We start from the raw sequence: 57671 nt of genomic DNA, 5'->3' as shown, positions 1-57671 counted from the left end.
CGAAGCGGTTGAGAAGCTGCAGGCGGAGGTCGAAGCCGGCCGCGCGCGCGCGCTGTCGTCGCTCGACTGGCTGATCGACGAGAAGGGCGACTACCCCGCCGCCGCGCAGCAGGTGAGAGCCCTCATGTTCATTGAGCGTTTCGGCCAGGACGTCGAGGCCAAGTTCGATCAGTTGGGACAATAAGCCCTATATATGGCTCTTCTACAGATTTCAGAACCCGGCCAGGCCCCAGATCCGCATCAGCGCCGTATTGCCGTAGGCATCGACCTGGGCACCACGCATTCGCTGGTGGCCGCGGTGCGCAACGGCGTGGCCGAATGCCTGCCCGACGACCAGGGCCGCGTGCTGCTGCCTTCGGTGGTGCGCTACTTGGACGGCGACCGCCGGCAGATTGGCTTCGATGCCGTGGCGGCACGCGGGCAAGACCCCGCCAACACCATCACCTCGGTCAAGCGTCTCATGGGCCGGGGGCTGGCCGACATCGCCAACCGCGAATCGATGTCGTACCGCATCGACAGCAGCGACGGCGGCATGGTGAAGGTGCAGACGCTCGCGGGCGAAAAATCGCCGGTCGAAATCAGCGCCGAAATTCTGGCGACGCTGCGCTACCGCGCCGAAGACACCTTCGACGATGAGCTCTATGGCGCGGTCATCACCGTGCCCGCGTATTTCGACGAAGGCCAGCGACAGGCCACCAAGGATGCCGCGCAACTGGCGGGCCTCAATGTGCTGCGCCTGATCAGCGAGCCGACGGCCGCTGCGATTGCCTATGGCCTCGATAACGCCAGCGAAGGCGTCTACGCGGTGTACGACCTGGGCGGCGGCACCTTCGACATCTCGATCCTGCGGCTCACGCAGGGTGTGTTCGAGGTGATTGCCACCGGCGGCGACTCGGCACTCGGCGGCGACGACTACGACCACGCGCTTGCCGGCTTCGTGCTCGCGCAGACCGGCGCGCACGCCGAAAGCGATGGCGACAGGGCCGCATTGCTGGTCGCCGCGCGTGCCGCCAAAGAAGCGCTGACCGATTCCGAATCGACCACTTTCCGCGCAGAGATTGCGGGTCAAGCGATTCAATTCGAAGTGACCCGCGCGCAATTCGACGTCGCCACCAAGCCGCTCACCGACCGCACCATTGCCGCTGTTCGCAAGGCGCTGCGCGACGCAAAGCTCAAGCCGGACGAACTGCAGGGCATCGTGCTGGTCGGCGGTTCCACCCGCATGCCGCAGGTCCGCCGCGCCGTCGCCGAATTCTTCGGCCGCGAGCCGCTCGTCAACCTGAACCCCGACGAAGTCGTGGCGCTCGGCGCCGCCATCCAGGCCAATCAGCTGGCCGGCAACAACGGCGCGGGCGACCTGCTGCTGCTCGACGTGATTCCGCTGTCGCTCGGCATCGAGACCATGGGTGGCCTGGTCGAGCGCATCGTGCCGCGCAACCAGACCATCCCCACCGCGATGGCGCAGGACTTCACCACCTATCAAGACGGCCAGACGGCCCTTGCGTTGCACGTGGTGCAGGGCGAGCGCGACCTGGTCGCCGATTGCCGGAGCCTCGCACGCTTCACCTTGCGCGGCATCCCGCCGATGGCCGCGGGTGCGGCGCGCATCCGCGTGACCTTCACGGTCGATGCCGATGGACTGCTGAGCGTCAGCGCCAAGGAGCAGGGCAGCGGCGTCGAGGCCAGCGTCACGGTCAAGCCGTCGTACGGACTTTCGGACGACCAGATCGCGACCATGCTGCAGGAGAGTTTTTCCACGGCTCAGCAGGACATGCAGGCGCGTGCGCTGGTCGAGGCCCGCGTGGATGCCGAGCGCATGCTGCTTGCCACGCAGAGCGCACTCGATGCCGACGGCGATTTGCTGACCGAAGATGAACGTGCCGCCATCGATGCGTCGATGGCAAAGCTGCGCGAAGCCGCTACGGCCACCGACGCCGCCACGATAGAAGCCGCCACCAAGGCGCTGGCCAACGACACCGAGGCCTTCGCCGCCCAGCGCATGAACGCGGGCATTGCGCGCGCCTTGTCGGGCCGCAAGGTCGAATCCCTCTAAGAACAACATGCCCACCATCAAGATATTTCCGCATCCCGAGTACTGCCCGCAGGGTGCAGAAATCACGGCGCCGGCCGGTACCTCCATATGCGAGGCGCTGCTCGACAATCACATCAATATCGAGCACGCGTGCGAGATGAGCTGCGCCTGCACCACCTGCCACGTCATCGTGCGCCAGGGGTTCAGTTCGCTGAACGAAGCCGAAGAGGGCGAGGAAGACCTGCTCGACCGCGCCTGGGGCCTGGAGCCACAATCGCGCCTCAGCTGCCAGGCCATCCTGGCGCAGGAAGACGTGACGGTCGAGATTCCCAAATACTCGATCAACCACGCCAAAGAGAACCATTGAAGAAGGCACCGAATGTCGCGCCAGATCGTCCTCGACACTGAAACCACCGGACTTTCCGCCGAGAACGGCGACCGCATCATCGAGCTCGGCTGCGTGGAGCTGTTCGCGCGCAAGCTCACGGGCAACGACCTGCACATCTACTTCAACCCCGAGCGCGAGAGCCATGAAGACGCGCTCAAGGTGCACGGTCTCACGACCGACTTCTTGCGCGACAAGCCGAAGTTCGCCACGCTGGCCAACGACATCGTCGAGTACCTGCGCGGCGCCGAGCTGATCATTCACAACGCAGCCTTCGACGTCGGCTTTCTCAACAAGGAACTCGAGCTGGCCGGCCTGCCGCCGCTGCGCACCTTCGTCGGCGAAGTGACCGACACGCTGGCCATGGCCAAGCAGGTGTACCCGGGCAAGCGCAATTCGCTCGATGCGCTGTGCGACCGCTTCGGTGTCGACCGCTCGAACCGCACCTTCCACGGCGCCAAGCTCGACGCGCAGCTGCTGGCCGACGTGTACATCAATCTCACGCGCGGCCAGGACGCGCTGCTGATCGACGTGTCGTCGAACGAACCGGCGCAGGGCACCACGGTGGTTGCGATCGACCTGAGCCAGTTCGACCTGCCGGTGATCATGGCGGCCGAGCAGGAGCTTACGGCACACGAGGCCGTGTTGTCGCAACTCGACAAATCCAGCAACGGACGCACGCTGTTTCGGCAAAACGCCTGAAATGCTGTGGCATAATCGAAGGCTTCGCGCAACGCGATTAATTCAACGGCACTGAAACACGGCGCCAGAGAATTGACAGGGCGGTTAGCTCAGGGGTAGAGCACAGCATTCACACTGCTGGGGTCGGAGGTTCGAAGCCTCCACCGCCCACCAAATTCCCCAAACAAAAAGCGACTTGGATTGTGTCCAAGTCGCTTTTTGTTTTGCGCGCCGCTTTTTGGCCCTCCGCACGGAACTGTCGACTCGTGCTGACCCCAGCTCCCGCTTCGCGCCGGCTCAATTCCGTGGCGGAGCGCGTACACCCAGGGGGGAAGGAGACCGATCATGGCCACTCACCCCGACATTCCGCCCGACCTGCCCGTGGAGCCCGACGAAGGGCCGAGCACGCCGCCGGACGATCCGACTGACCCCGAGCCTCCACCCACCACCTCGTGAATCTGGCGCGCGAGCCGCGATAAGCTCACGCCATGGATGAACTTGATTGCGCCGTCATCGGCGGGGGTGTGGTGGGCCTGGCCGTGGCGCGCGCGTTGGCGCTCGCGGGCCGGGAAGTGGTGGTGCTCGAGGCGGAAGGCGCCATTGGCACTGGAACCAGTTCTCGTAACAGCGAGGTGATTCACGCGGGCATCTACTACCCGCAGGGCTCGCTCAAGGCCCGCCTGTGCGTGGAGGGCAAGCAGGCACTTTATGAATATGCCGCGGAGCGCGGCTTGCCGCACAAGCGCTGCGGCAAGCTCATCGTGGCGACTTCGCCCGAGCAGGTGGCGCAACTCGAAGTCATTCGCGCCAAGGCTGCGGCCAATGGCGTCGACGACCTCGTGCTGCTGACTGCGGACGAGGCCCTTGCCATGGAGCCGCAGCTGCATTGCGTGGCCGCATTGCACTCGCCGAGCACCGGCATTGTCGACAGCCACGCGCTGATGCTGAGCCTGCTGGGCGACCTGGAGAACGCAGGTGGAATGCTGGCACTGAAATCGCCCATTGCACGCGCGGAATGTGGCGCGGACGCTATCGTGCTGGTAGCGGAAGACGGCACTGCGCTGCGCTGCAACACCGTCATCAATGCAGCGGGGCTCAACGCGCCCGGGCTGGCCAGGCGGTTCGAAGGCCTGCCCGGGGCGGCCATACCGACGGCGTACTTTGCCAAGGGCAACTACTTCACCCTGTCTGGACGTGCGCCTTTCACTCGGTTGATCTACCCGGTGCCCGAGCCCGGCGGCTTGGGGGTGCACCTGACGCTCGACCTGGGCGGGCAGGCCAAGTTCGGGCCCGATGTGCAATGGGTGGAGTCCGCCGACGACCTGGTGGTGGACCCGGCGCGCGGCGACGGCTTTTACGCTGAGGTGCGCAAATACTGGCCCGCGCTGCCCGACGGGGGATTGATCCCGGGCTATGCGGGCATGCGCCCCAAGATCTCGGGGCCGGACGAGCCGGCGCGCGATTTCATGATCGAGGGACCGGAATCGCATGGGGTAAGGGGCTTGGTCAACCTCTTCGGCATCGAATCGCCGGGGCTCACAAGCAGCCTTGCCATCGGAGGCTACGTGGCTCGCTTGCTTGAAAGCGCCTGAGGGATGCCGCGCAGCCCCTTTGTGTGCAGAAGTCTGAAGAACTGCCGCGCATGAGGGGCTTTTGTGCCTGTAACATGACACCACGCCATTTGCTGGCGTGAAGCCGCCGGCGCGGTGCCGGTGTCATCACGGAGGAAAGATTCCAATGAGTGCATCCAACAACATCGAGGCAGCAGCCGAAGACATCGCGAGCGACGTGCGCGGCGTGCTGGCCAGCAAGGACCTGGATTCGGTTCCCCACATCAAGGCGCTGCGCCAGCGCATCGACACCAAGCTTGCCATTGCACGCGAGCTTGCGGCGGAGAAGAGCAAGATCGCAGCCCAGAAGGCTCGCGAGGCGGCCAACACCGCCAACGCCTACGCCCACGACGAACCGTGGCAGATTGCCGGCGCAGCGCTGGCAGTTGGTGTGCTGGTGGGTTTGCTGCTTGGCCGCCGCTGACCTGAGCACACACCGCCGCGTTGTCCGTCGCCGAGCAGGAGCCGGCGCATGAGCTTGCTGTCCCTGTTCGGGCTCAATGCCCGTTTGCGGCGGCTTCGCATTGCCGCGGCCGAAGGCGCGCTGGCGGCCGAAGACCGTGTGCAGCTCTTGCGCATGGCCTGGGAGGACGAGAAGCAGCGCCTCAAGCTGATGCTCGTGCTGGTGGTGGCCGTGCTCGGGCTGACCACGGTGGCGGTGGCGTTGCTGTCGATGGCGGTGGTGGTGCACTTCTGGGACACGCCGCATCGCGTTGCGGCTGCGTGGGCGGTGGCGGCTGTGTGGATCGTGCTCTGGCTGGCCGCCGCGCTGGGTCTGTTTCTGACGCTTCGCAATGCCTCGAACAGCTTCATGCCGGCGCGCCATGAATTCGAACGCGACTGGACCTGGGTTCAGGACCGTTTCGGTCTCGGCAAGGACCCCGACCAGGACGAAGAGGCGCCGCGTCCCCCGCGGCCCGCCACGCGCGAAGAGCTGCTGGCCCGCATGGACCGTCAGCGCGAACGCATTGCCACCATGCAGGGCGGCCCGCGCAAGTCGCAGCCCGCCGGTGCGGCAGCAGCGGCTCCAGAAGCACCGCCCGCGGACGAAACGGCCTCCGCCGCTGCGCTGCGCATTGCGCGGGAGCATCCGGTGGCGACGGGTGTCGTCGCTGCGGTGGCGCTGGTGGTGATTCGTCCCAAGCGGCTGTTGCGCTGGGCAGCGGTCGTTGCGCCGGTGCTCTGGCGCATGCGTTGAAAACCGGCGCTGAAAACCAGCGCTGAAAACGCGCGAACGCTCAGGCAGCGCTGCGAGCTTGCAGCAACGCCTGAGCCGCTTCGCGCACGAGGGCCGGGCCGCGGTAGATGAGGCCGGTGTAGATCTGCACCACGTCGGCGCCCGCGGAAATCTTGGCCTTGGCATCGGCTCCACTCAGGATGCCGCCCACCCCGATGATCGGAAAACCTGTTCCCAGGGCCGCGCGCAACTGGGCGATCACGCGGTTGCTCGCCTCGCGCACGGGGGCACCCGAAAGTCCGCCGGCTTCGTCGGCATGCGGCAGGCCCGCAACAGCGTCGCGTGCCAGGGTGGTGTTGGTGGCAATCACGCCGTCCATGCCGTGGCGCTGCAGCGTGGCGGCGATGACCGCAACCTGGCTTTCGTCGAGATCGGGCGCGATCTTCACGAACAGCGGAACGCGCTTGCCGCCGCGGTCGGCAAGCACCTGCCGCCGCTCGGCGATGGCACCCAGCAACGCGTCGAGCGCTTCGTCGCTCTGCAGCGTACGCAAGTTGGCCGTGTTGGGGCTCGAGATATTGATGGTCACGTAGTCGGCATGCGCATACACGCCGTCCAGGCAGGCCACATAGTCGTCCACCGCCCGCTCGATGGGGGTGCTGGCGTTCTTGCCGATGTTGAGGCCGAGCAGCATCGGCTTCTTGCCCGAGTTGCCGCCGTTCTTGCGGAAGCGCGCCTTCTGCACGTTGGCCAGAAAGGCGTCGAGTCCCTCGTTGTTGAACCCGAGCCGGTTGATCAGCGCGTCGCGCTGCGGCAGGCGGAATATGCGCGGCTTCGGGTTGCCCGGCTGTGCCTTCGGCGTGACGGTGCCGACCTCGACAAAGCCGAAGCCCATGGCCGCGAAAGCGTCGATGCAGCGGGCGTTCTTGTCGAGCCCGGCCGCCAGGCCGACGCGATTCGGGAATTGCAGCCCCGCGAGGGTGACCGAGTCTTCGACGCGCGAAGCGGCGTACGCGCAGGCCAGCGGCGTGTTCTGGGTGCGGGCCAGGCCGTCGAGGGTGAGTTCGTGGGCATGTTCCGGGTCGAAGCCGAACAGAAAGGGCCGGGCCAGGCCGTAGAGCGAAGAGGGGAGCAGGGGCATCGGATAATTCTCGACTTCAATGAGCCAAGGATTCTCCGCGATGACTGCACCCGTTTCCCCTTCTTCCGCTCCCGGCGCCGGCGCCACCAGCGCAATCTCCCAGGACGAGCTCAAGGCCCAGGTTGGCCGGGCTGCGCTGGCCTATGTGGTGAAGGGCGAAATCGTCGGCGTGGGCACCGGCTCGACCGTGAACAAGTTCATCGACGCCCTGGCCACCATCAAGGACGAGATCAAGGGCGCGGTGTCGAGCTCGGTCGCCTCGACCGAACGCCTGCGCGCGCTGGGCATTCCGGTGTTCGACAGCAACGAGGTCGAGGAACTCGGCGTCTACATCGACGGTGCGGACGAAATCGATCATCGCGGCTTCATGGTGAAGGGCGGCGGTGCGGCGCTCACGCGCGAAAAGATCGTGGCGGCGCAGTCGCGGCGCTTTGTGTGCATTGCCGACGCATCCAAGCTGGTCGACACGCTCGGCGCCTTTCCGCTGCCGGTGGAGGTCATTCCGATGGCGGCGCGCCGCGTCATGCGGCAGTTCGAGGCCATGGGCGGCATTGCGCAGGTGCGGGAAAAAGACGGTGTGGCGCTGGTGACCGACAACGGGCAGCACATCGTCGACGTCACCGGGCTGCGGATCAGCGACCCGCTTGCCTTCGAATCCGAGGTGAGCCAGTGGCCGGGCGTGGTCACCGTCGGTGTGTTCGCTCACCAGAAGGCCGACGTGTGCCTGCTGGGCACGCCCTCGGGCGTGCAAACGATGACGTTCGAGTGAAGAGAAAAGCGGCTGCCGGCGTCAACCGGCGGCCCGCTCAGGAACCGCTCAGAACTTGATGCCTGCCGGGTTGCTGGGAGTCGGCCCGCTGGGAGCAGGCGCAGGCTGCTGCGGAGCAGGAGTGGCCGGCGCGGGTTCGCGCGCCACGGGTGCCGCCTGCACCGCAACCAGCGGTCGGGCCGGCGGGTTGCGGTAAGTCGCCGGCAGGCTGTTGCTCTTCGGGTAGCCCGCGGCATCGAGGTACTGCGACCATTCAGTATCGGAAAAGCCCTTGAGCTGCTGCGAACCGATCGTCAGCAACGGCAGCGAGGCCTGGCTGCTCATCCGCTGCAGCGCCTCGACGTCCTGGTTGCTCTTGACGGTGCGTTCTTCGAAAGGAATGCCGCGCGTGGTGAGCAGCGAGCGGGCGGCGCCGCACGGCGCGCATTCTTCGCCCGTGTACAGCGTCACGGGATAGCGCTGTGCCACCTGGCGCAGTTCATACGGCAGGCCGGCATTGGCCGGCGACGTGATGCCGGCTTGCGGGCCTGCGGCGGGCTCGGTGCTGGCGGTGGGGGCCCGGTCCGAGAAAGTGACCTTGCCGTTCTTGTCGACGTTGCGATAGATCGGCTGGGCCATGGCACCTGCTGCAACGAGCAGCAGGGCGAGGCCGGACAGGCAATGCAAGGAGGTTTTCTTTTGGATCGAATGCATTGCCTGAGTATCGCAAGCTTCAGGCCCGCTTCAAACGGGCTGGGCCTGCGCCATGCCCTGGTGTCGCAGCAGCGCATCAAGCTGCGGCTCGCGGCCGCGGAAAGCCTTGAACGAATCCATGGCGCTGCGGCTGCCGCCCGCTTCGAGGATGGCCTGGCGATACCTGCGGCCGGTCTCGATGTTCGGCTGGCCGTCGGCGCCCACGGTTTCCTCGAAGGCGGCGTAGGCGTCGGCGCTCAGCACCTCGGCCCACTTGTAGCTGTAGTAGCCGGCCGCGTAGCCGCCCGAGAAGATGTGGCTGAAGGTGTTGGGCGTGCGGCTGAAAGGCGGCGCAGGCATCACGGCCACTTCGGCGCGTACCTTGCCCAGCAGCGCGAGCACGCCGCCCGGCTGCGCACTGGCGGCCTGGTATTCGGTGTGCAGCAGCATGTCGAACAGCGAGAACTCGATCTGGCGCAAGGTCTGCAGGCCGCTCTGGAAGTTCTTGGCGGCGGTCATCTTGTCGAACAGCGCGCGCGGCAGCGGCTCGCCGGTATCGACGTGGGCGGTCATGTGCCTGAGCACGTCCCATTCCCAGCAGAAGTTTTCCATGAACTGGCTCGGCAGCTCGACGGCATCCCATTCGACGCCGCTGATGCCGGACACGTCGCGCTCGTTCACCTGCGTGAGCATGTGGTGCAGGCCGTGGCCGAATTCGTGGAAGAGGGTGGTCACGTCGTCGTGCGTGAGGAGCGGCGGCTTGCCGTCCACACCGCTCGCAAAGTTGCACACCAGCTGCGCCACCGGCGTTTGCAGGGTGCCGTCGTCGGGCCGCAGCCAGCGTGCGCGCACGTCGTCCATCCACGCACCGCCGCGCTTGGCGGCACGGGCCGAGGGGTCGAGATAGAACTGGCCGACCTTCTGCACGCCGCCAGCCGTCTGGCGTTCGATGCGATAGAACTCGACGCTGGGGTGCCAGGTGGGGGCGCTGTCGCGCCGGATGGAAACCTCGAACAGCGTTTCGACGATCTTGAACAGGCCGGCCATCACCTTGGGCGCCGGAAAGTACTGCTTCACCTCCTGCTCGCTGAAGGCGTACCGCGCTTCCTTCAGCTTTTCGCCGATGTAGCTCCAGTCCCAGGCTTGCGGATCGGCAATGCCCAGTTGCTCCGATGCGAACGCGCGCAGGTCGGCGAGATCGCGCTCGCCATAGGGCTTGGCCTTGGCCGCGAGGTCGCGTAGGAACTTGACCACCTGCTCGGGCGATTCGGCCATCTTGGGCACGACCGAGAGTTCGCCGAAATTCTTGTAGCCGAGCAGCCTGGCTTCTTCTTCGCGCAGCGCGAGGATCTCGTTGATGAGCGCGGTGTTGTCGAAGGCCGGGTCGCCGAGCTCGCTGGCGCGCGTGACATACGCGCGGTAGAGCGTTTCGCGCAGCGCGCTGCTCTTGGCAAACTGCATCACGGGCAGGTAGCAGGGCATCTTGAGCGTGAGCTTGTAGCCCTGCTTGCCCTCGGCTTCGGCGGCCGCGCGGGCGGCGCCAATCACGTCTTCAGGCACGCCCTCGAGCTCGCCAAGCGCTGCGTAGTATGAGAAAGCGTCGGTGGCGTCGAGCGCGTTCTCGCTGAATTTCTGGCTCAGCTCGGCCTGGCGCTCCTGGATGTCGGCAAAGCGCTTTTTCGCATCGCCTTGCAGTTCCGCGCCGCCGAGCACGAAATTGCGCACTGCGTTGCGATGTGCCTGGCGTTGCTCGGGGTTGAGGGCGGCTGCGTCAATCGCCTTGTACTTGGCGTACAGGCGCTCGTCGGAACCCAGGCGTGTCCAGAAAGCGGTGACGCGGGGCATGGCCTCGTTGTAGGCGGCGCGCAGCTCCGGCGTATCGGCCACGGCGTTGAGATGGCCCACGGCGCCCCAGGCGCGGCTGAAGCGTTCGGACGCCACGTCGAGCACCTTCGAAATCGCATTCCAGTCGGCCGGAAAGTCGGCCGCCGTGACGGTCTGCAGCGCCGCCTCGGCATCGGCCAGCAAGATGTCGACCGCGGGCGCGACGTGCTCGGGCTTGATGCGGTCGAACAGCGGGAGATCGGCGAAGTCGAGGAGGGGGTTGGTCATGGAAATCACTTTGCGGCGCGTTCCGCAGCTTCAAGGGTGTTGGCGAGCAGCATTGCGCGCGTCATGGGGCCGACGCCGCCGGGCACGGGGGTGATCCAGCTGGCTACTTCCTTGACGCCGTCGAAATCCACGTCGCCGGCCAGCTTGCCGTCTTCCTTGCGGTTCATGCCCACGTCGATCACCACGGCGCCCGGCTTCACCATGTCGGCCGTTAGCAGGTTGCGCTTGCCCACGGCGGCGACGATCACGTCGGCCTGCCGGGTGATGGCGGCCAGGTCTTGCGTGGCGCTGTGGCAGATGGTGACGGTGGCGTTCTTGGCCAGCAGCATCATGGCCATCGGCTTGCCGACGATGTTGCTGCGGCCGATGACCACCGCGTGCTTGCCGCGCAGGTCGTAGCCGATGGATTCGAGCATCTTCATGCAACCGTGTGGCGTGCAGGGCCAGAAGCCCGGCTGGCCGACCATCAGCGCGCCGGCGCTGGCCACGTGGAAGCCGTCGACGTCCTTGGCCGGAGAGATGGCTTCGATGACGCGGTGGCTGTCCATGTGCTTGGGCAACGGCAGCTGCACAAGAATGCCGTGCACCTGGGGGTCGTCGTTGAGCGCCTCGATGCGGGCCAGCAGTTCGGGCTCGGTCATGCTGGCGGAATGGCGCTCGAGATGGGCGGTGAGCCCGGTCTGGCTGCTGTCGTTGACCTTGTGCTTCACGTAGACCTGGCTCGCCGGATCTTCACCCACCAGGATGATGGTCAGCGTGGGTTCCACGCCGCGTGCCTTCAGTGCGGCAATGCGGCCGGCAACATCGGCGCGGATTTTCTGGGCCAGCGCGTTGCCATCGATCAATTGAGCGGTCATCGGTTTCGATTTTCCAAGTAAAAACGCCCGCTTGCGCAGGCGTGGGGAACATTCGTCGCTATCGGGGAGATAGCTGGTTTTCAGGCCTTGGCTGCGGGCGCCGCTTGCCCGAGCGCGATCTTGAGCAGATCGGCCACGGTGTTCGCGTTGAGCTTTTCCATGATGTTGGCGCGGTGCGCCTCGACCGTCTTGATGCTGATGCCCAGGTCGTCGGCAATCTGCTTGTTCAGGCGGCCGGCGACGATGCGCTCGAGCACCTGGGCTTCGCGGCCGGTGAGCTTGGACAGCAGCGCATCGCGGCTGGCCGACTGCTGGTGCTGGGTGAAGGCGCCGCGCGCGTGCTCGAGCATGCGCTCGACCAGCGTGACGAGTTCTTCGTCGTTGAAAGGCTTCTGGATGAAATCCATGGCGCCCTTCTTCATGCTGTCGACCGCCATCGGCACGTCGCCGTGGCCGGTGATGACCACGATAGGCAGCGGGGAGCGCCGTTCGATCAGCCGGTCCTGCAGTTCGAGGCCAGTCATGCCGGCCATGCGAATGTCGACGATCAGACAGGCGACTTCGCGCGGGTCGTATCGGGAAAGAAAGGACTCGGCTGAATCGAAGCAGCGAACCCTGTAGTCCTTGCCCTCGAGCAGCCATTGCAGCGAATCTCGTACGGCCTCGTCGTCATCGACGACATAGACAGTGCCCTTCTTCGGAATCAAACTCATGCAGGTACCTTTGCCTCGTCGCTTGCTACGGAACTGGGAGCGTCCAACACCGGAATCCAGAAGGAAAAGCGGCATCCGATCACATCCGGGCCATTGTAGATGTTCTCCGCCTGCATCCGTCCACGGTGCGACTCGACGATGGTGCGGCACAGATTCAGCCCGATACCCATGCCTTCGGGCTTGGTGGAGAAGAAGGCCTCGTAGAGCCGGTCCATCACTTCGGGCGCCAGGCCCTTGCCGGTGTCCTGCACCGAAAATTCGATGGCATTGTGGCCCTCGATCACCTTGGGCAGCACGCGCAGTTCCACGCTACGGCGCGCGAGCGGGCGCTCTGCAATGTCGATGGCTTCGGCCGCGTTCTTCAGCAGGTTGACCATCACCTGCTCGATCAGGATGGGGTCCACGCGCACCACAGGCAGCCGCGCCGCCACATAGTGGTTGAGCCGCACATTGCGCCGCCGCAGTTCGATGCCCGCCAGTTCGACCGCCTCGCTCACCATGGTGGCCACGTCGGCGGGCGTGCGATTGGGTTCGCTGCGCTTCACGAATGAGCGGATGCGCTGGATGATCTGGCCCGCCCGCTGCGCCTGCTTGGAGGTTTTTTCGAGCGCCGCGAGCAGCGCCTCGGTGTCGATCGACTGCCCCTTGATGCGGGACATCATCCCGTTGCAGTAGTTGGTGATGGCCGTCAGCGGCTGGTTGAGCTCATGCGCCACGCTGGAGGCCATTTCGCCCATCGTGATCAGGCGGCTTGCGGCCTGGGCGCGGTCGGCCTGCGCGGCCGCCTGTTCCTCGGCGTCGCGCCGCGGTGTGATGTCGGTGGCAATCACCAGTTGGGCAAGCCGGCCGTCGACCCAGGTGAGATAGCGCGAACGCACTTCGAGCCACTTGCCCAGGTGCGGCACGAAGATCTCGTTGTTGGCGGTCTGGGCGGCGGTCAGGGTATCGATCGGCAGGCCGGCGTAGGGGTCGACGTCGTCCAGGCCCTCGTCGTGCGCATTGGAGGCCGGCACACCGGCCTGCGCCACCATGCCCAGGTGGCCCACGGTGTCGGAACCGAACCAGAGCCGGTACAGCTTGTTGGCGAACAGCAGCTCCTCACTGCCGATGGGCGCCACCGACACCGCGGCGTCCAGCGCCTCCAGCACCGTGGTGAAGCGCTCGTACGAAGCCGACAGCTGCTCGCGGATGCGCGTGGGCTCCGTGATGTCGGTCATCGAGGTCATCCAGCCCGTCTGGTGGCCGCGCGCATCGATCAGCGGCGACACATAAAGGCGCGCGTTGAACACGCTGCCGTTCTTGCGCTTCACGCGCACCTGGAAGCCGCCGGGCAGGGCGCGCCCGTGCAGCTCTTCCTCAAGCCGCTCGTTCATGACTTCGCGGTCCGACTCCAGCCAGTAGGGGAAGGGCGGCGTCTGGCCCACCAGTTCGGCTTCGCTCCAACCCGTCATCGCGCAGAAGGCGGCGTTCACGTAGGTGATGCGCCCCTGCAGGTCGAGCACGCGCATGCCGGTGAGCATGGAGTTTTCCATCGCACGCCGGAAGTTGGTTTCGGCAACCAGCCGCTGCTGCGCCTGCTGGCGCCGCCGGGTGTGCCGCCAGGTACCGATCAGCATCCAGCTGGTGAGCACGCTGAGCGCGCAGACCAGCCAGAACAAGCCGTTGCCGACCACCCCCTGCGAGGTGCGGTAGGCCTGGGCGCGCAGCACCAGCGCATTGCCGACGGGCGACACCGGCACTTCGTATTCGTTGGTTCTTTCGGACCAGGGCAGCAGGCGCGTGCCGCCTTCCCTGGGGCTCACGGTGTTGCCCGCAATCGGATTGCCCTTGGCGTCGAGCAGCGACACCGCATAGCGCGCCTGCACTTCCGATGGCATGCCGTAGCGCAGCAGGCCGTCGATCGAAAACTCGCCCAGCACCACGCCCGCGAACAGGCCCTGGTCGAAAAGCGGAATGTGCAGCTGCAGCATGGCCGTGGGATCGCCGCCGGCCATGGGTTGGGAGAAAACCGGTTGGCGCAGCTCTCGCGCCAGCGCGTAGTTGCTCTCGATATCGCCGGGCCGCAGCACGTCGCCGATGAGGTGCTGCTGCGCGGGGTGTACGCTCGGTGCGGAATAGCCAGCCTTGAAGCGGCGGCGGTCGTCGATCCACGTGACCGTCTGCAGTTCGGGGAACTGGCTAACCAGGGATTCCGCGCGGCTCGCGAACTCGACGGGATCGATTTCGCGGTTCGAGGCATCCCGTGCGATGCGCATGAGCTGTTCCTGCCGCTCCAGGAGGCGCAGGCGCATGCGCTGCTGGGCGTATTCGACGTCCCGCCGCACGGATTCCTGCTCGCGCTCGACTTCTTCGGTGCGCAAGTACCAGAACGCAGAAACGATGGCGGCAAGGAACAGCAGCACCGCCGCAATGGGCGCGAGCATGGCGACAGCGTCCTGCAGCACCGGCGTTTGCCGGCGCCACCAGCGGCGCCACCAGGACAGAGGGGACGCATTCACGGCGCTGCGGGCCACCGCCAGCGGAGAGGAAAGAGGCATCTTCCGAGTTTAGGGGATGCTCCCCCGCGAAGCGCGCCAAACGCCCGGTGCCATTGGTTCCGGCGCGGCTGCAGCCAGAACAACCTCAATCATAAATATCACATTAAGAAATGGATATGCGCCATTTGAAATAGAAGCATTTCTATGCGAAACTCGCCCGCGTTTATCGAAGACCGCACTTAAATTACAGCCACAGCCCTAATAGGAGAGACAAGCATGTCGGCAAATCCCGAGAACCTGTTCGGCTCGGCCGCGAACGACGCGGACGCCCAGGAGACCCGTGAATGGATGGATGCACTGTCCTCCGTTATTCAGAGCGAGGGGCCTGAGCGGGCTCACTTCCTTCTAGAGCAGTTGCTCGAGCATGCGCGGCAGCACAGCATCGACAAGCCTTTCTCGGCCAATACTGCCTACGTCAACACCCTGGAGCCTGACCAGGAAGAGCGTTGCCCCGGCAACCTCGAGATCGAAGAGCGCCTGCGCGCCTACATGCGATGGAACGCCATGGCCATGGTGGTCAAGGCCAACCGCCATCATCCGCCCGAAGGCGGCGACCTGGGCGGCCACATCGGCTCCTTCGCCTCGCTGGCCAACATGTTCGGCGCCGGCTTCAACCACTTCTGGCACGCCGAGAGCGAAAACCACGGTGGCGACTGCCTGTACATCCAGGGCCACGTGTCGCCCGGCATCTATGCCCGCGCCTACCTGGAAGGCCGCCTGACCGAAGAGCAGCTGCTCAACTTCCGCCAGGAAGTCGATGGCAAGGGCCTGTCGAGCTACCCGCATCCGAAGCTGATGCCCGAGTTCTGGCAATTTCCGACCGTGTCGATGGGCCTCGGCCCGCTGATGGCCATCTACCAGGCCCGCTTCCTCAAGTACCTGCACGCCCGCGGCATCGCCAACACCGAGAACCGCAAGGTCTGGGTGTTCTGCGGCGACGGCGAGATGGACGAAGTCGAATCGCTGGGCGCCATCGGCCTGGCCGCGCGCGAAGGGCTCGACAACCTGATCTTCGTCATCAACTGCAACCTGCAGCGCCTGGACGGCCCGGTGCGCGGCAACGGCAAGATCATCCAGGAGCTCGAAGGCGAATTCCGCGGCTCGGGCTGGAACGTCATCAAGCTGATCTGGGGCAGCAACTGGGATCCGCTCTTGGCGCGCGACAAGGACGGGGCGCTGCGCAAGATCATGATGGAGACCAACGACGGCGACTACCAGGCCTTCAAGGCCAATGACGGCGCCTACGTTCGCAAGCACTTCTTCGGCCGCGATCCGCGCACGCTCGAGATGGTGTCCAAGATGAGCGACGACGATATCTGGCAGCTGCGCCGCGGCGGCCACGATTCGCAAAAGGTCTACGCGGCCTTCGACGCGGCCGTGAAGCACAAGGGCCAGCCCACGGTGCTCCTGATCAAGACGGTCAAGGGCTTCGGCATGGGCAAGATCGGCGAGGGCAAGAACAACGTCCACCAGACGAAGAAGCTCAGCGACGAGGACATCATGGCCTTCCGCGACCGCTTCAATATTCCGATTCCGGACAGCAAGATTGCGGACCTGCCGTTCTACAAGCCGGCCGACGACACGCCGGAAATGAAGTATCTGCACGAGCGCCGCAAGGCCCTCGGCGGCTACCTGCCGCACCGCCGCACCAAGGCCGATGAAAGCTTCACGGTGCCTTCGCTCGACACCTTCAAGTCGGTGATGGAACCCACGGCCGAAGGCCGCGAGATCTCGACCACGCAGGCCTACGTGCGCTTCTTGACGCAGCTCTTGCGCGACAAGGCGCTGGGCCCGCGCGTCGTTCCGATTCTTGTGGACGAAGCGCGCACCTTCGGCATGGAAGGGTTGTTCCGCCAGATCGGCATCTACAACCCCGCAGGCCAGCAGTACACCCCGGTCGACAAGGACCAGGTCATGTACTACAAGGAAGACAAGGCCGGCCAGATCCTGCAGGAAGGCATCAACGAAGCCGGCGGCATGTCCAGCTGGATTGCCGCGGCCACCTCGTACAGCACCAACAACCGCATCATGGTGCCGTTCTACGTGTACTACTCGATGTTCGGCTTCCAGCGCATCGGCGACCTGGCCTGGGCGGCGGGCGACATGCAGGCGCGCGGCTTCCTGCTGGGCGGCACGTCGGGGCGCACCACGCTCAATGGCGAAGGCCTGCAGCACGAAGATGGCCATAGCCACATCCTGGCCAACACCATTCCTAACTGCGTGAGCTACGACCCGACCTTCGCGCACGAAGTGGGCGTGATCCTGCACCATGGCCTCAAGCGCATGGTCGAGAAGCAGGACAACGTCTATTACTACCTGACGCTGCTCAACGAGAACTACGCGATGCCCGGCCTGCAGCCCGGCACCGAAGAGCAGATCATCAAGGGCATGTACCTGTCGAAGCAGGGCCCCGCGCTCAAGGCCAAGGCACCCACGGTGCAGCTGCTGGGCAGCGGCACCATCCTGCGCGAAAGCTTTGCCGCGCAGGAGCTGCTCGAGAAGGATTGGGGCGTGTCCGCCTCGGTGTGGAGCTGCCCGAGCTTCAACGAGCTGACGCGCGACGGCCAGGACGCCGACCGCTGGAACCTGCTGCACCCCGACCAGACGCCGCGCGTGCCTTTCGTGGCCGAGCAGCTCTCGCCGACCACCGGCCCGGTGATCGCGTCGACCGACTACATGAAGGCCTACGCGGAGCAGATCCGCCCCTTCATTCCGAAGGGCCGCAACTACAAGGTGCTGGGCACCGATGGCTTCGGCCGCAGCGACTTCCGCAACAAGCTGCGCGAGCACTTCGAGATCAACCGCCACTACATCGTGGTGGCCGCGCTCAAGGCGCTGAGCGAAGATGGCACAGTGCCCGTGGCCAAGGTGGTTGAAGCGATCAAGAAGTACGGCATCAATGTCGACAAGGTCAACCCGCTTTACGCCTGAACATCAACAACCAACGAACGAACGGCGCCTCACGGCGGGAGACAACGATATGGCAGCAGTGGAAGTGAAGGTGCCGGACATCGGCGATTTCGATGAAGTCGCGGTGATCGAGGTGCTTGTGAAGGTGGGCGACACGGTCAAGGCCGAGCAGTCGCTCATCACCGTGGAATCGGACAAGGCGTCGATGGAAATTCCGTCGTCGACCGCCGGTGTGGTGAAAGAAATCAAGGTCGAGGTCGGCGGCAAGGTGAAAGAGGGCTCCGTGGTCCTCGTGCTCGAGGCCGAAGGGTCTGCCGCGGCACCGGCTTCGGCGCCTGCAGCAGCTCCGGCTCCCGCGGCTGCCGCCCCGGCGCCCGCAGCCGCGGCGCCTGCTCCGGCTGCCGCGCCTGCGGCTTCGGGTCCCCTCGAGATCAAGGTGCCCGACATCGGCGATTTCAAGGATGTCGCGGTCATCGAGTTGCTGGTGAAACCCGGCGACACGATCGCGGCCGACCAGTCGCTCATCACTGTCGAATCGGACAAGGCCTCGATGGAAATTCCGTCGTCGGCTGCGGGCGTGCTCAAGGAGCTCAAGGTCAAGGTGGGCGACACGGTCAATATCGGTGACCTGATTGCCGTGCTGGAAGGCGCCGCAGGTGGTGCGGCGCCTGCGCCCGCGCAGGCTGCTGCAGCCGCTGCGCCGGCAACGGCGACCGCCAGTGCGCCAGCTCCGGTTGCCGCTCCATCGGCGGCCGCTGCAACTCCGCCAGCTGCTGCCGCACCGCACGAACCCACTGTGGCGCCCACCGGCAAGCTGCCGCATGCGTCCCCCTCGGTGCGCAAGTTCGCCCGCGAACTCGGCGTGCCGCTCGAAGAGGTCAAGGGCTCCGGTCCCAAGGGCCGCATCACCCAGGAAGACGTCCAGAGCTTCACCAAGGCCGTGATGAGCGGCCAGGCCAGCACGAAGGCATCCGCAGCCAAGGCACCCGCCGGTGGCGGCAGCGGGGATGGCGCGGCACTGGGCCTCATTCCATGGCCCAAGGTCGACTTCGCCAAGTTCGGTGCGGTCGAGCGCAAGGACCTGTCGCGCATCAAGAAGCTCAGTGGTGCCAACCTGCACCGCAACTGGGTGATGATTCCGCACGTCACCAACAACGACGAAGCCGACATCACTGAGCTCGAAGCCTTCCGCGTCTCCACCAACAAGGAAAACGAAAAGTCGGGCATCAAGGTCACGATGCTGGCCTTCGTGATCAAGGCGGTGGTTGCGGCGCTCAAGAAGTTCCCTGACTTCAACGCCAGCCTCGACGGCGACCAGCTCGTCTACAAGCAGTACTACAACATCGGCTTTGCGGCCGACACGCCCAACGGGCTCGTAGTGCCGGTGCTGAAGGATGCGGACAAGAAGGGCATCCTGCAGATCAGCTCCGAAATGGGCGAGCTCGCCAAGAAGGCGCGCGACGGCAAGCTCGGCTCGGCCGACATGCAGGGCGGCTGCTTCTCGATCAGCTCGCTCGGCGGCATCGGCGGCACGCATTTCACGCCCATCATCAACGCCCCCGAAGTGGCCATCCTCGGCCTCTCCAAGGGCCAGATGAAGCCGGTGTGGGACGGCAAGCAGTTTGTGCCGCGCCTGACGCTGCCGCTGTCGCTGTCCTACGACCACCGCGTGATCGATGGTGCCCTGGCTGCGCGCTTCAACGCCTACCTGGGCCAGGTGCTCGCGGACTATCGCCGAATCCTGCTATGACCACGGTTGTGGCCGTCCGCAAAGGCGGCCAGGTCACGATGGCGGCGGATTCGCTGGTGACCTTCGGCGACACGCGGCTTTCGCACCGCGCCGAGGCGAACCAGAAGATCTTCACCATCGACGATGCGGCGGGGCAGAGCCTCTTTGCCGTGGCCGGGGCTGCTGCGCACTTTCTGGTGCTGCAGCATGCGCTGGCCGCGCAGCCGCGCGAGGCGCTGCTGTTCGGCAGCAAGCACGAGATCTTCCGCACCTTCACGCTGCTGCATCCGGTGCTGAAGGACTCGTTCTTCATGCAGACCAAGGAAGACGAGCATGAGCCCTACGAGTCGAGCCAGTTCACGATGCTGATGGCCAACCAGAGCGGCATCTATGGCATCTACAGCTACCGCGAGGTCTTCGAGTTCAAGCAGTTCTGGGCCATCGGCTCGGGGCGCAGCTTTGCACTTGGCGCCATGCACGCGGCGTACGACATGAAGTCGCGCACCTCGCGCGACGTGGCGGAGGCGGGGATCGCCGCCGCCTGCGAATTCGATCGCAATTCGGCCCCACCGGTCGACGTTCTCACACTCAAACTGAAAGTGTCCAAATGAGCGAACAACAAATCAAGGTGCCGGACATCGGCGACTTCGACGAAGTCGCGGTCATCGAGGTGCTGGTCAACGTCGGCGACACGGTCAAGGCCGAGCAGTCGCTGATCACGGTCGAGTCGGACAAGGCCTCGATGGAAATTCCATCGTCGGCCGCCGGCGTGGTGAAGTCGCTCGCCGTCAAGGTGGGCGACAAGGTCAAGGAAGGCTCCGTGGTGCTGACGCTGGAGGTGGACGGTGCCGCAGCGCCCGCGCCCGCGCCCGCGGCAGCCGCTCCTGCGCCAGCCGCCGCGGCGCCCGCTCCCAAGGCGGCTCCGGCACCCGTGCCGGCCGCAGCGCCCGCCGCTTCCACCTACGGTGGCAAGGTCGATGTCGAGTGCGACGTCGTCGTGCTCGGCGCCGGCCCTGGCGGCTATTCGGCCGCATTCCGCGCTGCCGACCTGGGCCTGAAGGTGGTGCTGATCGAGCGCTATGCCACGCTGGGCGGCGTGTGCCTCAACGTGGGCTGCATTCCGTCGAAGGCATTGCTGCATGTTGCGTCGGTCATGGACGAGGTCAAGCACTTCGCCGACCTGGGCGTGAGCTTTGCCGCGCCCACGGTCGACCGCGCCAAGCTGCTCGGCCACAAGAACAAGGTGGTGGGCAAGCTCACCGGCGGCCTCACGGCCATGGCCAAGATGCGCAAGGTGACGGTCCTGCGCGGCGTCGGCAACTTCATCGACCCCTACCACCTGGAAGTGGACGAGACGTCCGGCACCAGCTGGGACACCACCGGCAAGAAGCAGACCGTCAAGTTCCGCAACGCCATCATCGCGGCCGGTTCGCAGGCCGTGAGCCTGCCGTTCATGCCGAAGAACGACCCGCGCGTGGTCGACTCCACCGGCGCGCTCGAAATGGGCACGGATCCCAAGCGCATGCTGATCCTGGGCGGCGGCATCATCGGCTTGGAGATGGGTACGGTGTATTCGACGCTGGGCGCGCGCCTCGACGTGGTCGAAATGCTCGACGGACTGATGCAGGGCGCCGACCGCGACCTGGTCAAGGTGTGGCAGAAGATGAATGCGCCGCGCTTCGACAACATCATGCTCAAGACCAAGACTGTCGGCGCTGAAGCCACGAAAGAGGGCATCAAGGTCACCTTCGAAGGCGAGAACGCACCGAAGGAACCGCAGGTGTACGACCTGGTGCTGCAGGCCGTGGGCCGCAGCCCCAACGGCAAGAAGATCGGCGCCGAGAAGGCGGGCGTGGCGGTGAGCGACCGCGGCTTCATTCCGGTCGATATCCAGATGCGCACCAACGTGCCCCACATCTTCGCCATCGGCGACATCGTGGGCCAACCCATGCTGGCGCACAAGGCGGTGCACGAGGCGCACGTGGCGGCAGAGGTGATTGCCGGTGAGCAGAAGGGCGACAAGGAGCTTTCCAGCGCCGCCTTCAATGCCAGGGTGATCCCGAGCGTGGCCTATACCGATCCCGAGGTGGCATGGGTCGGCCTCACGGAAGACCAGGCCAAGGCGGAAGGCATCAAGATCAAGAAGGGCCACTTCCCGTGGAGCGCTTCAGGCCGTGCCATTGCCAACGGCCGCGACGAAGGCTTCACCAAGCTGCTGTTCGACGCCGAGACGCACCGCATCCTCGGCGGCGGCATCGTGGGCACGCACGCCGGCGACATGCTCGGCGAAATTGCGCTGGCCATTGAAATGGGCGCCGACGAGATCGACATCGGCAAGACCATTCACCCGCACCCGACCCTGGGCGAAAGCATCGGCATGGCGGCCGAGGTGGCGCACGGTACCTGTACCGACCTGCCGCCGGCAAAAAAGGCCTGACGAGCCGGTTGAGCCGCTCCGGATAATCGGAGCGGACACAAAAAATCCCGCCGCGGCGGGATTTTTTTATGGCCTTGAAGGGCAGGCGGATCAGTCGCCGGAGCGGGTCGCGGCGGTGGCCGCGGCCTTGACGTCTTCATTGGGGGCGCCGCCAAGCACGCGGCGGGCTCCGTCGAAGCGGCGGCTCCAGTAGCTGCCGTTCATGTCTTCCACCCGCACCTGGGCGCCCGTGCGCGGCGAATGGATGAACTTGCCTTCGCCGACATAGATGCCGACATGGCTGAAGGCGCGGCGCATGGTGTTGAAGAAAACGAGATCGCCGGGCTTGAGCTGGCTGCGGTCGATCTTTTCGGTAGCGGCGGCTTGTTCTTCGGCGCGGCGGGGCAGGAGGTGGCCAACCGTCTGGTTGTACATGGCGCGAACGAAGCCGCTGCAATCGAAACCGGATTCCGCCGAGTTGCCGCCACGGCGATATGGGACGCCAAGGAAGCCGATGGCGGTAACCACCAGATCGGAAGTCCGTTCGGTGACGGTTTGGCGAACCTGCTGAAGTTGTCCGATCAGGCCCTTGTCGGCAAGGAGGCGGGCCAGTTCGTCATCGGTTCGGTCCTGTTGAGGAGCGGCCTGGACGGCGACGGCAAACAGGAGGGAAGCGGGTAGGACGAAAAAACGCATGGCGCGTAGGATATTGATGACGCGCGGTTATGTCAACCTCATCTGAATTGGCGAATGTATCTCCAAATGATTGATTTGCTTGAAATTTTTCGATTCGGCTGAAGAAAAAATGTAACGGCGGACCTTTATGAACCATAAGCGTTTGCCCGTAAATGAACCTTCGCCCCAAAGGTGAATCGGCCAATGGATCGTATTTGATCGACAAAATCCCGCAACAACGCTCCAACTTCCCGCAAAATTCATGAATCTGCAAATTGGATCAAACTTTCGGCCTATGGGCCGCGCAGCTGTTTTGGCGGGGTTGGCGTTCGCGGGCACCGTTGTAGCGCAGATACGCCCTGAGATCATTTCGTCAGGTCTCGAGAATCCATGGGGCGTCGCCTTCTTGTCGGATGGCCGGTTCGCGGTGACCGAGCGCGCCGGTCGTTTGCGGGTGATTGCCGCGGACGGAAAAATCAGCCCCCCAGTGACCGGGCTGCCCGCGATTGCGGCCGGCGGCCAGGGTGGCCTGCTCGACGTGCTGGCGGATTCAGGCTTCGAAAAGAACCGCACGCTGTACTTCTGTTTTTCCGAACCCCAGGCAGGGGGCTCGGTCAACGGTACTGCGCTGGCACGCGCACAGCTTTCTGAAGACGCCGCGAAGCTGGAGAACCTGCGCATCATCTTCAGCCAGCAACCCAAGGTGGCCAGCCGCAACCACTTCGGCTGCCGCATCGTCGAGGCGCGAGACGGCACGCTGTTTCTCACGCTCGGCGATCGGTACAGCCGCAAGGAAGACGCGCAGAGGCTCGACAGCCATATCGGGAAGGTCGTGCGCATCGCGAAAGACGGAACCGTGCCCAAGGACAACCCGTTCGTCGGCAGGGCGGGTACGCTGCCCGAGATCTGGAGCTACGGCCACCGCAACGGCCAGGGCGCGGCGCTTGCGCCCGACGGCCGTTTCTGGATGACGGAGCATGGTCCGCAAGGCGGCGACGAAATCAATGTGCCGCAGGCCGGCCGCAACTACGGCTGGCCGGTGATCACCTATGGCGAAAACTACGGCGGCGGCAAGATCGGCGACGGCCTCACCTCCAAGGACGGCCTGGAGCAGCCGCTGCACTACTGGGTGCCGTCGATTGCGCCATCGGGCATGGCGTTTCTGACCAGCGACCGCTATGGCGCAGGGTGGAAGGGCAACCTGTTCGTCGGGTCGCTCAAGTTCGGCTACCTCGACCGCATCGAACTGAAGGACGGCAAAGTGGCTGCCGAGCACAAGCTCCTGGCCGACGGCAGGGCGCGCATCCGCGACGTGAAGCAGGGCCCGGACGGTTTGCTCTATGTGCTGACCGACGAATCCGACGGCAAGCTGCTGCGCCTGCGGCCGAATTGAGTTTGCTCTTCAGCCGGGGCACCCCGGCAGAGGCAGCGTGGGCAGCATGCGGCGCCAGAGCCGCATCCACTCGGGCCAGTCATGGCCGCCCTCGGTCGTGAACACGCGGCCCTCCGGCAGCGCCGCGGCCAGCAGCCGGTGGCTGAAGGCAAAGCGGTCGTCGATGCCGTAGCCCAGGTAAAGCGGCGGGCGCGCGCCGAACGTGGCGCTGTGGCCGACGTAGCCGCGCAGCCATTGCCAAAGCTGCGTTTCGCTCGGCGTTCGCGGGTCGCTGCCTGGCGGAGCGTCCAGCGGCCCGGTCCAGCGGGCCACGCCGCCTGCATTGGCGATGTCCAGGCTGAGCGCGCGTTCCCCCAGATAAGGCGCGATGGCCACTAGGCCGGCTAGTTCGCCGGGGTGGGTTTGCGCATAGAGCAGCCCACCGAAACCGCCGACGGAAATGCCGACGATCCAGATCGACTTGTAGCCCTTGCTGCGTGCCGGTGCCATCACGTCCTTGCTCAGTCGGTCGAGAATGGTCTTGTTGTTGTAATAGCCGAGGTGCGCATCGACCAGCATGGCGTCCACCGCAAGCCTGTTGTCGCCCAGTGCCTTGACGAAACCTTCGCGCGTGAATTCGTTCGGGTGCGAATAGGCGCCGGGCAGCAGCACCAGCAGCGTGTCCGCGTTCACCGTGCAGCTGCTCTTTTCGAGCGTGCTCTCCAGCGGCGTGTTGGCCGTTCGCATGCCGCCGCAGCCGGAGACCAGGAGCACGGCGCAAAAACTCAGCAGCAAGAGAGGGCGCCGCGCCGAAAGGCGCCAGTAAAAGATCCGCATCCAGCGGAGTCTAGGTGCAAGGCTTTTCGGTGGTACGGTCTAGCCCAATCAATTTTCATCTGAAAGAATCAGTTCATGCTGCTCGACGCCTCGCAATCCCAACTCGTGCTGATCGACTACCAGGCGCAACTGATGCCTGCGATCTTCGAGGCCGATGCCGTGTCGCAGAACGCCGTACGCCTGGGCAAGATGGCGCGCCTGCTCGAAGTGCCGGTCTGGGGCACCGAGCACAACCCGTCGAAGCTTGGCGAAACCGTGCCCGACATTCGCGCGCTGTACCAGCGAACCTTGCCCAAGATGCATTTCAGCGGCATGGAGGAGGGCCTTGGCGAATGGCTGCGCGTGCCGCCAAAGGCGCCGCAGGGCAATGCCCGCAGCCTGCCGAAGCACCTGCAGAAGCCTGCTGCCGCAGCCGAAGAGCGCAACACCATCGTGGTTGCCGGCTGCGAGGCGCATGTATGCCTGCTGCAGACCGCACTCGATCTTCTGGAAGACGAATTCGAAGTTTGGGTGGTGACCGACGCCTGCAGCTCTCGCACCGAGCGCAATCGCGACGCGGCCTTCGACCGGTTGGCCGGCGCGGGCGCCGAACTGGTGACCACCGAGATGGTCGGGTTCGAGTGGCTGCGCACGGCCGAGCACCCGGCATTCCCCGAGCTGCTGAAGATCATTCGATAACGACTTTGCGTTCGGCCCCGAGCGCGCCGGGGCCGGGGCGACGCGGGCGACACCTGATTGTCCGGCGCGTCAGCTTGCTGCAAGATCGATCTCCATAATTATGAATTCAGTTTTAGGCGGCGCTGATCGCCGGAACTGATTTCCATAACCAGGAGACATCGCAGATGAGCCGCTACGAAGAGTTCTATCGCCAGTCGGTGGATGCGCCGGAGGCGTTCTGGGCCGAGCAGGCCAGGCTGATCGATTGGAAGACGCCGCCGGCCCAGGTTTTGGACGCCAGCGAGCCGCCATTTGCCCGCTGGTTCGTGGGTGGAACCACCAACCTGTGCCACAACGCGGTCGACCGGCACCTGGCCGCACGTGGAGACCAACCCGCGTTGATCTTCGTGTCGACCGAAACCGGCACTGAAAGAACCTACAGCTTCCGCGAACTGCATGCCGAGGTGCAGCGCACCGCGGCCAGCCTGGTCGAGTTGGGAGTGGGCAAGGGTGACCGGGTGCTCATCTATATGCCGATGATTCCTGAAGCCGCGTTCGCCATGCTGGCGTGCGCGCGGATCGGCGCGATCCACTGCGTGGTTTTCGGCGGCTTTGCCAGCGGCTCGCTGGCCGCGCGCATCGAGGACGCAGAACCCAAGGTGGTGGTGAGTGCCGATGCCGGCTCGCGCGGCGGCAAGGTCATTGCGTACAAGCCGCTGCTCGACGAGGCCATCCGGATTTCGAAGCACAAGCCGGCGGCCGTGCTGCTCACCGACCGCGGCCTGGCCCCCATGACGCTCACCGCCGGCCGCGACCATCTGGCGGCGGAGCTGAACCTGAAGCACGGCGGCACCGAAGTGCCGTGTACCTGGCTGGCCGCCACGGACATCAGCTACACCATCTACACGAGCGGCACCACCGGCAAGCCGAAGGGCGTGCAGCGCGATGTCGGCGGCTATGCGGTGGCGCTGGCCGCCAGCATGAAGCACATCTTCGACGGACGGCCGGGCGAAACCTATTTTTCGACCAGCGACATCGGCTGGGTGGTGGGCCACAGCTACATCGTCTATGGGCCGCTGATCGGCGGCATGGCCACCCTGATGTACGAGGGCCTCCCCACGCAGGGCATCGACAAGCAGCCTGACGGCGGCATCTGGTGGCGCCTGGTCGAGAAGTACAGGGTGACCGTGATGTTCAGCGCGCCCACCGCGGTGCGCGTGCTCAGGAAGCAAGACCCGGCGCTGCTGAAAAAATACGACCTGTCGAGCCTGCGCGCGCTCTTCCTGGCGGGCGAGCCGCTCGACGAGCCCACCGCGCGGTGGATTGCCGACGGACTGGGCGTGCCGATCATCGACAACTACTGGCAGACCGAAACTGGCTGGCCGATCATCACCATTGCCAACGGCGTGGAAAAAAAGTCCAGCAAGTTCGGCAGCCCCGGCGTGCCGATGTACGGCTACCGCGTGAAGATCCTGCACGAATCCACCGGCGAGGAACTGACCGGCGCCAACGAGAAGGGCGTCGTCGTGATCGAAGGCCCCACGCCGCCGGGCTTCATGCAAACGGTGTGGAAGGACGACAAGCGCTTCGTCGACACCTACTGGAAATCCATACCCGGCAAGATGGTCTATTCGACCTTCGACTGGGGCATTCGCGACGAAGACGGCTACTTCTACATCCTCGGCCGCACCGACGACGTGATCAACGTGGCCGGCCACCGCCTTGGCACGCGCGAGATCGAGGAGAGCATTTCCGGTCACCCGGGCGTGGCCGAGGTGGCGGTGGTCGGCGTGGCGGACGCGCTCAAGGGGCAGGTGGCCATGGCCTTCGTGGTGCCGCGAGACAGCCAAGCCGTTACGGACGCCGATGCGGCGCTGAAGCTGGAGGGCGAGATCATGAAAGTGGTGGCCGACCAGCTCGGGGCCCTGGCACGGCCGGCGCGCGTGCGCTTTGTGAATGGGCTACCCAAGACCCGCAGCGGCAAGCTGCTGCGGCGGGCCATCCAGGCCGTGTGCGAGCAGCGCGACCCGGGCGACCTGACCACCATCGACGACCCCTCCACGCTGCAGCAGATCAAACAACTACTTTCTTCTGACTGAATGAGCAAGGGCTATCTTGCGAAGTTGCGCCGAGCCGTCATATGTCTGACGTGGCACAATGCCAAGGTACTCAGGCCCTTCCCCAGCCACAGTCGCATCCGCCAACCGGTTCAGCCGTGTCGCGGAAGGTTTCTTAACCAGCTAGTGCTTCCTTCAGGGAAGCGAAGGTCAGCGGAATATGAGCGATTCATCTACGCCATCGGCGTACACCGCCTATCAAGGCAACACCTACCTCTTCGGCGGCAATGCGCCCTATGTCGAGGAGATGTACGAAAACTACCTTGCCAACCCCGGCAGCGTGCCTGACAACTGGCGCTCGTATTTCGATGCGCTGCAGAACGTACCCGCCGTCGACGGCACCAATGCGCGCGACGTGCCGCACCAGCCGGTCATCAACGCCTTTGCCGAGCGTGCCAAGCAGGGCACCACCCGCGTGGTCCAGGCTAGCGGCGCAGATTCCGAACTCGGCCGCAAGCGCACCGCTGTCCAGCAGCTGATTGCCGCCTACCGCAACGTCGGCGCCCGCTGGGCCGACCTCGACCCCCTGAAGCGCGCCGAGCGCCCGGCCATTCCGGAACTCGAGCCCTCGTTCTACGGCTTCACTGACGCCGACCTCGAGACGGTGTTCAACACCAGCAACACCTTCTTCGGGAAAGAGACCATGTCGCTGCGCGACCTGCTCAATGCCCTGCGTGAAACGTACTGCGGCACCATGGGCGCCGAGTACATGTACACCACCGACCAGAACCACAAGCGCTGGTGGCAGCAAAAGCTCGAAAGCGCTCGCACCAACCCCAAGCTGACGGCCGAGCAGAAGAAGCACGTGCTGAACCGCCTGACCGCGGCCGAAGGCCTCGAGCGCTTCCTGCACACCAAGTATGTGGGCCAGAAGCGCTTTTCCCTCGAAGGCGGCGAGAGCTTCATCGTCTCGATGGACGAGCTCATCAACCAGGCCGGCATCAAGGGCGTGCAGGAAATCGTGATCGGCATGGCCCACCGCGGCCGCCTGAACGTGCTGGTCAATTCGCTGGGCAAGCTGCCGGCCGACCTGTTTGCCGAGTTCGACCACACCGCACCTGAAGATCTGCCGAGCGGCGACGTCAAGTACCACCAGGGCTTCAGCTCGGACGTGACCACCCCCGGCGGCCCGGTACACCTGAGCCTTGCGTTCAACCCCTCGCACCTTGAAATCGTGAACCCCGTGGTCGAAGGCTCCGTGCGTTCGCGCATGGACCGCCGCGCCGACCCGCAGGGCAAGCAGGTGCTGCCCGTGCTGGTGCACGGCGACGCGGCCTTCGCGGGCCAGGGCGTGGTGATGGAAACGCTGGCGCTGGCGGAAACGCGCGGCTACTTCACCGGCGGCACGGTGCACATCGTCATCAACAACCAGATCGGCTTCACCACCAGCGACCCGCGCGACAGCCGCTCGACGCTGTACTGCTCGGACATCGTCAAGATGATCGAGGCGCCGGTGCTGCACGTGAACGGCGACGACCCGGAAGCCGTGGTGCTGGCAACCCAGCTCGCCCTTGAATTCCGCATGGAGTTCCAGAAGGACGTGGTCGTGGACATCGTCTGCTTCCGCAAGCTGGGCCACAACGAGCAGGACACCCCCTCGCTCACGCAGCCGCTCATGTACAAGAAGATCGCCCAGCACCCCGGCACGCGCAAGCTGTACGCCGACAAGCTGGCCGCTCAGGGCCTTGGCGACACGCTCGGCGACGACATGGTCAAGGCGCAGCGTGCCGCCTTCGACGAAGGCAAGAACACCATCGACCCGGTGCTCACCAACTTCAAGAGCAAGTACGCGGTCGACTGGAGCCCCTACCTCAACAAGAAGTGGACCGATGCCGGCGACACGGCCATTCCGTCCAGCGAGTGGAAGCGCCTGGCCGAGAAGATCACCACGGTGCCGGCCGGCTTCACGGTGCACCCGCTCGTGAAGAAGGTGCTGGACGACCGCGCCGCCATGGGCCGCGGCGACGTGAACGTCGACTGGGGCATGGGCGAGCACATGGCGTTTGCCTCGCTGGTGGCCAGCGGCTACCCGGTTCGCCTGTCGGGCGAAGACTGCGGCCGCGGCACGTTCACGCACCGCCACGCCGTGCTGCACGACCAGAACCGCGAGAAGTTCGACGAAGGCACCTACACGCCGCTGCAGAACGTGGCTGAAAACCAGGCACCGTTCGTTGTCATCGACTCCATCCTGTCGGAAGAAGCGGTGCTCGCGTTCGAATACGGCTACGCCTCGAACGACCCGAACACGCTCGTCATCTGGGAAGCCCAGTTCGGCGACTTCGTGAACGGCGCGCAAGTGGTGATCGACCAGTTCATCGCCTCGGGCGAAGTGAAGTGGGGCCGCGTCAACGGCCTGACCATGATGCTGCCGCACGGCTACGAAGGCCAGGGCCCCGAGCACAGCTCGGCACGCCTGGAGCGCTTCATGCAGCTGAGCGCAGACACCAACATGCAGGTGGTGCAGCCGACCACGGCCAGCCAGATCTTCCACGTGCTGCGCCGCCAGATGGTGCGCAACCTGCGCAAGCCGCTGGTCATCCTCACGCCCAAGTCGCTGCTGCGCAACAAGGATGCAACGTCGCCGCTGTCCGAGTTCACCAAGGGCAGCTTCCAGACGGTCATTCCCGACAGCAAGGGCCTGAAGGCAGAGAAGGTCAAGCGCCTGATCGCCTGCTCGGGCAAGGTCTACTACGACCTGTCCAAGAAGCGCGAAGAGCAGGGCAACGACGACGTGGCCATCATCCGCGTCGAGCAGCTCTATCCGTTCCCGCACAAGGCCTTTGCCGCCGAGATCAAGAAGTACCCGAATCTCGTCGACGTGGTCTGGTGCCAGGACGAGCCGCAGAACCAGGGTGCCTGGTTCTTCGTGCAGCACTACATCCACGAAAACATGCAGGAAGGCCAGAAGCTCGGCTACTCCGGCCGTGCCGCTTCGGCATCGCCGGCGGTGGGTTACTCGCACCTGCACCAGGAACAGCAGAAGGCGCTGGTCGATGGCGCATTTGGCAAGCTCAAGGGCTTCGTGCTGACCAAGTAATCAAAAGCCTCTTTTCACACGAACACCCTCAAGAACAAAACGGAGCTCACTCCAAATGTCTATCGTAGAAGTCAAAGTCCCCCAGCTTTCCGAATCCGTGGCCGAAGCCACCATGCTCACCTGGAAGAAGAAGGCCGGCGAAGCCGTCGCCGTCGATGAAATCCTGATCGAGATCGAAACCGACAAGGTTGTGCTCGAAGTGCCCGCGCCCTCGGCCGGCGTGCTGGCTGAAATCGTGCAGCCCGATGGCGCCACCGTGGTGGCCGATCAGCTGATCGCGAAGATCGACACCGAAGGCAAGGGCGCGGCCGCCGCACCCGCGGCAGCGCCCGCTGCAGCAGCAGCTCCGGCGCCCGCCGCTGCACCGGCCCCTGCGGCCGCTGCCGCAGCCGCCGGCGGTTCGAAGTCGGACGTTGCCATGCCCGCCGCCGCCAAGCTGCTGGCCGACAACAACCTGAAGACCAGCGACGTGGCCGGCACCGGCAAGGACGGCCGCGTGACCAAGGGCGACGTGCTCGGCGCCGTGGCTTCGGGTGCCAAGCCCGCCGCCACCGTGGCCGCACCGGCCGCCAAGCCTGCGCTGCCGCAAGTTTCCGCACCCAGCGGCGCGGCCGACCTGGGCGAACGCCCAGAGCAGCGCGTGCCGATGAGCCGCCTGCGCGCCCGCATTGCCGAGCGCCTGCTGCAATCGCAATCGACCAACGCCATCCTCACGACCTTCAACGAAGTGAACATGGCGCCCGTGATGGAACTGCGCAAGCGCTTCCAGGACAGCTTCACCAAGGAACACGGCGTGAAGCTCGGCTTCATGAGCTTCTTCGTGAAGGCCGCGGTGCATGCGCTGAAGAAGTACCCGGTGATCAACGCCTCGGTCGACGGCAACGACATCCTGTACCACGGCTACTTCGACATCGGTATTGCCGTCGGTTCGCCGCGCGGCCTGGTGGTGCCCATCCTGCGCAATGCCGACCAGATGAGCTTTGCCGACATCGAGAAGAAGATCGCCGAATACGGCAAGAAGGCGCAAGACGGCAAGCTCGGCATCGAAGAGATGACCGGCGGCACGTTCTCCATCTCGAACGGCGGCACCTTCGGCTCGATGCTTTCGACGCCAATCATCAACCCGCCCCAGTCCGCGATCCTCGGCGTGCACGCCACCAAGGACCGCGCCGTGGTCGAGAACGGCCAGATCGTCATCCGCCCGATGAACTACCTTGCCATGAGCTATGACCACCGCATCATCGACGGCCGCGAAGCCGTGCTGGGCCTGGTCGCCATGAAGGAAGCGCTGGAAGATCCGTCGCGTCTGTTGTTCGACATCTGAGGAGACTGATCAGATGGCAAACAAACAATTCGACGTCATCGTCATCGGCGGCGGCCCCGGCGGCTACATTGCCGCCATTCGCGCCGCGCAACTCGGCTTCAACGTCGCGTGTATCGACGAGTGGAAGAACGGCAAGGGCGGCCCGGCACCGGGCGGCACCTGCACCAACGTCGGCTGCATTCCGTCGAAGGCGCTGCTGCAATCGTCGGAGCACTTCGAGCAGGCTGGCCACCACTTTGCCGACCACGGCATCAAGGTCGAGGGCCTGGGCCTGGACATCGACAAGATGCTGGCCCGCAAGGACCAGGTCGTGAAGCAGAACAACGACGGCATCCTGTACCTGTTCAAGAAGAACAAGATCAGCTTCTTCCATGGCCGCGGCTCGTTCGTGAAAACCGACGAAACCGGCTATGAGATCAAGGTGGCAGGCGCCGCCGAAGAATCGATCAGCGGCAAGCACATCATCGTGGCGACGGGCTCCAACGCCCGCGCATTGCCCGGCACGCCTTTCGACGAAGAGAACATTCTCTCGAACGACGGCGCGCTGCGCATCGGCGCGGTGCCCAAGAAGCTGGGCCTGATCGGCTCAGGCGTCATTGGCCTGGAGATGGGCTCGGTGTGGCGCCGTCTTGGCGCCGAAGTCACGGTGCTCGAAGCGCTGCCGACTTTCCTCGGCGCGGTGGACGAGCAGATCGCCAAGGAAGCCAAGAAGGCCTTCGACAAGCAGAAGCTCAAGATCGAACTCGGCGTCAAGGTCGGCGAGATCAAGTCGTCGAAGAAGGGCGTGAGCGTTGCCTGGACGAACGCCAAGGGCGAAGCCCAGACGCTGGAAGTCGACAAGCTGATCGTTTCGATCGGCCGCGTGCCCAACACCATCGGCCTGAACGCCGAAGCCGTGGGCCTGAAGCTGGACGAACGCGGCGCCATTGCCGTGGACGACGACTGCAAGACGAGCCTGCCCAACGTGTGGGCCATCGGCGACGTGGTTCGCGGCCCGATGCTCGCGCACAAGGCCGAGGAAGAGGGCGTTGCCGTCGCCGAGCGCATTGCGGGCCAGCACGGCCACGTCAACTTCAACACGGTTCCGTGGGTCATCTACACCAGCCCCGAGATCGCGTGGGTCGGCCAGACCGAGCAGCAGCTCAAGGCCGCGGGCCGCGCTTACAAGGCCGGTACCTTCCCGTTCCTGGCGAACGGCCGCGCACGCGCGCTGGGCGACACAACCGGCATGGTCAAGTTCCTGGCCGATGCCGCAACGGACGAGATCCTCGGCGTGCACATCGTGGGCCCGCAAGCCAGCGAGCTGATCTCCGAAGCCGTGGTGGCCATGGAGTTCAAGGCCAGTGCCGAAGACATCGCACGCATCTGCCACGCGCACCCGTCGCTGTCGGAAGCCACGAAGGAAGCGGCACTTGCCGTGGACAAGCGTACGCTGAATTTCTGATCCATTGACCAGCGTCAAAGAGGCCTATGAGGCGGAACTCGCGGTGCGCGGGTTCCAGAGCGACCCCGCGCAACTGCGCGCCGTGGAGGCGCTGGATCGCTGCGCGCGGGAGTGGGCCGGCTACAAGGCCCAGCGCTCCAACGCGCTGAAGAAGTTCATCAATCGACCGGAGCTCCCGCGCGGCGTCTACATGTATGGCGGCGTCGGGCGGGGCAAGAGCTTCCTGATGGACTTGTTCTTCAACGCCGTGCCGCTGCGTCGCAAGACGCGCCTGCACTTTCACGAGTTCATGCGCGAGGTGCACCGCGAGCTGCGCGAGCTGCAGGGCACGGTCAATCCGCTCGACGAGCTTGGACTGCGTATTTCCAAGCGCTACAAGCTGATCTGCTTCGACGAGTTCCACGTCGCGGACATCACCGACGCGATGATTCTTCATCGGCTGCTGGTGTCGCTGTTCGAGAACGGCGTGGGCTTTGTCACCACCTCCAATTTCAGGCCCGACGACCTCTACCCCGGCGGGTTGCATCGCGACCGCATCCTGCCTGCGATTGCACTGCTGAACGAAAAGCTCGAAGTGCTGAGCGTGGACAACGGCACCGACTACCGGCGCCGCACGCTCGAGCAACTGCGCATGTACCTCACGCCCAACGATGCGGCGGCCGAGAAGGAAATGCGCAAGGCTTTCGACAAGCTGGCCGAAACGGCCGACGAAAACCCGATCCTTCACATCGAGCAGCGCGAGATCCGGGCAAGGCGCAAGGCTGGCGGCGTGGTCTGGTTCGACTTCAAGACGCTCTGCGGCGGACCGCGCTCGCAGAACGACTATCTCGAAATAGCCAGCCAGTTCCACACGGTGCTGCTCTCCGACGTGCCGCACATGCCGGTTCGCATGGCTTCCGAGGCACGCCGTTTCACCTGGCTCGTCGACGTCTTGTACGACCGGCGTGTCAAGCTCATCATGTCGGCTGAGGTGGCGCCGGAGGCGTTGTATACCGAGGGACCGCTGGCGCATGAATTTCCGCGCACGGTTTCAAGGCTCACCGAAATGCAATCGAGCGAATTCCTCTCCCTGGAGCGCCGGATCGTCGACACTCGACTGACATGAAAAATATCGTTTTCGCCGTGCTGATGAGCTTGGGCAGCCTGCCGGTCTGGGCGCAGTCCAATGCGGCCACAGGCGCTGCCGACTTCGAAGCCGAACGCAGCAGGCTGGCCGCCGAGCGCGCCGCCATCGAGGCACGCTTCGAAAAGGAGCGCGCCGCCTGCTATCAAAAGTTCGCGGTCGAAGACTGCCTGCGCGACAGCCGCAGGCGCCGCCGTACCGAAACCGATCACATCAAACGGCAGGAAACGGCCATCAACGACATCGAGCGCCAGCGCCGCGGTGCCGCCGAGCTCGAAAAGCTCGACCAGAAGGCCGCCACGCGGCGCCCGCAAGACACGCCCGAGAAGCAGGACGAGTCCCGCCAAGCGCAAAAAGACCGCGAGCAGCGCGCTGCCGACCACGCGGCAAGCCGCGCCGCCACGGCTGCCGAGGCCGACGAGCGCCGTCGCCAGCTCGAGGCCAAGCAGAGGGCAAACGCCGAAGACCAGGCCAAGGCCGCCCAGCGCCGCGCCGAAGCACCGGCGGAGGTCGAGCGCTTCGAGAGCAAGCAGCAGAAGGCCGCGGAGCGCCGGGCCAGCCGCGAACGGCAGAACGCCGATCGGAGCAAGCCGCGCGGTGCGCCTTTGCCTCCGCCGCCACCGGCATCGCCGGCGTCGTCTCCTTCTCGTTAGGCGCCGGGGCCGAGCACCGCTCGGCCGTCGGAGGTCAGGCTTCGGCTGGCAGCGCTTCGAGTTTCAACACCGCAATGGAGATGTTGTCGCCCGTACCCCGGGCGCGGCGGCGCGCCTCGCCCACGAGAATTTCAACCGCGTCGCGCGGCGGCTCCGCATACAGCACGCTGGCCAGTTCCTCGGGGCTGAAGTAATGCCAGAGCCCGTCGCTGCACGCCATGAGCAGGTCGCCAGGCTGCATTGCCGGAATGTAGTGCGGCTCTATCGGTGGCGGAGTCGTTGTCATGCCCAGGCAGCCCAGGAGAATGTTGCCCTTGGGATGGACGTTGGCCTCGGCCTCGCTGATTTCGCCGCGGTCGATGAGCACCTGCACATACGAGTGGTCGCGCGTGCGCGTGACGAGCTCGCCGTCCTGGAAGTGATAGATGCGGGAGTCGCCCGCATGAATCCACGCGCAGTCGCCCTTGGGGTTCATGAGAAAGGCCGCCAGCGTGCTGTGCGGCTCCTGCTCGCTCGACAGGGCGGTGAGCTTGATGACCGTGTGCGCGTCTTCCAGCAGTTGCCGCAGCACGGCCGTGGAACTGTCGCGGTCGGGGTGGTAGCGGGTGAAGAGCTGGCGCGCCGTCATCAGCACCTGGTCGGACGCCTTGCGCCCGCCGCTGCGCCCGCCCATGCCGTCGGCAATGACGCCCAGCATGCAGCCCGGCACGCGCGGGTGGCTCATCATCAGCACCTGGTCCTGCTGGTAGGGGCGGTCTCCCTTGTGGAGGCCTGTGGCGGCGGCAAGTCGAAAGCCTAGGGTCATGAGCGCAATGCGCCAATGGCGCGCTTTCTGTCTTCTCGTGGATTCGTGTCAGGACGTATTATCGAGTGAACACGAGTGCGCGCGGAATACGCTCGCATCGCCCACGTTGGACTCCAATCTCCACTCCCTTTCCCGCCAATTGATCGAGTTGCGCATCGAGCATGCCGACCTTGATGCCACCATCGACCGCCTGGCCGAGGCCTTGCCGCAAGACGAACTCCTGCTGCGGCGCCTGAAGAAGCGCCGCCTCGGGTTGCGCGACCAGATCGTGCGGCTCGAAAACCTGCTCGATCCGAGAGAACCCGCGTGACCGACACACTCGAGGACAAGGTGCGCGACGCCTTCGCGCACGGCGGTGCGCTTTCCCGTGCCGCCGATCAGTTTCGCGAACGTTCGGGACAAACCGAAATGGCGCTGGCCGTGGCGCGCACCATCGAAGACGGCGGCGTGCTGGTGGTGGAGGCCGGCACCGGCGTCGGCAAGACGTTTTCGTATCTGGTGCCGGCGTTGCTGAGCGGCGAACGCGTGCTGCTGTCGACCGCGACCAAGACCCTGCAAGACCAGCTGTTCGGCCGCGACTTGCCGCGCCTGGTCGAAGCGCTCGAACTGCCGGTGCGAACGGCGCTGCTCAAGGGCCGCGCGAGCTACCTGTGCCTGCACCGGCTCGACCTTGCGCGCCACGACGCGTCGCTGCCCGAACGCGGCAGCCTGCGCACGCTCGCCAAGATCGAGCAGTGGTCCAAGGCCACGCGAACCGGCGACCTGGCCGAGTTGCCCGGTCTGGACGAGCGCTCGCCGCTCATTCCGCTGATTACTTCCACGCGCGAGAACTGCCTGGGCGCGCAGTGTCCGCAGTTCAAGCCCTGCCACGTGAACCTGGCACGGCGCGAGGCGCTGGCCGCCGATGTGGTGGTCATCAACCACCACTTGTTCTTTGCGGATCTCGCGGTGCGCGAGACCGGCATGGCGGAACTGTTGCCCACCGTGAGCGTGGTGGTGTTCGACGAGGCCCATCAGCTCAACGAAACCGGTGTGCAGTTTCTCGGGGCGCAGCTCGGCAGCGGCCAGGCGCTCGATTTCGCCCGCGATCTGCTCGGCGCGGGCTTGCAGCATGCGCGCGGGCTGGTCGATTGGCAGCAACTGGCAGCGGCCGTGGAGCGTGCGGCGCGCGAACTGCGCCTTGCGGTCGGCAAGCAGTGGCCCGGGACCAAGCTGCGCTGGGTGGGGCCCGCGCCGGAGGGCATCGATCCCGGCATCTGGCAAGGCGCGCTCGACGACTTCCAGCATGCATTCGAAATGGCGGCCGAAGGGCTCGATACCGTCAGCGAGATATCGCCCGACTTCGTGCGCCTGTACGAGCGGGCGCAGCAGCTCGCCAAGCGCGCGGCGCGTTTCGCGCTGCCTTGCGAGGTCGAGTCGGTGCGCTGGGTCGACGTAGGTACGCAATTGCGCCTGGTCGAATCGCCGCTCGACATTGCCGAGGCAATGCGCACGCGCGTGCTCAAGATCAGCCACGGCGAGCCTGAACTCGATGCCTATGGCGAAGAACAGGAAGACAGCCGCCCGGCGCCGGAAGACAGCGGGCGCGCCTGGATCTTCACTTCGGCCACGCTGGGTGACGAGCCCACGCTGCGCTGGTTCACCGAGCCGTGCGGGCTGGGCGATGCCGAGGTGCTGCGGGTGCAGAGCCCATTCGACTATGCCGCCCAAGCGGGGCTCTATGTGCCGCGGGCCTTTCCGAAGCCCAACGATGCTTCTCACAGCGCACGGGTTGCGCAACTGGCTGCGCGGGGCGCCAGCGAACTCGGCGGGCGCACGCTGGTGCTGACGACCACGCTGCGTGCCTTGCGCACCATCGGCGACGAGATGAAGCAGCAGTTGGAGCGACTCGAAGCCGACGTACGGCCCGAGGTGCTGGTGCAGGGCGAACTGCCCAAGCGCGTGCTCATGGACCGCTTCCGCGAAGGCGCGCAAGGCGGCCGTGCGGGTTGCGTGCTGGTGGCCTCGGCATCGTTCTGGGAGGGCTTCGACGCACCGGGCGACGCCCTGCAGCTGGTGGTGATCGACAAGCTGCCGTTTCCTCCGCCGAACGATCCGCTGGTCGAAGCGAGGTCGCAGCGGCTCGAAGCGCAGGGCCGCAGTTCGTTCAGCGACTATTCGCTGCCCGAGGCGGCCGTGGCGCTCAAGCAGGGCGCGGGGCGGTTGATTCGGCGCGAAACCGATTGCGGGGTGCTTGCGATCTGCGACACCCGCCTGGTGGCGATGGGCTATGGCCGGCGATTGTTGTCCGCGTTGCCGCCGATGCGCAGGCTGGAGAGCGAAGCGGATTTCGAGGCCGCCATCAGCGACCTGAAGAATTCGCTCTCGGCCTGAAGGCGAGAGGCCGGAGGGACAGGGGCCTGCCCTCGTACAGACGAAGAAAAAGCCCCGAAGGGCTTTGTTCTTTATCGACTTACCAGACCTTCCACCACGGATCGTCCTTGCCCTTGAAACCGCGGGCCAGGTACTCGCTTTGCGGGTAGTTGGTGGTCAGCACGCGCTGGGCATCGTCGCGCAGGTCCTTCATGCCGAGCGCGTCGTAGGAGCGAACGATGATGTACAGCGCTTCCTCGAGTGCGGGCACTTCGCGGTAGTCGGACAGCGCAAGCTGCGCCCGGTTGATGGCCGCGAGGTAAGCGCCGCGCGAGTAGTAGTAGCGTGCCACGTGCACTTCGTACTGCGCGAGCGAGTTCACGATGTAGTTCATGCGCTGGCGCGCGTCGGGGGCGTAGCGCGATGCGGGGAAGCGCGTCACGAGCTCCTTGAACGACTCGAACGATTCCTTGGCCGCCTTCTGGTCGCGTTCGGACAGGTCTTGCCGTGTCAGGAACGAGAACATGCCCAAGTCGTCATTGAAGTTGATCACGCCCTTCAGGTACAGCGCGTAGTCGAGCGCCGGGCTCGCCGGGTGCAGCTTCATGAAGCGGTCGAGCGTGGAAACGGCGTTGGCCTTTTCACCCGCCTTGTATTGCGCATAGGCCTTCTCGAGCTGGGCTTGCTGTGCGAGCGGCGTACCGGCGGCGCGGCCTTCGAGCTTCTCGTACAGGGGCACGGCCTTGTCGTAGGCACCGGAGCCAGCTTCGTCCTTGGCTTCGGCATAAATGCGGTTGGGGCTCCAGCTCGCCGTCTTGTCGGCGGTGGGGGTGGAGGAGCAGCCGGCTGCAAGCAGCGCTGCTGCGCTGAGCGCGATCCAGGAGGGGACCGATAATTTGGCGCGAAACATCACATACGGCTTTCGTGAAACAGTTGCCTTCAATTATATCGACCGACCCTCTCGACCTGGTGCCTGAAACAGCCGAGGCCGACGAGAGCGCCGACCCGGTCGAATCCAGCGAGCTGCGGCCCTTTGCCGTGGGGGCCGCCGAGCACGGCCAGCGGCTGGACCGCGCGCTGGCCGTCCTGGTGCCGGAATTTTCTCGCAACTATCTGCAACAGCTGATCGAAGCCGGGGCCGTGGAGCTGGAAGGGCGCACGGTGCTGAAGCCGTCCGCCACGGTGCGCGCCGGGCAGGCCGGCCGCATCGAACTGCGGCCCACGCCGCAAAGCCAGGCGTTCCGGCCCGAGACCATGGACATCGTGACGGTGCACGAGGACGAGCACCTGCGAATCATCGACAAGCCGGCGGGCCTGGTGGTGCACCCGGCGCCGGGCCATTGGAGCGGCACCCTCCTGAACGGGCTGCTGGCGCTCGACCCCAAGGCCTCGCTGCTGCCGCGCGCCGGCATCGTGCACCGGCTCGACCGCGACACCAGCGGGCTGATGGTGGTGGCGCGGACTCGGGCTGCCATGGACGCCATGGTGGCGCTGATTGCCGCACGCGAGGTCAAGCGGCAATACCTGGCCGTCGGGCACAAGCCCTGGGCCGGTGCAGCCGCCCGGCAGGTCGACGCGCCCATTGGCCGCGATCCGCGCAACCGTTTGCGCATGGCGGTGGTCGATCTGGAGCGCCACGCGGGCAAGACAGCCCGTACCCTCATCGAGCGGCTGGACAGCAATGCGCAGGGCTGTGCCGTGCGGTGCACGCTCGAAACCGGCCGAACCCACCAGATTCGAGTGCACATGGCGTCCATCGGGCATCCGCTGGTTGGCGACGCGCTCTATGGAGGCGCGCCCGCCGCCGGGCTGGAGCGGCAGGCGCTGCACGCCTTCAGGCTGGCGTTCATGCACCCGGTCACGCAGGCGCCGCTGGAGTTTCGCTCCCTTCCGCCGGCCGATCTTGTTCATGCGCTGCAGACCTGGGGGCTGGATTACAATCGCGCCTGACGGCCCGAGGGCCGCGCCGGCCACTCGATGCCGGCCTTGCGTTGCACTCGCCGCGTGCCGGCAACGCCTACTCCTTCCATCCCTGTGAGCCAGCGTCCAACAGACGCCTTTTCCCGGATAACGCGAACCATGAATACGGCGGATGCCAAGCGCATTCTAGAAACCGCCTTGATCTGTTCGAGCCAGCCGCTGCCAGTGCGCGACATGCGCGTGCTGTTCGACGACGAGCTGGGCGTGGACACCATCAAGGTGCTGTTGCTTGAACTGCAGGAAGACTGGGCGCAACGCGGCCTGGAGCTGGTGAACGTCGCCAGCGGCTGGCGCTTTCAAAGCCGGCCCGAGATGCGCGACCACCTCGATCGCCTGCACCCCGAGAAACCGCCGCGCTACACGCGGGCCGCCCTCGAAACGCTTGCCATCATTGCCTACCGCCAACCGGTTACGCGCGGCGACATGGAAGACATTCGCGGCGTTACCATCAACTCCCTCATCTTGAAGCAGCTCGAGGACCGAGGCTGGGTCGAGGTGATCGGACACCGCGAAACCGTCGGCCGGCCGGCGCTGTACGCCACCACGCGGCAGTTTCTCGACGATCTCGGCCTCGCCTCGCTGGACCAGTTGCCGCTGATCGAGACGCCAGCCCAGCAGGCGGCATTGGTCGATGCGCTGGACCAGGCCTCGGGCAACCAGCCCGGCCTGCCGATGGAAATTGCGGGCGAATCCGATGCCGACGCGTCCGCTGCGACGGACGCGGCGCTCGAAGCAGAATTGACCCTGCCCGGTGCCGAGAGTCCCGAGGCAACGGAAAATCAGGCGCAAGAAGAGTCGCAGTCCGCCGAGGCGCACGCCGAAGTGCTCGATGCGACCGAAGCCATCGAAGCCATCGAAGCGGTCGATGCCGCTGCCGCGCAATTTGCCGAAGATGCGGCTTCGCCCGAAGAGCCTTCGGAAATCCCCAGCCCCGACGAAGCCGAGCCTTCCGTTGCGCTCGAATCCGAAGAAGTCCCGTCGCCCGACGAGACCGATCCCCACGCTGTTTCTCCCGGAAAAACCTCATGAGCCCCTCCGACTCCGACGACGCGGCAATCGTGCCGGTCCAGCCCGAATCAGAAAAAAAAGAGTCGGTCACGGAAGTGTCCAGCCCTTCTTCGGATGCCGATGCCGATGCATCCGCTCCAGTTGCCGGCGAGAGTGAAGCTCCCAAGAAAAAGCGTGCCCCGCGCCGCAAGAAGACCGTAGAGCCGGCTGCTGAGGGCGAAGCCGCGGCAGCACCCGTGGAAAGCCCTGAGCCGGTGATCGAAGCCGTCGCTGAGGCGGCCCCCGTAGCGGCTCCCGTTTCGGCGCCAACCCCTGCCGCTCCCGTCAAGGCTCCCGCCCCGGTTGAAGCAGCTGAACAGCGCGACGAGCGCCGTGAAGAGGAGGGCGCTCGAGGCCAGTACGACGACGAAGAAGAGGAAGACGAGCCCGACGAGGAAGAAGACGACCTCGACCGCGCACGCCGTGCCGCCGAGCGCGAGCAGCGCAATGCGCTGCCGCCCGAGCCGATCCGTTTCGCGGACGTCATTTCCGGTCAGTTCGACGCCGACGAGGAAAGCCCCGAAGTCCCGCCGCTCAAGCGCGTGCTGTTGCCGGAGGCCGACTCGCCCAAGCTGCACAAAGTGCTGGCCCAGGCCGGCCTGGGCTCGCGGCTCGAAATGGAAGCGCTGATTCTCCAGGGCCGCATCTCGGTCAATAACGAGCCGGCCCACATCGGCCAGCGCATCCAGTACGGCGACCAGGTCAAGATCAACGGCAAGCCCATTCGCTACCGCATCGCGCCGCCTCCGCCGCGCGTCATCGCCTATCACAAGCCTGTGGGCGAGGTCGTCACGCACGACGACCCGCAGAACCGCCCGACGGTGTTCCGCAAGCTGCCGCGGCTGCAACAGGGCAAGTGGCAATCGGTCGGCCGGCTCGACCTGAACACCGAAGGCCTGCTGCTGTTCAGCAGCTCCGGCGATCTGGCCAACCAGCTGATGCATCCCCGCTTTGGCCTGGAGCGCGAATACGCCGTGCGCGTGCTCGGCGCGCTCAGCGCCGAAGAAAAGAAGAAGCTGCTCGAAGGCGTGCGCCTGGACGACGGCATGGCCCAGTTCGGCACCATCGAAGAGGGCGGCGGCGAAGGTTCGAACTGCTGGTACCGGGTCACCATTTCCGAAGGCCGCAACCGCGAAGTGCGGCGCCTGTTCGAATCGGTCGGCCACGCGGTCAGCCGGCTGATCCGCATCCGCTACGGTGCCATGGTGCTTCCGCGCGGGCTGAAGCGCGGCGCCTGGATGGAGCTCGACGAGCGCGACATCAGCGCTTTGTTCCAGGCATCCGGCGGCGGCGCGCCGCGCCCGCAGCAGCAACGCGGGCCGGGGGGGCAAGACGGTCCCGGTGCCGGAGGCGGCCGCAACGGGCGCAACAAGAAGCGCCGCGGCAACAACCGCAACGCCGGCGTCGCACAGCAGCAGCCCCGCGACATGCGCGACGACGGCCGCGAAGCGCCCATTCCGAACCCGCTCGGCGACGGCCGGCCGCCGCGCGGTGAGCGCGGGGGGCGTGGCAACCGGGGCGGTGGCGGCGGCGGTAACGCAGGCATGCCGCCGCAAGGGCGCCGCGGCAACAACAACAATCGTGGCAACCGCCAGGGTGAGGAGCGTCCGCCAAGCGGCGCGAACCAGCCCGATCCGATGAAGACCTCGCTCGGCTACATCGGCGCCGACAGTTTCTCGCGCCAGCGCAAGGAGCAGCGCCAGGGCCCCGGCCGCCGCGGCGGCGGAGGTCCGGCAGGCGGCGGCTTCGGCGGGCAGGGCGGCCCGGGTGGCAATCGCCGCCGCGGACGCTGAAACCCAGCCGCCAAGCGCAGCCTTTCGCGGGGTTTTCACCAAGGCCCCGGGCTGCGCCGGTTAAAATCAGAGGCTTTGTCGCCGTAGAGTGCAACATATTCGTTGCAGCCGTGACAAAACACTTCAAAATCAAAGCTCAGGAAGCACTTCAATGGCTATCGAACGTACCCTCTCCATCATCAAGCCCGACGCCGTTGCAAAGAACGTCATCGGCAAGATCGTTTCCCGCTTCGAAGCTGCCGGCCTCAAGATCGTCGCCGCCAAGCTGGTGCACCTCTCGCGCAATGAAGCCGAGCAGTTCTACTCGGTCCACAAGGAGCGTCCTTTCTTCAAGGACCTCGTCGAGTTCATGATCTCCGGCCCCGTGTTCGTGCAAGTGCTCGAAGGCGAGAACGCAATTGCCAAGAACCGCGACCTGATGGGCGCTACCGACCCCAAGAAGGCAGCCGCCGGCACCATTCGCGCCGACTTCGCCGACAGCATCGACGCCAACGCCGTGCACGGTTCGGACGCTCCCGAAACCGCAGCGAACGAAGTGGCCTTCTTCTTCGCCGGCCTCAACGTCTACGCACGCTGAAGCCGTATCCCGGCTGATTTCATGACCACGGCCAACCTGCTCGAATTCGATCTCGAGGGGCTGGCTGCGTTCTGCGAAAAGCTCGGCGAGAAGCGATTCCGCGCCACGCAGCTGTTCCGCTGGATCCACCAGCGTGGCGCCAGCGACTTTGCCCAGATGACCGATCTGGCCAAGTCGCTGCGCGAGAAGCTCGCCACCACCGCTCGCGTCGAGGCCCTCACGGTTCTCACGCAGCACGAATCCAAGGACGGCACGATCAAGTGGCTGTTCGACGTCGGCGACGGCAATGCCGTCGAAGCCGTATTCATTCCCGAAGACGACCGCGGCACGCTGTGCGTGTCGTCTCAAGCCGGCTGCGCGGTGGGTTGCCGCTTTTGCTCCACGGGGCACCAGGGCTTCAGCCGCAACCTGAGCACGGGCGAAATCGTCGCCCAGCTGTGGTTTGCCGAGCACTTCCTGCGCAAGCACCTGAAGCGCGACGAGCGCGTCATTTCCAACGTGGTGATGATGGGCATGGGCGAGCCGCTGCAGAACTACTCGGCGCTGGTGCCGGCGCTGCGCACCATGCTCGACGACAACGCCTATGGGCTGTCGCGCCGCCGCGTGACCGTGTCGACTTCCGGCGTGGTGCCGATGATCGACCGCCTGGGCGCCGATTGCCCGGTGGCCATGGCCGTGTCGCTGCACGCGCCCAACGATGCGTTGCGCGACGATCTGGTGCCGCTCAATCGCAAGTACCCCATTGCAGAACTGATCGAGGCCTGCAAGCGCTACCTGGCGCATGCGCCGCGCGACTTCATCACCTTCGAGTACTGCATGCTCGACGGCGTGAACGACCAGCCCGAGCATGCGCGGCAACTGGTGGAACTCGTTCGCACGCATGGCATTTCTTGCAAGTTCAACCTGATTCCGTTCAACCCGTTTCCGGCCTCGGGCCTGCTGCGTTCGCCGCAGCCGCGGGTGCTGGCATTTGCCAAGACGCTGAGCGAGGCGGGCCTTGTGACCACCGTGCGCAAGACGCGCGGCGACGATATCGACGCGGCCTGCGGACAGCTGGCCGGCGACGTGAAGGACCGCACGCGCGCCGCCGAACGCATGGCCCAGCGCCGTGCCGTGTCGGAGCGGCCTGTTGTTTTGCATCCGGTTCGAAAGACCACCCCCCAGGAGCACTGATTCAATGAGCATGGCCTTTCCGATGACCACCGCGAGCGCGCAGCGGCTGCTGGCTGCAAGCTTTGCCGGTGTGGCCGTGGCGTTTCTGCTCGGGGGCTGCGTCAACACGCGGACCACCACCACCAGCCTGGCCGACACCAGCTCGGGCAAGGGCGCGGAGATCGTTACCGAGTCGGATGAGAGCAGCCGCCAGCGCCGCGCGCGGCTGCGGCTGGAGTTGGCCTCGGGCTACTTCGAGCATGGCCAGAACACCGTCGCGCTCGACGAAATCAAGCAGGCGCTGGTCGCCGACCCCAACTACGCGGATGCCTACAGCCTGCGGGGCCTGGTCTACATGCGGCTCGACGATGCCGGTATGGCCGAAGACAGCTTCCGGCGCGCCATCGCCATCAACCCGCGCGATCCCAATGTGCGGCACAACTACGGCTGGCTGCTGTGCCAGCAGAACCGCTATGGCGACGCGGCCCAGCAGTTCAGCGCTGCGCTCGCGGTGCCGAGCTACACCGACCGCGCCAAGACGCTCATGACCCAAGGCGTCTGCGAGCTCAGGGCCGGACAGCGTCCGGAGGCGGAGCGCAGCCTGATGCAGGCCTACGAGATCGATGCCGGCAATCCGGTGGTCGGATTCAACCTGGCCTCACTGCTGGCGCAACGCGAGGAATGGTCGCGTGCGCAGTTCTACATTCGCCGGGTCAACAACAGTCCTTCGGCCAGCGCCGAGACGCTGTGGCTCGGCATCAAGATCGAACGACGGCTCAACAACCGCGAGGCAGTTGCGCAGTTGGGAGGGCAACTGCAACGGCGCTTTCCGCAGTCCCGGGAGGCAATAGCGTACGAGCGCGGGAATTTCAATGACTGAACGGGTTTCGGAGTTCGGCACTTCCGCGGCACTGCCGCTCGAGGAAGGCGACATCACGCACAAGACGGCCGGCGACATGCTTCGCGAGGCGCGCGAGGCCCATGGCCTGCATATCGAAATGGTGGCCGCGGCTCTGAAGGTGCCGCCGCAGAAGCTCATGGCGCTGGAGGCGGACGATATCGATTCGCTGCCCGACCCGGTCTTTGCGCGTGCCCTGGCAAGCAGCGTCTGCCGCGCCTTGCGCATCGATGCCGCTCCCGTGCTGGCAAAGCTGCCGGGAGCGCAGCGCGCACCGCTGGCAACGGCCGACCGCACGCTCAAGAGCAACATCGTTTCCGGCACGCCGCGTTGGAACGGCAGCCGCTCCAACGGTCTTCCGTCTCGCGCATTGCTGATCGTCGTCGCTTTGCTGCTGGTGGGGGCAGCGGTGCTGTTCTGGCTGCCGCAGTCGGCTTTCGACCAGGTCGGTGCCGCCGTCTCGCGCTGGACGGCGCGTGGCGAAACCGAAACAGGTTCGGTCACCGAGGCGCCTGCGGTTGCAGCGGCGCCAGGCGGAGCCTCCGTGGTCGAGAACACGCCGGTGTCGCCCGTACCGCCTGCGGCACCTGGCCCCGCGACCGCGGCGGCGCCCGGAACGCCGGTCGCACCTGCCGCACCGGGTGCGCCATCCGCTACGGCCTTGCCCGCGGCCAACGCGGCCGCAACAGTTGCAGCACCTGCTGCCAGTGGTGTGCAACCCCTTGTCTTCGTCGCGCGCGAAGACTGCTGGATCACTGTGACAGAGGCCGGCGGCAAGCAGTTGCTGCGCCGCATCGTGCAAGCGGGCGAAACCGTCGGATTGTCTGGCGCGCTGCCGCTGTCGGTGGTGGTCGGGCGCGCATCGGCGGTCGATGTGCAAGTGCGCGGAAAGCCCTACGATCTGAAGCCGGTCACGCGCGGTGGCGGCGTGGCGCGTTTCGAGGTGACATCTTGAGCGACTGCACTCCTCAACCCATTGAATCGGCAGCGCCGAAGGCGCGCCGCTCGCGCCAGGCCCAGGTGGTCTGGGGCGCGCGCACCGTCACGGTGGGCGGCGACGCTCCCGTGCGGGTGCAGTCCATGACCAACACCGACACGGTCGACGCCATCGGCACGGCCATCCAGGTGAAGGAGCTCGCCACCGCGGGTTCGGAGATGGTGCGCATCACCGTCAACACGCCCGAGGCCGCGGCCCAGGTGCCCTACATCCGCGAGCAGCTCGACCGCATGGGCATCGACGTGCCGCTGATCGGCGACTTTCACTACAACGGGCACCGCCTGTTGACCGACTATCCGGCCTGCGCCGAGGCTCTGAGTAAATATCGCATCAACCCCGGCAACGTGGGCAAGGGCGACAAGCGCGACCGCCAGTTCGGCCAGATGATCGATGCGGCCATGCGGTGGAACAAGCCCGTGCGTATCGGCGTGAACTGGGGCAGCCTCGACCAGGAACTGCTTGCCAGCCTGATGGACATCAACAGCCAGCGCGCCGAACCTTGGGACGCCAAGCAGGTGATGTACGAGGCGCTGATCACCTCGGCCATCGAGTCCGCCAAGCTGGCCGAGTCGATGGGCATGGCCGGCAACCAGGTCATCCTGTCGTGCAAGGTGAGCGGCGTGCAAGACCTGATCTCGGTGTACCGCGAGCTCGCCAAGCGCTGCGAATACCCGCTGCACCTTGGCCTTACCGAAGCCGGCATGGGCACCAAGGGCACTGTGGCCTCGGCCACGGCGCTTTCGATCCTGCTGCAAGAGGGCATCGGCGACACGATTCGCGTGTCGCTCACGCCGCAGCCGGGCGAGTCGCGCACGCAAGAGGTGCTGATCGCCAACGAAATCCTGCAAGCCCTGGGCCTGCGTGTGTTCGTGCCGAGCGTGACGGCCTGCCCGGGCTGCGGCCGCACCACGAGCACCACGTTCCAGGAACTCGCCAAGCAGATCGACGACTACCTGCGCATGCAGATGCCGGTCTGGCGCACGAAATATCCGGGCGTCGAGACGATGAAGGTGGCCGTCATGGGCTGCATCGTCAACGGCCCCGGCGAGAGCAAGCATGCCGACATCGGCATCAGCCTGCCCGGCACCGGCGAGGCACCCGCCGCGCCGGTCTTCATCGACGGCGAAAAGGCCCTCACGCTGCGCGGCGACAATATCGCCAACGAGTTTCACCAACTCGTCGAAACCTACATTGAAAAGCGCTTTGGCGGCGAACGCGCCGCCGTGGCCTGACACCTCCGCAGACTCATGGCTGAAAAATTGAATGCCGTCAAAGGCATGAACGACATATTGCCGCCCGAATCGGCGCGCTGGGAGTGGCTGGAGGCCACCGTGCGCGACCTGATGGGGCGCTTTGCATACCGCAACGTGCGCACGCCGATCCTGGAGCGCACGGCCCTGTTCGTGCGCGGCATTGGCGAGGTCACCGACATCGTCGAGAAGGAGATGTACTCCTTTGAAGATCGCGCCGACAAGCACGGCAAGTTCGAACATTTGACCATGCGCCCCGAGAACACGGCCGGACTGGTGCGCGCCGTAATCGAGCACAACATGCTGTACGAAGGCCCCAAGCGGCTCTGGTACACCGGGCCGATGTTCCGCCGCGAGAACGTGCAGCGCGGGCGGTTCCGGCAGTTCCACCAGATCGGCGCGGAAGCCCTGGGCTTTGCAGGCCCTGACGTCGACGCGGAGCTGATCCTGCTGGCCAACGCGCTGTGGAAGGCCATTGGCTTGACCGACGTGCGGCTCGAACTCAACAGCCTGGGCCAACCCGCCGAGCGCGCGCTGCACCGCGCCCAGCTCATTGCCCATTTCGAGAAGCATGCCGACAAGCTCGACGAAGACGGCAAGCGGCGCCTGCACAGCAATCCGCTGCGCATTCTCGACACCAAGAATCCGGCGATGAAGGACGTGGTCGAATCGGCACCGAAGCTGATCGACTTTCTCGGGGCTGAATCGCTTGCGCACTTCGAGGGACTGCAAGCCATCCTGAAGGCCAACGACGTGGCGTTCACGATCAATCCGCGTCTGGTGCGTGGTCTCGACTACTACAACCTCAGCGTGTTCGAGTTCGTGACCGACCGGCTGGGGTCGCAGGGCACAGTGTGTGCAGGCGGCCGCTACGACGACCTGATTGCGCAGATCGGCGGCAAGCCGGCGCCGGCCGTGGGATGGGCAATGGGCATCGAACGGGTGCTCGATCTGCTGAAGGAGCAGGGCGCCGAGGTTTCCGCGCCCGCGCCCGATGCCTATGCCGTGGTGCCCGACGCCGCGTCGATGCCCGTGGTGTTGCGTACCCTGCAGCAGTTGCGTGAGTCGGGTGTCAGCGTGCAGATGCATGCGGCCACTGCGGACGGGCTCAGCAGCTTCAAAGCGCAGATGAAGAAAGCCGACGCCAGCGGCGCCACTTACGCCCTGATTTTCGGCGCCGATGAACTTGCGCGCGGCGAAGTGACTCTCAAGTCGTTGCGCGACGGAAGCGGTGCGCAGAGCGCCCGCGCTCTTGCCGAAGTGGCCACCTGGGCCGCCACCCTACAATCGCCGGCTCCCAACACCTGATACGCATGGCAACCCATCTCGATCTCGACGAACAGGAACAGCTCGACCAGCTCAAGCATTTCTGGAACACCTACGGCACCCTGATCACCTGGGTGGTATTGCTTGTGGCCGGAGCCTTCGTGGCGTGGAACGGCTGGCAGTATTTCCAGCGCAGCAAGGCGGCGCAGGCCGCGGCGCTCTACGACGAGGTCGAGCGCAGCGCGCAGTCCGGCGACGTGGAACGCATCCAGCGCGTGCTGGCCGACATGAAGGAACGCTTCGCCAAGACGGCCTATGCGCAGCAGGCCGGCCTGCTCGCCGCCAAGGCGCTGTACGAGAAGGGCAATCTGGACGCTTCGCGCGCAGCCCTCGGCTGGGTCGCCGAAAGCGCTGTCGATCCGGGCTACAAGGCGGTTGCCAAGCTCCGGCTGGCGGCCGAGCTGCTCGACAGCAAGTCGTACGACGAAGCGCTGAAGCAACTCTCTGGCGATGTGCCCAAGGAATTCGAGCCTCTCGTGGCCGATCGCAAGGGCGATATCTACATGGCCCAGGGCAAGCGCAACGAAGCGCAAGCCGAATACCGCAAGGCCTGGACCGGTCTTGGCGCGACGTCCGACTACCGGCGTCTCGTCGAATTCAAGCTCAATGCCTCCGGCGTCGATCCGAAAAGCCTGGCACCCGTGATCACGTTCACGCCGGCAGCCCCCCAAAAATCCTGATCGCATCGCATTATGAATTTCAAGCGTTTCATGCCTGAGTCGTCTGTCCTGCGTGCGGGTTCGACTATTGTTTTGGTAGCAATGCTGGCTGCCTGCTCGGGCACCAGCAAGCCCAAGCCCGCCGAACTGCCGCCAAACCCGGGCCTGTTCGGGGTCCGGCAGGCCTGGAGCGTGCGCATCCCGGCCGTGAGCTTCCCGCTCGCGGTCGATGTCAGCGGCGACATCGTGACCGTGGCAGGTACCGACGGTACCGTGGTGGCCATCGATGCCCGTGCCGGGCGCGAAACCTGGCGCGGCAACGTCGGCGCCAAGCTGGCGGCAGGCGTCGGCAGCGACGGGTCGCTGGCCGCCGTCGTCACCGCCGACAATGAACTGGTCGCCATCGAAGGCGGCAAGGTCCTCTGGAAGCAGCGCCTCTCGGCCCAGGCCTTTACCGCACCGCTGGTGGCTGGCCGGCGTGTCTTCGTGCAAACAGCCGACCGCAGCATCAGCGCCTGGGACGGCCAGAGCGGCCGCCGCCTGTGGCTGCAGCAGCGCACCGCCGAAAACCTCGTGCTCAAGAAATCGGGCGTGCTGATTGCGGTGGGCGATACGTTGGTGTCGGGCATCGGCGGCCGCCTGGTCGGCATGAACCCGGGCAACGGCACCTCGCGCTGGGAAGCGCCGATTGCCGCGCCGCGCGGCACCAACGACGTCGAGCGCCTGGTCGACCTGACCGGTAGCGTGAGCCGCGTCGGCGATATCGTCTGCGCCCGGGCCTACTACGCCAACGTTGGCTGCGTCGACACCGTTCGCGGCCAGCTGCTCTGGACCAAGCCGGCTTCCGGCGCCGAAGGCGTGAGCGGTGACGAGAGCTTTGTGTACGGCACCGAATCGGACGGCAGCGTCACGGCCTGGCGCCGCGCCGACGGCGAGCGCGCCTGGCAATCGACCCGCTTCAGGAACCGCGTCCTGACCGGCCCGCTGGCCGTGGGGCGTTCGCTCGTCATCGGCGAAAGCACCGGAACGCTGCACTTCGTCTCGCGCGAAGACGGCGCACTGCTCAATCGCGTCACGCCCGACGGCTCCGCCATTGGCGTAACCCCGGTGATGGCCGGCAATACGGTTGTCGTCGTGACGGCCAACGGCGGTGTGTTTGGCTATCGCCCTGAATAACTTTCTCGAAGGCCCGCTCATGAAAACCGCGCCAATGAAAGGCCGGCCATGAAGCCGGTCGTGGCCCTGGTCGGGCGTCCCAACGTCGGCAAGTCGACCCTTTTCAACCGCCTCACGCAGACGCGCGACGCCATCGTTGCCGACTTTGCGGGGCTCACGCGCGACCGCCACTACGGCAACGGCCGCCTGGGCAAGCACGAGTTCATCGTGATCGACACCGGCGGCTTCGAGCCCGATGCCGGCAGCGGCATCTACAAGGAAATGGCCAAGCAGACGCGGCAGGCCGTGGCCGAGGCCGACGTGGTGATCTTCGTGGTCGACGCGCGCGAAGGCCTTTCGGCGCAAGACCACGACATTGCCAACGAATTGCGCAGGCTCGGCAAGCCGTGCGTGCTGGCGGCCAACAAGGCCGAAGGCATGCACGACGGCACCAAGCTCGTCGACTTCTACGAACTGGGCTTTGGCGACGTGCACGGCGTTTCCGCCGCGCACGGGCAGGGCATGCGCGACCTGGTCGAGCTGGCCCTCGCGCCGCTCAACCTGCCGGATCCCGAAGACGACGCCGACGAAGACGATGTCAACAAGCCGATCAAGCTGGCCGTGGCCGGGCGGCCCAACGTGGGCAAGTCCACGCTGATCAACACCTGGCTTGGCGAAGAGCGCCTGGTGGCATTCGACATGCCGGGCACCACGCGCGACGCCATTTCGGTGCCGTTCGAGCGCAACGGCCAGCGCTTCGAGCTCATCGACACGGCTGGCCTGCGCCGCAAGGGCAAGGTGTTCGAGGCGATCGAGAAGTTCTCGGTGGTCAAGACGCTGCAGGCCATCGAATCGGCCAACGTCGTGCTGCTGCTGCTCGATGCCACGCAGGGCGTGACCGACCAGGACGCGCACATTGCCGGCTACATCCTCGAAAGCGGGCGGGCGGTGGTGATTGCCATCAACAAGTGGGACGCGGTCGACAGCTATCAGCGCGAGCAGATTCAGCGCCAGATCGAAACCCGCCTGCCGTTCCTCAAGTTCGCATCGCTGCATTTCATCTCGGCCATCAAGCGCCAGGGTCTCGGCCCGGTGTGGCAGGCGATTGCGCAGGCCCACAAGTCGGCCACCCGCAAGATGTCCACGCCCGTGCTGACCCGGCTGCTGCTGGAGGCGGTGCAGTTCCAGTCGCCCAAGCGCGCGGGCATGTTCCGCCCCAAGCTGCGTTATGCGCACCAGGGTGGCATGAATCCGCCGGTGATCATCATCCACGGCAATTCGCTGGAGCACGTGACCGAGGCGTACAAGCGCTTTCTCGAAGGGCGCTTCCGCAAGGAATTCGACCTCGTGGGCACGCCCTTGCGCATCCAGTTCAAAAGCTCGCAGAATCCCTTTGCGGACAAGGACGACTGAGCGCGCTTGCCGACCGATGGCAGCCAATGAGCTGCGGCTGCGCCGGAAGTTCCGCCTTTTGAGAGACGTTATTTTTCAAAGGCTTTTGACCCCGCCTGCTGCGGCGCAGAAACGCTGTGTTAAGGTCATCTCTCCAACAACTACTCTTGAACACGGAGAATATCGTGAGCAATAAAGGGCAACTTCTACAAGACCCGTTTCTGAACACCCTGCGTCGCGAGCATGTGCCGGTCTCCATTTATTTGGTGAACGGTATCAAGCTGCAGGGCCAGATCGAGTCTTTCGACCAGTACGTCGTGTTGCTTCGCAACACGGTGACACAAATGGTCTACAAGCACGCCATTTCCACTATCGTGCCGGGTCGTGCCGTCAACTTCTCGGCTGCCGAGAACGACGACGCCGCAGCCTGATCGCGCGGAGCGCGGCGGTATCCACCGCCGCGCTTTTTCCATATTTGATCCCGCTTGTCTGAACTGAACTCCCGCCAGGAAGGCGCCGCCGTTCTCGTCGGCGTCGATTTCGGGCTGCCCCATTTCGACAGCGAACTCGAGGAACTCGGCCTGCTTGCGCAGACCGCGGGCCTGGAACCTGTCGCCCGACTCATCTGCAAGCGCAAGGCGCCCGACGCAGCGCTCTTCGTCGGAAGCGGCAAAGCCGATGAAATCAAGGAACTGGCTGCGATGCACCAGGCCAGCGAGGTCATCTTCGACCAGTCGCTGAGCCCCGCGCAGCAGCGCAATCTCGAGCGTCAGCTCGATGTGGCGGTGTACGACCGCACCTTCCTCATTCTCGAAATCTTCGCGCAGCGGGCCCGCTCCCATGAGGGCAAGCTGCAGGTCGAACTGGCGCGGCTGCAATATCTCAGCACGCGCCTGGTTCGCCGCTGGTCCCACCTGGAGCGCCAGACGGGTGGTGCGGGTGTGCGCGGCGGCCCCGGCGAAAAGCAGATCGAACTCGATCGCCGGATGATCAGCGAGTCGATCAAGCGCACACGCGAGCGCCTCGCCAAGGTGCAGAAGCAGCGCGGAACGCAGCGCCGCCAGCGTGAGCGCCGCGAGACCTTCAACATCTCGCTCGTCGGCTACACCAACGCGGGCAAGTCTTCGTTGTTCAACGCGCTGGTGAAGGCCCGCGCGTATGCAGCCGACCAGCTTTTTGCAACGCTCGACACCACCACGCGCAACCTGTACCTGGGCGACGCCCGCCGGCAAGTCTCCATTTCGGACACCGTCGGCTTCATTCGCGACCTGCCTCACGGCCTGGTCGACGCGTTCAAGGCCACCTTGCAAGAGGCGGTCGATGCCGATTTGCTGCTGCATGTGGTGGATGCCTCCAACCCGCATTTCCCCGAGCAGATGGCCGAGGTTCAATCGGTTCTTCGCGACATCGGGGCCGATGCCGTTCCGCAGCTTCTGGTGTTCAACAAGCTCGACGCCCTTGAAACCGCACAACATCCGCTGCATCTGCAGGACGAGATGGAAGTCGACGGCGTGCAGGTCCCGCGTATCTTCCTGAGCGCGCGAAGCGGCGAGGGCGTTCCCCTGCTGCGGGCCGAGCTGGCCCGCCGGTCGGGTTCCGTGGGCGATACGATGACCCCAGAGGCCGACACTGAATTGCACGATACCGCCAATTGATTGGGCACAATCCCGCCACTGACAAGAGAACGAAGCGAATGAATGCAAAGCCAGCGTGGAGAGGGTTTCTGGGCATGTTCAACCTGAACGATGGCCGGTGGGGGCGTGGCGATGAGCCCGCATCCAACGGCGACCGCCCGACCGGCAACCGACCTCCCGACGCAGACCCACCGGGCGCCCCGACGCCCCCGCCTTCGGGCAACAGCAACCAGAACAACGGCAACCGCCCTCGCGGGCAGGGCCCCAATCAGGGGCCGCCGGATCTGGACGAGCTCTGGCGCGACCTCAATCGCAAGCTGGGCGGCTTCTTCGGCGGCAAGGGCGGCGGCAATCGCCCGAGCGGCAACGATGGCGGCGGCAACGGCTACAGGCCCGACATGAAGAATGCAGGCTTCGGCATCGGCCTCGTGGCCATCGTGGCCGTTCTCATCTGGCTGGGTACCGGTTTCTTCATCGTGAACGAAGGCCAGCAGGCCGTGGTTACCCAGTTCGGCCGCTACAAGGCGACCGTGGGCGCGGGTTTCAACTGGCGCCTGCCTTACCCGATCCAGCGCCACGAAGTGGTCGTGGTCACGCAGATCCGTTCCACCGATGTGGGCCGCGACGCCATCGTGCGCTCGACCGGCCTGCGCGAGTCCGCCATGCTGACCGAAGACGAGAACATCGTCGAAATCAAGTTTGCCGTGCAGTACCGCCTGAGCGACGCACGCGCCTACCTGTACGAAAGCAAGTCGCCCACCGAAACCGTGGTGCAGGTGGCCGAAACCGCCGTGCGCGAGGTGGTCGGCAAGATGAAGATGGATGCGGCCCTGGCCGAGGAGCGCGACCAGATCGCGCCCCGCGTGCGTACGCTGATGCAGACCATCCTCGACCGCTACAAGGTTGGTGTCGAGGTGGTCAACATCAACTTGCAGCAGGGCGGCGTGCGACCGCCGGAGCAGGTGCAAGCCGCGTTCGACGACGTGCTCAAGGCCGGACAGGAACGCGAGCGCGCCAAGAACGAAGCCCAGGCCTATGCCAACGACGTGGTGCCGCGTGCAACGGGTACCGCATCGCGCCTGAAGGAAGAGTCCGAGGCGTACAAGGCGCGCATCGTCGCGCAGGCGCAAGGTGATGCCGGCCGCTTCGCCGCCGTGCTGGCCGAATACCAGAAGGCACCGCAGGTCACGCGCGACCGCATGTATACCGACGCCATGCAGCAGATCTACGCCAGCACCACCAAGGTGCTGGTCGACACCAAGCAAGGCTCCAACCTGCTGTACCTGCCGCTCGACAAGCTCATGCAGGCGAGCGGCAACAACCAGGCAACGCCCGTCGATGCAGCCAGCCCCAGCGTGGCCGGTACCGCGCCCGCCCAGTCCTCGGTGATTCCCGTGGCCCCTGCCGCCGGCGACAACCGTGCCCGCGACGGCCGTTCGCGCGACCGCGACGTGCGTTGAAAAGGCTAAGAAGAACATGAACAGAATCGGATTCATCGCCTCGTCGATCCTCGTGCTGCTGGTGCTGCTGAGCTCGACCCTCTTCGTGGTCGACCAGCGCCAGTTCGGCGTGGTGTACGCCCTGGGGCAGATCAAGCAGGTCATTACCGAGCCGGGCCTGCATTTCAAGCTGCCGCCGCCGCTGCAGAACGTCTCGTACATCGACAAGCGGCTGCTCACGCTGTCCAGCCTCGACACCGAGCCCATGCTCACGGCCGAGAAGCAGCGCGTGGTGATCGACTGGTATGTGCGCTGGCGCATCACCGATCCGCAGGCCTACATCCGCAACGTCGGCCTCGACGAGAGCGCCGGCGCCACGCAGCTCAATCGCGTGGTTCGCAACGCCTTCCAGGAAAACATCAACAAGCGCACCGTGCGCGACCTGATCTCCGTGCGCCGCGAAGCCCTCATGGCCGACGTGCAGCGCGAAGTACTGGCCGTGGTGAAGGGCGCCAAGCCCTGGGGCGTGGACGTGATCGACGTGCGCATCACGCGTGTCGACTATGTGGAAGCAATCACCGAATCGGTCTACCGCCGCATGGAGGCCGAGCGCAAGCGCGTTGCCAACGAGCTGCGTTCGACCGGTTTTGCCGAAGGCGAAAAGATCCGCGCCGACGCCGACCGCCAGCGCGAAGTGATCGTGGCGAACGCATACCGCGATGCCCAGAAGATCAAGGGCGAGGGCGATGCCCAGGCGGCCGCCGCCTACAGCGAGGCCTTTGGCCGCGATGCGCAGTTCGCCCAGTTCTACCGCAGCCTCGAAGCCTACAAGCAGAGCTTCAACAAGAAGAGCGACGTGATGGTGCTCGATCCGTCGTCCGACTTCTTCCGCGCCATGCAGAGCGCCGGCACGCCAGCAGGCAACGCGCCGCGCCGCTGATCCGGCGGCCGGCTTCGTCGTGAGCGCCGAGATCTTCTGGAGCGCGCTGGCGCTCGTGCTGGTGATCGAAGGCATCCTGCCTTTCGTGTCGCCGGGCAGGTGGCGGCGCGGCTTCGGCCAGCTGATGCAGCTGCGCGACGGTCAGCTGCGTTTCTTCGGACTTTGCAGCATCTTGCTGGGTTTGCTCCTCCTTTGGGTTTTGGGGTAGCTGGTCCCGGTAGAATCCCGGTTTAACCACGCCCCCGATCCCCATGTCCGCCTGGGTCCTCCCGGATCACATTGCCGATGTGCTGCCTTCCGAGGCGCGCCACATCGAAGAACTTCGACGCCAGCTGCTCGATACCGCCCGTGGCTATGGCTACGAGCTGGTGATGCCGCCGCTGCTCGAACACCTCGAGTCGTTGCTGTCGGGCACCGGCGAGGCGCTCGACCTCCAAACCTTCAAGCTCGTCGACCAGCTCTCCGGCCGCAGCATGGGCCTGCGTGCCGACACCACCCCCCAGGTGGCGCGCATCGACGCCCACTTGCTGAACCGCGAGGGCGTGGCCCGCCTGTGCTACTGCGGCCCTGTGCTCCATACCCGCCCGGATCGGCCGCACGCCACGCGCGAGCCGCTGCAGTTCGGCGCCGAAATCTACGGCCATGCCGGGCTCGAAGCCGACACCGAAACCCTGCTGCTGGCACTCGACTGCCTTCAGGCGGCCGGCATTGGCAATGGCCTGATCGTCGACCTGGCGGACGCACGCATCGTGCGGGCGCTGTTTGCCGGCGTGCCGGTCGATGCCTCGGTGCTGGCGCGCGTGCATGCGGCCCTCGTTGCCAAGGATGCAAGCGAGCTGCATGCGCTCACGCGCAACTTCCCGGCGACATCTCGCGACGGCTTGCGCGCGCTGGTCCAGCTGTATGGCGATGCCTCGGTGCTCGACGAGGCGGCCAAGGCCCTCAAGGGCACCCCCGCCGTCAGCGCGGCGCTCGCCGGACTGAAGCAGCTTGCCGACAGCCTGCAAGGCGATTCGGGGCGGCAGATCAGCTTCGACCTGGCCGACCTGCGCGGCTATGCCTACTACAGCGGCATGCGCTTCGGCATCTATGTGCCGGGCGCGGCCGATGCGCTGGTGCGCGGCGGCCGCTACGACGAAGTCGGTGCCGTGTTCGGCCGCAACCGCCCCGCGGTCGGCTTCAGCCTCGACGTGCGCGAGCTGGTCGGCGTGCTGCCGGCACGGCCGCTGCGCGCTGCCATCCGCGCACCGTGGAGCGACGCCGCCGGCCTGCGCCAGGCCATTGCGGGACTGCGC

At 65.5% G+C, this 57671-nt stretch carries 51 protein-coding genes and 1 tRNA gene (2 of these 52 running past the window's edge); 42 read left to right on the top strand and 10 right to left on the bottom strand.

What is annotated here, in order from left to right; translation table 11 throughout:
• From hscB to V9L20_RS06950, 9 genes are all read left to right on the top strand, one after another.
• Window positions 1-184, top strand: partial view of a Fe-S protein assembly co-chaperone HscB gene (gene hscB / locus V9L20_RS06990; RefSeq protein ID WP_281150497.1) — the end only. 335 nt of this gene lie to the left of the window's left edge; 184 of the gene's 519 nt are visible here — the last part of the coding sequence; the start codon falls outside the window, past its left edge; it ends in the stop codon at window positions 182-184.
• A gap of 9 nt (window positions 185-193) precedes the next feature.
• Window positions 194-2053 carry a Fe-S protein assembly chaperone HscA gene (gene hscA / locus V9L20_RS06985; protein WP_337296001.1) on the top strand — a complete coding sequence of 620 codons (1860 nt, stop codon included), beginning with the start codon at window positions 194-196 and terminating at the stop codon, window positions 2051-2053.
• 7 nt (window positions 2054-2060) lie between these two features.
• Window positions 2061-2399 (top strand): ISC system 2Fe-2S type ferredoxin, encoded by a 339-nt coding sequence (gene fdx, locus V9L20_RS06980; protein ID WP_258505820.1) that lies wholly within the window; start codon window positions 2061-2063, stop codon window positions 2397-2399.
• A gap of 12 nt (window positions 2400-2411) precedes the next feature.
• A complete protein-coding gene (gene dnaQ / locus V9L20_RS06975; RefSeq protein ID WP_337296000.1) occupies window positions 2412-3119 on the top strand; it encodes a DNA polymerase III subunit epsilon in 708 nt (235 codons plus the stop codon).
• A gap of 78 nt (window positions 3120-3197) precedes the next feature.
• Window positions 3198-3272, top strand: a tRNA-Val gene (locus tag V9L20_RS06970).
• Window positions 3273-3443: 171 nt separating this feature from the next.
• Window positions 3444-3554, top strand: coding sequence for a stereocilin (locus tag V9L20_RS06965; protein WP_082517415.1), 111 nt, complete (start codon window positions 3444-3446; stop codon window positions 3552-3554).
• Window positions 3555-3586: 32 nt separating this feature from the next.
• Window positions 3587-4690, top strand: a complete 1104-nt coding sequence (locus tag V9L20_RS06960; RefSeq protein WP_337295999.1) for an NAD(P)/FAD-dependent oxidoreductase — start codon at window positions 3587-3589, stop codon at window positions 4688-4690.
• A 145-nt stretch (window positions 4691-4835) separates the two neighbouring features.
• Entirely contained in the window at window positions 4836-5132 is a 297-nt protein-coding gene (locus V9L20_RS06955; RefSeq protein ID WP_126747251.1) for a glycine zipper domain-containing protein, read from the top strand.
• Between the two features lie 48 nt (window positions 5133-5180).
• Complete coding sequence (locus V9L20_RS06950) at window positions 5181-5906, top strand: phage holin family protein (RefSeq protein ID WP_258505822.1); 726 nt, start codon at window positions 5181-5183, stop codon at window positions 5904-5906.
• Between the two features lie 40 nt (window positions 5907-5946).
• Here the strand turns inward: V9L20_RS06950 and V9L20_RS06945 are convergent, their stop codons facing one another.
• A complete protein-coding gene (locus tag V9L20_RS06945; protein ID WP_258505823.1) occupies window positions 5947-7026 on the bottom strand; it encodes a quinone-dependent dihydroorotate dehydrogenase in 1080 nt (359 codons plus the stop codon).
• 40 nt (window positions 7027-7066) lie between these two features.
• Here V9L20_RS06945 and rpiA point away from each other — a divergent pair, with 40 nt between their 5' ends.
• Complete coding sequence (gene rpiA / locus V9L20_RS06940) at window positions 7067-7795, top strand: ribose-5-phosphate isomerase RpiA (protein ID WP_337295998.1); 729 nt, start codon at window positions 7067-7069, stop codon at window positions 7793-7795.
• A gap of 48 nt (window positions 7796-7843) precedes the next feature.
• Here the strand turns inward: rpiA and V9L20_RS06935 are convergent, their stop codons facing one another.
• From V9L20_RS06935 to V9L20_RS06915, 5 genes are all read right to left on the bottom strand, one after another.
• Window positions 7844-8488, bottom strand: coding sequence for a glutaredoxin family protein (locus tag V9L20_RS06935; protein ID WP_337295997.1), 645 nt, complete (start codon window positions 8486-8488; stop codon window positions 7844-7846).
• 30 nt (window positions 8489-8518) lie between these two features.
• Window positions 8519-10579: a M3 family metallopeptidase gene (locus V9L20_RS06930; RefSeq protein ID WP_337295996.1), complete on the bottom strand. Its 2061-nt coding sequence runs from the start codon at window positions 10577-10579 to the stop codon at window positions 8519-8521.
• Between the two features lie 5 nt (window positions 10580-10584).
• Window positions 10585-11436 (bottom strand): bifunctional methylenetetrahydrofolate dehydrogenase/methenyltetrahydrofolate cyclohydrolase FolD, encoded by an 852-nt coding sequence (folD, locus tag V9L20_RS06925; RefSeq protein WP_281150507.1) that lies wholly within the window; start codon window positions 11434-11436, stop codon window positions 10585-10587.
• 80 nt (window positions 11437-11516) lie between these two features.
• A complete protein-coding gene (locus tag V9L20_RS06920) occupies window positions 11517-12149 on the bottom strand; it encodes a response regulator transcription factor (RefSeq protein ID WP_012747279.1) in 633 nt (210 codons plus the stop codon).
• Window positions 12146-14686 carry a PAS domain-containing sensor histidine kinase gene (locus V9L20_RS06915; RefSeq protein ID WP_258505829.1) on the bottom strand — a complete coding sequence of 847 codons (2541 nt, stop codon included), beginning with the start codon at window positions 14684-14686 and terminating at the stop codon, window positions 12146-12148. Before V9L20_RS06915 ends, V9L20_RS06920 begins: the two co-directional genes overlap by 4 nt.
• Window positions 14687-14902: 216 nt before the next feature.
• Here V9L20_RS06915 and aceE point away from each other — a divergent pair, with 216 nt between their 5' ends.
• The 4 genes from aceE to lpdA (V9L20_RS06895) are packed head-to-tail and all read left to right on the top strand — an operon-like array spanning window position 14903 to window position 21762.
• The gene (gene aceE / locus V9L20_RS06910; RefSeq protein WP_337295995.1) at window positions 14903-17617 is read left to right on the top strand and encodes a pyruvate dehydrogenase (acetyl-transferring), homodimeric type; all 2715 of its coding nucleotides are present in this window, start codon (window positions 14903-14905) and stop codon (window positions 17615-17617) included.
• A gap of 49 nt (window positions 17618-17666) precedes the next feature.
• A complete protein-coding gene (gene aceF, locus V9L20_RS06905; protein ID WP_337295994.1) occupies window positions 17667-19346 on the top strand; it encodes a dihydrolipoyllysine-residue acetyltransferase in 1680 nt (559 codons plus the stop codon).
• Complete coding sequence (locus tag V9L20_RS06900) at window positions 19343-19936, top strand: MFS transporter (protein ID WP_126747261.1); 594 nt, start codon at window positions 19343-19345, stop codon at window positions 19934-19936. Before aceF ends, V9L20_RS06900 begins: the two co-directional genes overlap by 4 nt.
• Complete coding sequence (lpdA, locus tag V9L20_RS06895) at window positions 19933-21762, top strand: dihydrolipoyl dehydrogenase (RefSeq protein WP_337295993.1); 1830 nt, start codon at window positions 19933-19935, stop codon at window positions 21760-21762. Before V9L20_RS06900 ends, lpdA (V9L20_RS06895) begins: the two co-directional genes overlap by 4 nt.
• Window positions 21763-21852: 90 nt before the next feature.
• Here lpdA (V9L20_RS06895) and V9L20_RS06890 read toward each other — a convergent pair whose 3' ends face one another.
• Window positions 21853-22437, bottom strand: coding sequence for a C40 family peptidase (locus V9L20_RS06890; protein ID WP_337295992.1), 585 nt, complete (start codon window positions 22435-22437; stop codon window positions 21853-21855).
• Window positions 22438-22711: 274 nt separating this feature from the next.
• Between V9L20_RS06890 and V9L20_RS06885 the strand changes: the two genes are divergently transcribed.
• Window positions 22712-23809, top strand: a complete 1098-nt coding sequence (locus V9L20_RS06885) for a PQQ-dependent sugar dehydrogenase (protein ID WP_337295991.1) — start codon at window positions 22712-22714, stop codon at window positions 23807-23809.
• Between the two features lie 9 nt (window positions 23810-23818).
• Here V9L20_RS06885 and V9L20_RS06880 read toward each other — a convergent pair whose 3' ends face one another.
• Entirely contained in the window at window positions 23819-24625 is an 807-nt protein-coding gene (locus tag V9L20_RS06880) for an alpha/beta hydrolase (protein ID WP_443098550.1), read from the bottom strand.
• Between the two features lie 75 nt (window positions 24626-24700).
• Here V9L20_RS06880 and V9L20_RS06875 point away from each other — a divergent pair, with 75 nt between their 5' ends.
• The 7 genes from V9L20_RS06875 (at window position 24701) to V9L20_RS06845 (ending at window position 34980) form a co-directional block, all read left to right on the top strand.
• Window positions 24701-25303 (top strand): isochorismatase family protein, encoded by a 603-nt coding sequence (locus V9L20_RS06875; protein WP_258505836.1) that lies wholly within the window; start codon window positions 24701-24703, stop codon window positions 25301-25303.
• A 125-nt stretch (window positions 25304-25428) separates the two neighbouring features.
• Window positions 25429-27381 (top strand): propionate--CoA ligase, encoded by a 1953-nt coding sequence (locus V9L20_RS06870; protein WP_337296129.1) that lies wholly within the window; start codon window positions 25429-25431, stop codon window positions 27379-27381.
• Window positions 27382-27559: 178 nt separating this feature from the next.
• Window positions 27560-30436 carry a 2-oxoglutarate dehydrogenase E1 component gene (locus V9L20_RS06865; RefSeq protein WP_258505837.1) on the top strand — a complete coding sequence of 959 codons (2877 nt, stop codon included), beginning with the start codon at window positions 27560-27562 and terminating at the stop codon, window positions 30434-30436.
• Between the two features lie 55 nt (window positions 30437-30491).
• Entirely contained in the window at window positions 30492-31760 is a 1269-nt protein-coding gene (odhB, locus tag V9L20_RS06860; RefSeq protein ID WP_337295989.1) for a 2-oxoglutarate dehydrogenase complex dihydrolipoyllysine-residue succinyltransferase, read from the top strand.
• A 13-nt stretch (window positions 31761-31773) separates the two neighbouring features.
• Window positions 31774-33204 carry a dihydrolipoyl dehydrogenase gene (gene lpdA, locus V9L20_RS06855; RefSeq protein ID WP_157613537.1) on the top strand — a complete coding sequence of 477 codons (1431 nt, stop codon included), beginning with the start codon at window positions 31774-31776 and terminating at the stop codon, window positions 33202-33204.
• A 4-nt stretch (window positions 33205-33208) separates the two neighbouring features.
• Window positions 33209-34309, top strand: a complete 1101-nt coding sequence (zapE, locus tag V9L20_RS06850) for a cell division protein ZapE (RefSeq protein ID WP_337295988.1) — start codon at window positions 33209-33211, stop codon at window positions 34307-34309.
• Window positions 34306-34980: a hypothetical protein gene (locus V9L20_RS06845; protein ID WP_337295987.1), complete on the top strand. Its 675-nt coding sequence runs from the start codon at window positions 34306-34308 to the stop codon at window positions 34978-34980. Before zapE ends, V9L20_RS06845 begins: the two co-directional genes overlap by 4 nt.
• A gap of 34 nt (window positions 34981-35014) precedes the next feature.
• Here V9L20_RS06845 and V9L20_RS06840 read toward each other — a convergent pair whose 3' ends face one another.
• The gene (locus tag V9L20_RS06840; protein ID WP_157613540.1) at window positions 35015-35785 is read right to left on the bottom strand and encodes a PP2C family protein-serine/threonine phosphatase; all 771 of its coding nucleotides are present in this window, start codon (window positions 35783-35785) and stop codon (window positions 35015-35017) included.
• Between the two features lie 106 nt (window positions 35786-35891).
• On the opposite strand from V9L20_RS06840, the gene V9L20_RS06835 reads away from it, so the two are divergent.
• The gene (locus V9L20_RS06835; RefSeq protein WP_126747274.1) at window positions 35892-36095 is read left to right on the top strand and encodes a DUF465 domain-containing protein; all 204 of its coding nucleotides are present in this window, start codon (window positions 35892-35894) and stop codon (window positions 36093-36095) included.
• Window positions 36092-38158, top strand: a complete 2067-nt coding sequence (locus V9L20_RS06830; RefSeq protein WP_337295986.1) for an ATP-dependent DNA helicase — start codon at window positions 36092-36094, stop codon at window positions 38156-38158. Before V9L20_RS06835 ends, V9L20_RS06830 begins: the two co-directional genes overlap by 4 nt.
• A 79-nt stretch (window positions 38159-38237) precedes the next feature.
• Here V9L20_RS06830 and V9L20_RS06825 read toward each other — a convergent pair whose 3' ends face one another.
• Window positions 38238-39047, bottom strand: a complete 810-nt coding sequence (locus V9L20_RS06825; protein WP_126747276.1) for an outer membrane protein assembly factor BamD — start codon at window positions 39045-39047, stop codon at window positions 38238-38240.
• A gap of 56 nt (window positions 39048-39103) precedes the next feature.
• Here V9L20_RS06825 and V9L20_RS06820 point away from each other — a divergent pair, with 56 nt between their 5' ends.
• The 18 genes from V9L20_RS06820 to V9L20_RS06735 form a co-directional block, all read left to right on the top strand.
• On the top strand, window positions 39104-40087 hold the full coding sequence (locus V9L20_RS06820; protein WP_337296128.1) for an RluA family pseudouridine synthase: 984 nt from the start codon (window positions 39104-39106) through the stop codon (window positions 40085-40087).
• A 129-nt stretch (window positions 40088-40216) separates the two neighbouring features.
• Window positions 40217-41146, top strand: coding sequence for an SMC-Scp complex subunit ScpB (gene scpB / locus V9L20_RS06815; RefSeq protein ID WP_337295985.1), 930 nt, complete (start codon window positions 40217-40219; stop codon window positions 41144-41146).
• Window positions 41143-42957 carry a pseudouridine synthase gene (locus V9L20_RS06810; protein WP_337295984.1) on the top strand — a complete coding sequence of 605 codons (1815 nt, stop codon included), beginning with the start codon at window positions 41143-41145 and terminating at the stop codon, window positions 42955-42957. The genes scpB and V9L20_RS06810 overlap by 4 nt, the downstream gene beginning before the upstream one ends.
• A gap of 151 nt (window positions 42958-43108) precedes the next feature.
• Window positions 43109-43534 (top strand): nucleoside-diphosphate kinase, encoded by a 426-nt coding sequence (gene ndk, locus V9L20_RS06805; protein WP_258505846.1) that lies wholly within the window; start codon window positions 43109-43111, stop codon window positions 43532-43534.
• A 21-nt stretch (window positions 43535-43555) separates the two neighbouring features.
• On the top strand, window positions 43556-44707 hold the full coding sequence (gene rlmN, locus V9L20_RS06800) for a 23S rRNA (adenine(2503)-C(2))-methyltransferase RlmN (protein ID WP_337295983.1): 1152 nt from the start codon (window positions 43556-43558) through the stop codon (window positions 44705-44707).
• Between the two features lie 4 nt (window positions 44708-44711).
• Window positions 44712-45566 (top strand): type IV pilus biogenesis/stability protein PilW, encoded by an 855-nt coding sequence (gene pilW, locus V9L20_RS06795; protein ID WP_258505848.1) that lies wholly within the window; start codon window positions 44712-44714, stop codon window positions 45564-45566.
• Window positions 45559-46539: a helix-turn-helix domain-containing protein gene (locus tag V9L20_RS06790; RefSeq protein ID WP_337295982.1), complete on the top strand. Its 981-nt coding sequence runs from the start codon at window positions 45559-45561 to the stop codon at window positions 46537-46539. The genes pilW and V9L20_RS06790 overlap by 8 nt, the downstream gene beginning before the upstream one ends.
• Window positions 46536-47813, top strand: coding sequence for a flavodoxin-dependent (E)-4-hydroxy-3-methylbut-2-enyl-diphosphate synthase (gene ispG / locus V9L20_RS06785; RefSeq protein WP_337295981.1), 1278 nt, complete (start codon window positions 46536-46538; stop codon window positions 47811-47813). Before V9L20_RS06790 ends, ispG begins: the two co-directional genes overlap by 4 nt.
• Before the next feature lie 15 nt (window positions 47814-47828).
• The gene (hisS, locus tag V9L20_RS06780; RefSeq protein ID WP_337295980.1) at window positions 47829-49139 is read left to right on the top strand and encodes a histidine--tRNA ligase; all 1311 of its coding nucleotides are present in this window, start codon (window positions 47829-47831) and stop codon (window positions 49137-49139) included.
• Window positions 49140-49144: 5 nt separating this feature from the next.
• Entirely contained in the window at window positions 49145-49837 is a 693-nt protein-coding gene (locus V9L20_RS06775; protein ID WP_337295979.1) for a YfgM family protein, read from the top strand.
• 12 nt (window positions 49838-49849) lie between these two features.
• Window positions 49850-50992, top strand: coding sequence for an outer membrane protein assembly factor BamB (gene bamB, locus V9L20_RS06770; protein WP_337295978.1), 1143 nt, complete (start codon window positions 49850-49852; stop codon window positions 50990-50992).
• A gap of 48 nt (window positions 50993-51040) precedes the next feature.
• Window positions 51041-52384 carry a ribosome biogenesis GTPase Der gene (der, locus tag V9L20_RS06765; protein ID WP_337295977.1) on the top strand — a complete coding sequence of 448 codons (1344 nt, stop codon included), beginning with the start codon at window positions 51041-51043 and terminating at the stop codon, window positions 52382-52384.
• 164 nt (window positions 52385-52548) lie between these two features.
• A complete protein-coding gene (gene hfq / locus V9L20_RS06760; protein ID WP_012747311.1) occupies window positions 52549-52794 on the top strand; it encodes an RNA chaperone Hfq in 246 nt (81 codons plus the stop codon).
• A 54-nt stretch (window positions 52795-52848) separates the two neighbouring features.
• Complete coding sequence (gene hflX / locus V9L20_RS06755; RefSeq protein WP_337295976.1) at window positions 52849-54018, top strand: GTPase HflX; 1170 nt, start codon at window positions 52849-52851, stop codon at window positions 54016-54018.
• A gap of 74 nt (window positions 54019-54092) precedes the next feature.
• A complete protein-coding gene (gene hflK / locus V9L20_RS06750) occupies window positions 54093-55457 on the top strand; it encodes an FtsH protease activity modulator HflK (protein WP_337296127.1) in 1365 nt (454 codons plus the stop codon).
• Window positions 55458-55473: 16 nt separating this feature from the next.
• Window positions 55474-56376, top strand: coding sequence for a protease modulator HflC (gene hflC / locus V9L20_RS06745; protein ID WP_126747289.1), 903 nt, complete (start codon window positions 55474-55476; stop codon window positions 56374-56376).
• 19 nt (window positions 56377-56395) lie between these two features.
• Window positions 56396-56584: a DUF2065 domain-containing protein gene (locus V9L20_RS06740; protein ID WP_337295975.1), complete on the top strand. Its 189-nt coding sequence runs from the start codon at window positions 56396-56398 to the stop codon at window positions 56582-56584.
• A gap of 43 nt (window positions 56585-56627) precedes the next feature.
• Window positions 56628-57671 carry the 5' portion of an ATP phosphoribosyltransferase regulatory subunit gene (locus tag V9L20_RS06735; RefSeq protein WP_337295974.1) on the top strand. The gene runs 117 nt beyond the window's last position, so the window shows 1044 of its 1161 coding nt (coding positions 1-1044); its start codon is at window positions 56628-56630; its stop codon lies beyond the right edge, outside the window.

This window comes from Variovorax sp. CCNWLW225 (assembly GCF_037204045.1).
Taxonomy (GTDB): domain Bacteria; phylum Pseudomonadota; class Gammaproteobacteria; order Burkholderiales; family Burkholderiaceae_C; genus Variovorax.
Note: the sequence above shows the minus strand (reverse complement) of the source record. Positions and strands in the feature narration are given on the sequence as shown.

Bases quoted from the DNA above. Each gene is read 5' to 3' on its own strand.
- hscA (WP_337296001.1), top strand. From the start codon at position 194: ATGGCTCTTCTACAGATTTCAGAACCCGGCCAGGCCCCAGATCCGCAT.
- fdx (WP_258505820.1), top strand. From the start codon at position 2,061: ATGCCCACCATCAAGATATTTCCGCATCCCGAGTACTGCCCGCAGGGT.
- dnaQ (WP_337296000.1), top strand. From the start codon at position 2,412: ATGTCGCGCCAGATCGTCCTCGACACTGAAACCACCGGACTTTCCGCC.
- V9L20_RS06965 (WP_082517415.1), top strand. From the start codon at position 3,444: ATGGCCACTCACCCCGACATTCCGCCCGACCTGCCCGTGGAGCCCGAC.
- V9L20_RS06960 (WP_337295999.1), top strand. From the start codon at position 3,587: ATGGATGAACTTGATTGCGCCGTCATCGGCGGGGGTGTGGTGGGCCTG.
- V9L20_RS06955 (WP_126747251.1), top strand. From the start codon at position 4,836: ATGAGTGCATCCAACAACATCGAGGCAGCAGCCGAAGACATCGCGAGC.
- V9L20_RS06950 (WP_258505822.1), top strand. From the start codon at position 5,181: ATGAGCTTGCTGTCCCTGTTCGGGCTCAATGCCCGTTTGCGGCGGCTT.
- V9L20_RS06945 (WP_258505823.1), bottom strand. From the start codon at position 7,026: ATGCCCCTGCTCCCCTCTTCGCTCTACGGCCTGGCCCGGCCCTTTCTG.
- rpiA (WP_337295998.1), top strand. From the start codon at position 7,067: ATGACTGCACCCGTTTCCCCTTCTTCCGCTCCCGGCGCCGGCGCCACC.
- V9L20_RS06935 (WP_337295997.1), bottom strand. From the start codon at position 8,488: ATGCATTCGATCCAAAAGAAAACCTCCTTGCATTGCCTGTCCGGCCTC.
- V9L20_RS06930 (WP_337295996.1), bottom strand. From the start codon at position 10,579: ATGACCAACCCCCTCCTCGACTTCGCCGATCTCCCGCTGTTCGACCGC.
- folD (WP_281150507.1), bottom strand. From the start codon at position 11,436: ATGACCGCTCAATTGATCGATGGCAACGCGCTGGCCCAGAAAATCCGC.
- V9L20_RS06920 (WP_012747279.1), bottom strand. From the start codon at position 12,149: ATGAGTTTGATTCCGAAGAAGGGCACTGTCTATGTCGTCGATGACGAC.
- V9L20_RS06915 (WP_258505829.1), bottom strand. From the start codon at position 14,686: ATGCCTCTTTCCTCTCCGCTGGCGGTGGCCCGCAGCGCCGTGAATGCG.
- aceE (WP_337295995.1), top strand. From the start codon at position 14,903: ATGTCGGCAAATCCCGAGAACCTGTTCGGCTCGGCCGCGAACGACGCG.
- aceF (WP_337295994.1), top strand. From the start codon at position 17,667: ATGGCAGCAGTGGAAGTGAAGGTGCCGGACATCGGCGATTTCGATGAA.
- V9L20_RS06900 (WP_126747261.1), top strand. From the start codon at position 19,343: ATGACCACGGTTGTGGCCGTCCGCAAAGGCGGCCAGGTCACGATGGCG.
- lpdA (WP_337295993.1), top strand. From the start codon at position 19,933: ATGAGCGAACAACAAATCAAGGTGCCGGACATCGGCGACTTCGACGAA.
- V9L20_RS06890 (WP_337295992.1), bottom strand. From the start codon at position 22,437: ATGCGTTTTTTCGTCCTACCCGCTTCCCTCCTGTTTGCCGTCGCCGTC.
- V9L20_RS06885 (WP_337295991.1), top strand. From the start codon at position 22,712: ATGGGCCGCGCAGCTGTTTTGGCGGGGTTGGCGTTCGCGGGCACCGTT.
- V9L20_RS06880 (WP_443098550.1), bottom strand. From the start codon at position 24,625: ATGCGGATCTTTTACTGGCGCCTTTCGGCGCGGCGCCCTCTCTTGCTG.
- V9L20_RS06875 (WP_258505836.1), top strand. From the start codon at position 24,701: ATGCTGCTCGACGCCTCGCAATCCCAACTCGTGCTGATCGACTACCAG.
- V9L20_RS06865 (WP_258505837.1), top strand. From the start codon at position 27,560: ATGAGCGATTCATCTACGCCATCGGCGTACACCGCCTATCAAGGCAAC.
- odhB (WP_337295989.1), top strand. From the start codon at position 30,492: ATGTCTATCGTAGAAGTCAAAGTCCCCCAGCTTTCCGAATCCGTGGCC.
- lpdA (WP_157613537.1), top strand. From the start codon at position 31,774: ATGGCAAACAAACAATTCGACGTCATCGTCATCGGCGGCGGCCCCGGC.
- V9L20_RS06845 (WP_337295987.1), top strand. From the start codon at position 34,306: ATGAAAAATATCGTTTTCGCCGTGCTGATGAGCTTGGGCAGCCTGCCG.
- V9L20_RS06840 (WP_157613540.1), bottom strand. From the start codon at position 35,785: ATGACCCTAGGCTTTCGACTTGCCGCCGCCACAGGCCTCCACAAGGGA.
- V9L20_RS06825 (WP_126747276.1), bottom strand. From the start codon at position 39,047: ATGTTTCGCGCCAAATTATCGGTCCCCTCCTGGATCGCGCTCAGCGCA.
- scpB (WP_337295985.1), top strand. From the start codon at position 40,217: ATGAATACGGCGGATGCCAAGCGCATTCTAGAAACCGCCTTGATCTGT.
- V9L20_RS06810 (WP_337295984.1), top strand. From the start codon at position 41,143: ATGAGCCCCTCCGACTCCGACGACGCGGCAATCGTGCCGGTCCAGCCC.
- ndk (WP_258505846.1), top strand. From the start codon at position 43,109: ATGGCTATCGAACGTACCCTCTCCATCATCAAGCCCGACGCCGTTGCA.
- rlmN (WP_337295983.1), top strand. From the start codon at position 43,556: ATGACCACGGCCAACCTGCTCGAATTCGATCTCGAGGGGCTGGCTGCG.
- pilW (WP_258505848.1), top strand. From the start codon at position 44,712: ATGAGCATGGCCTTTCCGATGACCACCGCGAGCGCGCAGCGGCTGCTG.
- V9L20_RS06790 (WP_337295982.1), top strand. From the start codon at position 45,559: ATGACTGAACGGGTTTCGGAGTTCGGCACTTCCGCGGCACTGCCGCTC.
- hisS (WP_337295980.1), top strand. From the start codon at position 47,829: ATGGCTGAAAAATTGAATGCCGTCAAAGGCATGAACGACATATTGCCG.
- V9L20_RS06775 (WP_337295979.1), top strand. From the start codon at position 49,145: ATGGCAACCCATCTCGATCTCGACGAACAGGAACAGCTCGACCAGCTC.
- bamB (WP_337295978.1), top strand. From the start codon at position 49,850: ATGAATTTCAAGCGTTTCATGCCTGAGTCGTCTGTCCTGCGTGCGGGT.
- der (WP_337295977.1), top strand. From the start codon at position 51,041: ATGAAGCCGGTCGTGGCCCTGGTCGGGCGTCCCAACGTCGGCAAGTCG.
- hflK (WP_337296127.1), top strand. From the start codon at position 54,093: ATGTTCAACCTGAACGATGGCCGGTGGGGGCGTGGCGATGAGCCCGCA.
- hflC (WP_126747289.1), top strand. From the start codon at position 55,474: ATGAACAGAATCGGATTCATCGCCTCGTCGATCCTCGTGCTGCTGGTG.